Source organism: Cellulosilyticum sp., assembly GCF_982396655.1.
The window spans coordinates 1-48,055 of sequence record NZ_CEVXFV010000034.1 but is presented as its reverse complement, the minus strand read 5'-3'; the positions used below and the strand labels follow the sequence as shown (position 1 = coordinate 48,055).

44 protein-coding genes and 1 riboswitch are annotated in these 48,055 nt (G+C 33.9%); of the genes, 2 read left to right on the top strand and 42 right to left on the bottom strand.

What is annotated here, in order from left to right:
• The first annotated feature begins 73 nt into the window (after positions 1–73).
• Entirely contained in the window at positions 74–1,201 is a 1,128-nt protein-coding gene (locus AC1VAQ_RS13980) for an IS91 family transposase (protein ID WP_302599127.1), read from the top strand.
• Between the two features lie 38 nt (positions 1,202–1,239).
• Positions 1,240–1,476 carry a hypothetical protein gene (locus tag AC1VAQ_RS13975; RefSeq protein WP_302599125.1) on the top strand — a complete coding sequence of 79 codons (237 nt, stop codon included), beginning with the start codon at positions 1,240–1,242 and terminating at the stop codon, positions 1,474–1,476.
• A 154-nt stretch (positions 1,477–1,630) separates the two neighbouring features.
• Here AC1VAQ_RS13975 and rplA read toward each other — a convergent pair whose 3' ends face one another.
• The 42 genes from rplA to AC1VAQ_RS13765 form a co-directional block, all read right to left on the bottom strand.
• Positions 1,631–2,326 (bottom strand): 50S ribosomal protein L1, encoded by a 696-nt coding sequence (rplA, locus tag AC1VAQ_RS13970; protein WP_302599124.1) that lies wholly within the window; start codon positions 2,324–2,326, stop codon positions 1,631–1,633.
• Between the two features lie 82 nt (positions 2,327–2,408).
• On the bottom strand, positions 2,409–2,834 hold the full coding sequence (rplK, locus tag AC1VAQ_RS13965) for a 50S ribosomal protein L11 (RefSeq protein ID WP_302599122.1): 426 nt from the start codon (positions 2,832–2,834) through the stop codon (positions 2,409–2,411).
• Positions 2,835–2,965: 131 nt separating this feature from the next.
• A complete protein-coding gene (nusG, locus tag AC1VAQ_RS13960; RefSeq protein WP_302599129.1) occupies positions 2,966–3,484 on the bottom strand; it encodes a transcription termination/antitermination protein NusG in 519 nt (172 codons plus the stop codon).
• A 19-nt stretch (positions 3,485–3,503) separates the two neighbouring features.
• A complete protein-coding gene (secE, locus tag AC1VAQ_RS13955) occupies positions 3,504–3,692 on the bottom strand; it encodes a preprotein translocase subunit SecE (protein ID WP_302599121.1) in 189 nt (62 codons plus the stop codon).
• A gap of 36 nt (positions 3,693–3,728) precedes the next feature.
• Entirely contained in the window at positions 3,729–3,881 is a 153-nt protein-coding gene (gene rpmG, locus AC1VAQ_RS13950; RefSeq protein WP_302599119.1) for a 50S ribosomal protein L33, read from the bottom strand.
• A gap of 132 nt (positions 3,882–4,013) precedes the next feature.
• On the bottom strand, positions 4,014–4,445 hold the full coding sequence (locus tag AC1VAQ_RS13945; protein ID WP_302599118.1) for a hypothetical protein: 432 nt from the start codon (positions 4,443–4,445) through the stop codon (positions 4,014–4,016).
• 77 nt (positions 4,446–4,522) lie between these two features.
• Positions 4,523–5,599 (bottom strand): glycosyltransferase family 2 protein, encoded by a 1,077-nt coding sequence (locus tag AC1VAQ_RS13940; RefSeq protein ID WP_302599117.1) that lies wholly within the window; start codon positions 5,597–5,599, stop codon positions 4,523–4,525.
• Positions 5,600–5,962, bottom strand: coding sequence for a flagellar protein FliT (fliT, locus tag AC1VAQ_RS13935; RefSeq protein ID WP_302599116.1), 363 nt, complete (start codon positions 5,960–5,962; stop codon positions 5,600–5,602).
• Positions 5,963–6,090: 128 nt separating this feature from the next.
• Complete coding sequence (gene fliS / locus AC1VAQ_RS13930) at positions 6,091–6,459, bottom strand: flagellar export chaperone FliS (protein WP_479904045.1); 369 nt, start codon at positions 6,457–6,459, stop codon at positions 6,091–6,093.
• 26 nt (positions 6,460–6,485) lie between these two features.
• A complete protein-coding gene (fliD, locus tag AC1VAQ_RS13925; protein WP_479904044.1) occupies positions 6,486–7,928 on the bottom strand; it encodes a flagellar filament capping protein FliD in 1,443 nt (480 codons plus the stop codon).
• Positions 7,929–7,944: 16 nt separating this feature from the next.
• The gene (locus AC1VAQ_RS13920) at positions 7,945–8,283 is read right to left on the bottom strand and encodes a flagellar protein FlaG (RefSeq protein ID WP_302599113.1); all 339 of its coding nucleotides are present in this window, start codon (positions 8,281–8,283) and stop codon (positions 7,945–7,947) included.
• Between the two features lie 152 nt (positions 8,284–8,435).
• Positions 8,436–9,203 (bottom strand): flagellin N-terminal helical domain-containing protein, encoded by a 768-nt coding sequence (locus tag AC1VAQ_RS13915; RefSeq protein ID WP_302599112.1) that lies wholly within the window; start codon positions 9,201–9,203, stop codon positions 8,436–8,438.
• A 301-nt stretch (positions 9,204–9,504) separates the two neighbouring features.
• Complete coding sequence (locus AC1VAQ_RS13910) at positions 9,505–10,911, bottom strand: hypothetical protein (RefSeq protein WP_302599111.1); 1,407 nt, start codon at positions 10,909–10,911, stop codon at positions 9,505–9,507.
• Positions 10,912–11,024: 113 nt separating this feature from the next.
• On the bottom strand, positions 11,025–12,098 hold the full coding sequence (locus AC1VAQ_RS13905; protein ID WP_302599110.1) for a glycosyltransferase family 2 protein: 1,074 nt from the start codon (positions 12,096–12,098) through the stop codon (positions 11,025–11,027).
• A gap of 152 nt (positions 12,099–12,250) precedes the next feature.
• Positions 12,251–13,015, bottom strand: a complete 765-nt coding sequence (locus AC1VAQ_RS13900) for a flagellin N-terminal helical domain-containing protein (protein WP_302599109.1) — start codon at positions 13,013–13,015, stop codon at positions 12,251–12,253.
• Between the two features lie 168 nt (positions 13,016–13,183).
• Entirely contained in the window at positions 13,184–13,408 is a 225-nt protein-coding gene (gene csrA, locus AC1VAQ_RS13895) for a carbon storage regulator CsrA (protein ID WP_302599108.1), read from the bottom strand.
• Between the two features lies 1 nt (position 13,409).
• Positions 13,410–13,850, bottom strand: a complete 441-nt coding sequence (gene fliW, locus AC1VAQ_RS13890; protein ID WP_302599107.1) for a flagellar assembly protein FliW — start codon at positions 13,848–13,850, stop codon at positions 13,410–13,412.
• 164 nt (positions 13,851–14,014) lie between these two features.
• Positions 14,015–15,532 carry a flagellar hook-associated protein FlgL gene (gene flgL, locus AC1VAQ_RS13885; RefSeq protein ID WP_302599106.1) on the bottom strand — a complete coding sequence of 506 codons (1,518 nt, stop codon included), beginning with the start codon at positions 15,530–15,532 and terminating at the stop codon, positions 14,015–14,017.
• A 12-nt stretch (positions 15,533–15,544) separates the two neighbouring features.
• Complete coding sequence (gene flgK / locus AC1VAQ_RS13880) at positions 15,545–17,455, bottom strand: flagellar hook-associated protein FlgK (RefSeq protein ID WP_303244266.1); 1,911 nt, start codon at positions 17,453–17,455, stop codon at positions 15,545–15,547.
• 17 nt (positions 17,456–17,472) lie between these two features.
• Complete coding sequence (gene flgK / locus AC1VAQ_RS13875) at positions 17,473–19,104, bottom strand: flagellar hook-associated protein FlgK (RefSeq protein WP_302599104.1); 1,632 nt, start codon at positions 19,102–19,104, stop codon at positions 17,473–17,475.
• 51 nt (positions 19,105–19,155) lie between these two features.
• The gene (locus tag AC1VAQ_RS13870; protein WP_302599103.1) at positions 19,156–19,668 is read right to left on the bottom strand and encodes a flagellar protein FlgN; all 513 of its coding nucleotides are present in this window, start codon (positions 19,666–19,668) and stop codon (positions 19,156–19,158) included.
• A gap of 6 nt (positions 19,669–19,674) precedes the next feature.
• On the bottom strand, positions 19,675–19,950 hold the full coding sequence (gene flgM, locus AC1VAQ_RS13865; RefSeq protein ID WP_302599102.1) for a flagellar biosynthesis anti-sigma factor FlgM: 276 nt from the start codon (positions 19,948–19,950) through the stop codon (positions 19,675–19,677).
• A gap of 385 nt (positions 19,951–20,335) precedes the next feature.
• A complete protein-coding gene (locus tag AC1VAQ_RS13860; RefSeq protein WP_302599101.1) occupies positions 20,336–20,752 on the bottom strand; it encodes a flagellar protein in 417 nt (138 codons plus the stop codon).
• Positions 20,753–20,781: 29 nt separating this feature from the next.
• Positions 20,782–21,510 (bottom strand): ComF family protein, encoded by a 729-nt coding sequence (locus AC1VAQ_RS13855; RefSeq protein WP_302599100.1) that lies wholly within the window; start codon positions 21,508–21,510, stop codon positions 20,782–20,784.
• Between the two features lie 99 nt (positions 21,511–21,609).
• Positions 21,610–23,871: an SF1B family DNA helicase RecD2 gene (gene recD2, locus AC1VAQ_RS13850; RefSeq protein WP_479904043.1), complete on the bottom strand. Its 2,262-nt coding sequence runs from the start codon at positions 23,869–23,871 to the stop codon at positions 21,610–21,612.
• Between the two features lie 297 nt (positions 23,872–24,168).
• On the bottom strand, positions 24,169–25,380 hold the full coding sequence (locus tag AC1VAQ_RS13845; protein WP_479904042.1) for a hypothetical protein: 1,212 nt from the start codon (positions 25,378–25,380) through the stop codon (positions 24,169–24,171).
• A gap of 164 nt (positions 25,381–25,544) precedes the next feature.
• On the bottom strand, positions 25,545–26,729 hold the full coding sequence (gene metK / locus AC1VAQ_RS13840; RefSeq protein ID WP_302599197.1) for a methionine adenosyltransferase: 1,185 nt from the start codon (positions 26,727–26,729) through the stop codon (positions 25,545–25,547).
• 118 nt (positions 26,730–26,847) lie between these two features.
• A riboswitch (SAM riboswitch) is annotated at positions 26,848–26,953 on the bottom strand.
• Between the two features lie 81 nt (positions 26,954–27,034).
• Positions 27,035–27,445, bottom strand: coding sequence for a rod-binding protein (locus AC1VAQ_RS13835; protein ID WP_302599196.1), 411 nt, complete (start codon positions 27,443–27,445; stop codon positions 27,035–27,037).
• 15 nt (positions 27,446–27,460) lie between these two features.
• Positions 27,461–28,279 (bottom strand): flagellar hook-basal body protein, encoded by an 819-nt coding sequence (locus tag AC1VAQ_RS13830; protein ID WP_302599195.1) that lies wholly within the window; start codon positions 28,277–28,279, stop codon positions 27,461–27,463.
• Positions 28,280–28,298: 19 nt separating this feature from the next.
• Entirely contained in the window at positions 28,299–29,066 is a 768-nt protein-coding gene (gene flgF, locus AC1VAQ_RS13825) for a flagellar basal-body rod protein FlgF (RefSeq protein ID WP_479904041.1), read from the bottom strand.
• Between the two features lie 85 nt (positions 29,067–29,151).
• Positions 29,152–30,153 carry a rod shape-determining protein gene (mreB, locus tag AC1VAQ_RS13820; protein WP_302599193.1) on the bottom strand — a complete coding sequence of 334 codons (1,002 nt, stop codon included), beginning with the start codon at positions 30,151–30,153 and terminating at the stop codon, positions 29,152–29,154.
• Positions 30,154–30,367: 214 nt separating this feature from the next.
• Positions 30,368–30,622 carry a sporulation transcriptional regulator SpoIIID gene (gene spoIIID, locus AC1VAQ_RS13815; RefSeq protein WP_054739658.1) on the bottom strand — a complete coding sequence of 85 codons (255 nt, stop codon included), beginning with the start codon at positions 30,620–30,622 and terminating at the stop codon, positions 30,368–30,370.
• Positions 30,623–31,060: 438 nt separating this feature from the next.
• A complete protein-coding gene (locus tag AC1VAQ_RS13810; protein ID WP_302599192.1) occupies positions 31,061–31,957 on the bottom strand; it encodes a peptidoglycan DD-metalloendopeptidase family protein in 897 nt (298 codons plus the stop codon).
• A 68-nt stretch (positions 31,958–32,025) separates the two neighbouring features.
• The gene (locus tag AC1VAQ_RS13805) at positions 32,026–32,946 is read right to left on the bottom strand and encodes a SpoIID/LytB domain-containing protein (protein WP_302599191.1); all 921 of its coding nucleotides are present in this window, start codon (positions 32,944–32,946) and stop codon (positions 32,026–32,028) included.
• 139 nt (positions 32,947–33,085) lie between these two features.
• Positions 33,086–33,934 carry a YwmB family TATA-box binding protein gene (locus AC1VAQ_RS13800; RefSeq protein WP_302599190.1) on the bottom strand — a complete coding sequence of 283 codons (849 nt, stop codon included), beginning with the start codon at positions 33,932–33,934 and terminating at the stop codon, positions 33,086–33,088.
• Between the two features lie 96 nt (positions 33,935–34,030).
• Positions 34,031–38,248, bottom strand: coding sequence for a fibronectin type III domain-containing protein (locus AC1VAQ_RS13795; RefSeq protein WP_479904040.1), 4,218 nt, complete (start codon positions 38,246–38,248; stop codon positions 34,031–34,033).
• Positions 38,249–38,319: 71 nt separating this feature from the next.
• Positions 38,320–43,188: a hypothetical protein gene (locus AC1VAQ_RS13790; protein ID WP_479904039.1), complete on the bottom strand. Its 4,869-nt coding sequence runs from the start codon at positions 43,186–43,188 to the stop codon at positions 38,320–38,322.
• A 342-nt stretch (positions 43,189–43,530) separates the two neighbouring features.
• Positions 43,531–44,559 (bottom strand): A/G-specific adenine glycosylase, encoded by a 1,029-nt coding sequence (gene mutY, locus AC1VAQ_RS13785; protein ID WP_302599185.1) that lies wholly within the window; start codon positions 44,557–44,559, stop codon positions 43,531–43,533.
• Positions 44,560–44,745: 186 nt separating this feature from the next.
• Positions 44,746–45,966 carry a hypothetical protein gene (locus tag AC1VAQ_RS13780; protein WP_479904038.1) on the bottom strand — a complete coding sequence of 407 codons (1,221 nt, stop codon included), beginning with the start codon at positions 45,964–45,966 and terminating at the stop codon, positions 44,746–44,748.
• Positions 45,967–46,081: 115 nt separating this feature from the next.
• The gene (locus tag AC1VAQ_RS13775; RefSeq protein WP_302599181.1) at positions 46,082–46,345 is read right to left on the bottom strand and encodes a hypothetical protein; all 264 of its coding nucleotides are present in this window, start codon (positions 46,343–46,345) and stop codon (positions 46,082–46,084) included.
• A gap of 177 nt (positions 46,346–46,522) precedes the next feature.
• Positions 46,523–47,077, bottom strand: a complete 555-nt coding sequence (locus AC1VAQ_RS13770) for a hypothetical protein (RefSeq protein WP_302599180.1) — start codon at positions 47,075–47,077, stop codon at positions 46,523–46,525.
• Positions 47,078–47,133: 56 nt separating this feature from the next.
• A complete protein-coding gene (locus AC1VAQ_RS13765; RefSeq protein ID WP_302599178.1) occupies positions 47,134–47,703 on the bottom strand; it encodes a hypothetical protein in 570 nt (189 codons plus the stop codon).
• Positions 47,704–48,055: the final 352 nt, after the last annotated feature.

The following is a 48,055-nucleotide window of genomic DNA, read 5'->3' as shown; positions in this document are numbered from 1 at the left end:
AGAAGAAATACTTCGACTTGGAAAAACTTAGGCTTAAATTAACGGCTATGATATACCTATATTAGGTGATATTATGATTAAACATTCCACATTTACTATTAAACAAATTCTTAAAGATCATTGGCATAACTTTATAAAATCTAATTCTAAATTTAAAATTCGCCCTATTGTATTTAAAGAAGTTAATAAAGTCATCTATTGTGGTGATTTTTCTCAAGGCCACGCACTTTATCAGTGTTCTCATTGTGGCTCTGTTCTTCATGTCCCTTTTCGTTGTAAAAGTCGTTTTTGCAACACTTGTGGTATGCAGTATGTTAACTCTCGTGCTTTCAATCTTTCTAAAAAACTTATTAAATGTAAGCACCGTCATCTAGTTTTTACAATCCCTTCTGAGCTTCGCTCTTTCTTTCGTAAAGATCGTTCTTTACTTAACATCCTTTTTCAAGCTGTTTCTCTTACCCTTCTTTCTTGGTTTGGTTCACAAAATAAAAAGGAAAATTTTACCCCAGGTTTTGTTTCTACTTTACATACTTTCGGCCGCGATCTCAAATGGAATCCTCATATACATACTCTAATTACAGAAGGTGCTTCTGGCAACCTTACTGTTTGGAAACACTTTAAGCACTTTCCTTATCCAATGCTTCGTCGTCGTTTTCAAGCCACTTTACTTGACCTTATGGAAAAGTCTATTGGTCCTTCTTTTTATCAGTTAAAGACTTCTCTTTACTATTCTTATAAAGATGGATTTTATGTTTATGCAAAACCTAACCCTCTAGCTGACACTAATAAAGCTATCCAGTATGTTGTCCGTTATACTGGTAGACCTGCTATGGCTCAGTCTCGTATATTAAACTATGATGGTCAAACTGTCACTTTCTGGTATCAACGTCATGAGGACAATCAAAAAGTTATTGAAAGTATTTCTGCTTTTGATTTTATCAAACGCCTTATCATTCATATTCCAGAGGGACAATTTAAAACTGTCCGCTATTATGGTCTCTATGCCAAAAAGCATAAGTTTAGCCATCTTCTCTTTAAGATGTTGCCTCAAAGTAAACGTGTTTTTCACGAACATTATTCTCACTGGCGTGAACGTATCTTATTATCCTTCGGCTATGATCCTCTTAAATGTAGTTGTGGCAATCTCATGGAACTAGTTGATATTTTTTATCCGACTCATTTATCGTATAATTCTTCTTAGAAGATTTTAATCTTGAATGCATTAAGGAGAATTTTACTTTGAATATTTTAGAAGGTTTTACAGAAGAAGATGATTTAGTTGAATTTGTTTGTACCAAATGTGGTGAGCACCTATGGGTCCCACAATTTATTGTTCAAGAACTTGAGGAAGACAATATTTTTAATGGTCTTCCTAGCTCAGTACCACCTCAACCATTTTGCCAAAAATGTGATGGAACACTAACGCCTGTTTCATACACAGGTATTCAAGGTGTAACTTATGAATATAAAAAATAATTTTTGTTTATAAGTCTATTTAGTATGCCACTTTTTAACCTTTGGCTTATCAATTTCATTTTTTTATTATCTAGGAAAGTAGAACTTTCCTAGATAATAAAAAAGAGTGTTATAGAACTAATTTACACTAGTTCTATAACACTCTTTATATCTATTATTGATCAGCTTTCATTGGGTTTACTTTGATACCAGGACCCATTGTTGTTGAAACAGAGATGCTACGAAGGTATTGACCTTTAGCAGCAGCTGGTTTCGCTTTTATAACTGCACTCATTAATGTGTGGAAGTTGTCTTGTAATTTTTCAGCTCCGAAAGATACTTTACCGATTGGAACGTGAATAATGTTTGTTTTGTCAAGACGGTATTCAATTTTACCAGCTTTGATATCTTGGATTGCTTTTGTTACGTCCATTGTTACTGTACCAGCTTTAGGGTTTGGCATTAAACCTTTTGGCCCAAGTACACGACCAAGTCTACCAACAACACCCATCATGTCTGGAGTTGCAACTACAACGTCAAATTCAAACCAACCTTCATTTTGAATTTTTGGAATAAGGTCTTCGCCACCAACAAAGTCAGCACCTGCTGCTAAAGCTTCATCAGCTTTTGTTCCTTTAGCGAATACTAAAACTCTTTGAGTTTTACCTGTACCGTGTGGTAATACGATAGCACCACGAACTTGTTGATCAGCGTGACGGCTGTCTACACCTAATTTGATGTGTGCTTCAACTGTTTCATCAAATTTAGCAGTTGATGTTTTTTCTACTAATGCAAATACTTCTGCTGGATCGTAAACCATTGCACGGTCTACTAATTTAGCAGCTTCAATATATTTTTTTCCTCTTTTCATTACTTTACCTCCTTGTGGTCTTATCGGGGTCTATGCCCTCCCACGTAAATAGTTACGCGCCTAAAATTATTCTACTTAAAAATTATTCTGCAATTACGATTCCCATTGAACGAGCTGTACCAGCGATCATGCTTTCAGCTGCTTCAAGGCTACCTGCGTTTAAGTCAGGCATTTTTAATTCAGCAATTTTTGTAATTTCTTCTTTAGAAATTGTAGCTACTTTTTGTTTGATTGAGTTAGGTGAACCTGACTCGATTTTAGCTGCTTTTTTTAATAATACAGCTGCTGGTGGAGTTTTTGTGATGAAAGAAAAACTTCTGTCTTGGTATACAGTGATAACAACTGGGATAATTAAACCAGCGTCTTTTGCTGTTCTTTCATTGAACTCTTTTGTAAATTGAACGATATTAACACCGTGTTGACCAAGAGCTGGACCAACTGGTGGAGCTGGAGTTGCTTTACCAGCTGCAATTTGTAATTTGATCATACCTGTAACTTTTTTTGCCATTTTACAGTACCTCCTAAAAAAATGTGGTATTCGCGGGGAATTCCCTCCCACTCGCGCGTTTGTAATTTAATGATTACTCATACATTGAAGCCTACATCTTAGGTTAAGTGTAGTTTCCTTCGTGATTAATATTACTCAAATACTTCTACTTGATTGATATTAATCTCAACAGGGAACTCTCTACCAAATCCGCTAACTGATACAACAAGTGTCCCTTTAGCTTGGTGAATTTCTTTAACAATCCCTTCAGAGCCTTCAAAAGCACCTGTAAGTAAGGTAACAGCGTCACCGATATTTACATTTGGCGCAGCTCCGTAGAGTTCTATTCCCATGTTCTTTACTTCTTCTAATGAAAGTGAAACTGGTTTAGAGTCAGGACCTACAAAGCCCGTAACCCCTCTGGTATTTCTTACGACATACCATGTATCATCCGTCATTATCATTTTAATTAGTACATAACCAGGGAATGTTTTACGTTGAACAGTCTTTTTAACACCATTCTTTTCCTCGATTTCTTGTTGCAGAGGAACTTCAACAGCTTGGATGAGGTCTTCCATATCACGATTTTTAATCGCTTTCTCAATATTCGCTTTTACTTTGTTCTCATATCCAGAAAATGTATGAACCACATACCATCTTGCCTTTTCCATAATAACTTGTTCCTCCATCTTATAATAATCCTCTTAAATACATAAGTCCTTCAATTCCACCACCGATGGCGAAGTCCATTGCATAAATGATTATTGCAACGATAATAGATAATCCTAGAACGTTTAATGTTAATTTAGTAAGTTCTTGTCTGTTAGGCCATACAACTCTTTTGCTTTCTGCAATGAAGTCTTTAAAATATCCTATCATAATCCACTTCCTCCCTGGTGTGTTTAAGCACACAAATTATTTTTTAGTTTCTTTGTGTACAGTGTGTGTTTTACAGAATCTACAATATTTTTTTGTTTCCATACGATCTGGATGTGCTTTTTTATCCTTAGTCATATTGTAGTTTCTACGCTTGCATTCTTCACAAGCTAAAGTAATTTGTACTCTCATTTTTTGACACCTCCACTTGAGCTTTATCTCTTAAAAATTGCCATAAAAAAAAGACCTATTTAGGTACAAACTAAATATATCACAATCCTGAATAGGTCGTCAAGCTAATTACACCATATTTTTTTGTAAAATTTAGGTTTTTATTTGGTGTTTCTTGTACGCATTCGTTACTTCTCTGGCACCCTTTGGAATCTCCATGCATTTAACCTTTTTCTTTGCTAAGGTTTGCATAATAATAACATTATTTTGCTCTGCATCTACAATCTCTTTTTTCTTCGCCATGATACGCCCAACCCACTCTTTAAAGAGCTGTACATAAGCTGGATCTGTTATTTTGCCTCTGTACTTATCATATGCTTTATCAAACGTTTCTTCCTGCATTACTAATTGATTTGTAATCTCTTCTTTATAAGTCACCATATTTTCTAACATATCTAAGGCATCGTTAGCTTCATCTGTCGTTTCATTAGATTGCAGTAGTACCGTTGTTTGATTGGTTGTTATTGCACTAATTTGCTCTAACAACTCATATATATAACCTAACATTCCTATTAACTCATCCATCTTGATGCCTCCTCCCTACGTTATTTTATATTTCTCATATAGCTTCTACATATTATAGTTATATTATAGTTTCATTATTACATAAGTGCTGCTAACCTTTCAGCTGCTTTTTCATAGCCCCATTCTGTGGCCATCTCATAACATATCTTAGCTTTATCAAACTGCTTAGTCACTTCATACCATACACCTAGATTATACGCTGCACTATAACTGCCTGTTCCTACGACACTATCATACTTTGTAGTCTCACCTATTTCTAGGCATTTTAGATAATATTGTTCAATAAGTGGCAAATAGTTAATGTATTTCTGAACATCCGATAAGACCAAGTCTCTATAAAACTGAGCACATACAAAATTAAAGTCTGGGGAATCGTAATAGTGTTTTTCTTCCTTTTCTATAAGCTCTATTCCTTTTTCTAATTTTCCTACCGATATCATATTATACAGGTAATCTACAAGCGCTGCACATCTATAACTCTCATTCATTTTACTGTATCTGTAATATTTCTCATACCATTCTATTGCTTCTTCTTTTCTTTCACCTACATATAAAGTATGTGCAAGTTGATAAAGTAAGTAGGTATCTTCTGGTTCTTCTTTTATTGCTTCAAATAAAATAGCTAAGTTACGCTCTGATTTATTTTTATGTAAATATCCATCATGTTCAACTTCTATATTTGTTTTTACCCTTGGTAAATTACTATTTATTTGTTCATGAATCGTTCCCTTATACCCTACACCTTTACAAATTAGCCGTGACATATAATTCTTAGTACAATTCATCTCATTGTCTTTCTCAAATATATTAAACATTAATACTTGACCTACTACATTAGGATTTACTGTATTTAATATATCCGCTTTACTTCCTTTTATAATATACTCGTCTGCATCTAAAATCAAACGTATATCACCAGTTGCCTTACTAAGTGCAAAGTTTCTAGCTGCACTAAAATCATTGCACCAAGTAAATGGATATACATTCGCATTAAACTTTTTGGCTATCTCTACAGTCGCATCTGTGGACCCCGTATCTGCTATCACAATTTCATCCACTATACCTTGTACACTTTCTAAACATCTTCCTAATACAGCTTCTTCATTTTTAACAATCATTACTAATGAAATTTTACCTTGTGTCATATTCTCCATTTATCTTCTCTCCTTCTTATCAAAGAATACGCCTTCTTCCCATGAAATATCATAAGGGTTATTATAGTGTTCTTCTCTTTTTTTCATTGCCCTTACTTCACGTAGCTTCTTTTTTACTTCTTCAAACTGTTTTTCAAACTCCACTCTATTTTGTGCATCTATTGCCTTTAACTGTGTAACAAGTTCTTCTTCATGTTGTTCTTTAGTCTCTGGCTGTACTTCATGTAAAACTTGAATCTTATCTAATGCCACCTGTCTTTCATCTAATAATCTATTATATTCATCTATATCCTCTTTTTCTAAAGCTATTGTCTGAAGTTTTGTAATCTCTATTAATTGTTCTATTAACGCTCTCTTTGTCATTTAAGTTAACCCCTCTTTAATTTTTATTATTACTATGGTTATATCGTATTTTACTTTTGCTTTATTACCCAATAATAAAATTAGGTCTCATATCTACATGAGACCTAATTCTATTTCACCTACATCAATTAATGTCTTGATTTCATAGCAACTTGCCATGCATCACGATAAGTTCTAATGAGGCTGCATGCATCCTCTATCTTTTGTGTATCCTTTTTCATATTTCCTTGTACTAGTAACTCATATATGTATTCATAAATTTCGTCCATTTCAAGTGCTATTGGATACTTTTTATTTAATGTTGCTCTAAGTTCTTCAATAATGTTTTCTACCTTTACAATATTTTCATGTGCCTTAGCTACATTCTTCTTTTCAATGGCTTCTACTGCTATGTTACAGAATTTAATTGCACCATTGTATAACATTAATGTTAGTTCTGGGCCTGATGCAGTATTAATACTATTTTGTTGGTATGTTGCATATGGATTAGCTACCATATTTTCCTCCTAAATACTTATGTATTCTATAATGATGAGAATAGTGAACTCTGAGAATTCATTTTATTCATCGCTGTTTCCATTGCTGTAAACTTTTTATAGTACATTGACTCTAATTTATCATATTTTGCTTGCGCTGTAATAATGTCTTTCTTATATTGTGCAATATTATCAGTCTGTACTTTATCACTAAAGTACTGTCCATAACTTCTAAACTCTGTACTTGTTGAACGCTTATTTAATTCTTGCTCAATATTGTTTGCCATAGTTGTCAATAAACTAATAGCATCATCACCATTATCTGTAAGGGCTGCTCTTAATTTCTTTTCATCTACTGTTAACTTACCTCTTTCAGACCAGTTAGATGATGAAATACCTAATTGTACAAGCATACTGCATTCCTTATTTAAGCCATCACTTTTAGAATAGTCATTAGTCGTAGCTTGTCTTAGCATACTACCAAGGTCTTTAAGTGTACTATCATTTCTAAATATAGCACCTTTTATCTTTTCTTCCCATTTCTCAATTTCTTTTTCTGTCATGGCCTCTTTTTCTTCATCAGTTAAAGGCTCATATCCCTTTGCTGAATCAACAGATACCTTGCTATTAATCTCTTCTAGTAAAGTATTATATTCTTTTACAAAGTCAGTAATAGCTTCTACCATGCCATCAATATCTTTACTAATAGTTACAGTAACAGGCTGAGTTGTTGTAGCTGTAGCTGTGAAGCTAATACCATTTACTTCTATTTTATTAGACTCTGAACTAATGCTTACGCCATCATTATAAACAATCTCTGCATTTTCCCCTTGACAGCTATACACACCACTCGCACTTACTCCTTGTATCCCCATAGCCTCTAAAACTTTGCTATCTGTACTACTGATTTCTATTTTTTGACTGCTACCTGTCTCTTTGCTATTAATTAAAAAAGCACCTGCACTTGCATCAAATTTAACACTAATATCATCTGTACTTAATACAGTTTCTAAATCAGAGATTTTTGTATTACTGTCAAATCTAAAAGTTCTTCCATTAATTGTGATATCACCTGATGCCGGCATTCCTGCTATCTCAGATATCTTACTATCTGAAGTTAATTTGTTTCCTGCAGTATCTCTTATAGTATTTACTTTAACAGTAGCTTTTTCTGCAATTTGGGTTACCTGTATTTTATGTGTACCATCTTCCGTATAATTACTTGTATCTACCTTAATGGCACCTTCTTGTGACATCTCTACTTTAGATTTATTTAATGTACTTGCATATTTAATTTTAGAAAGTGCATTGTTTCTAAAATTTTGTATCTTTGTACTCATTTCCTTATATGCATCTTTACGCCATTCTGCTAATGTTTGATTCTTGTTAATCTTATCAATCTTAGTCTGGTACGGTGTCATAATTGCTTTTACAATACTTTCTGTATCTAGCCCTGATGAAAGCCCAGTAAATCTAATTGTATTTCCCATTTTTTTCACTCCTTATTTATCTTTTTTCATCTACAAATAACCCTGTTACCTCACACATTGTTGCAAACATATCTAATATTTTCTCTGATGGAATTTCTTTAATTACTTCCTTTGTTGTTGTATCTATAATCTTGATCATAATCTCTTTAGTCTCTTCATGTATAGAAAACTCACATTCTGTAGTTTCTGTTTGCCAATGATTTGCACTCTCTATAGCTTGTATAAGCTGTTTTTCTGCTTGAGTTGTCCCACTAGTTGTACTTGTCTTAGGAATATTGATACCCGGATTGCTTTGATACACAGTATACTCTGAAGTAGCACTACTATTAACAGGACGTATATCACTAATATTCATACTTCTACCTCCCCTTTAAATACTTATCTACTTATTTTATCGTCTTAGATAGTCTTCCTCTTTAGCTATAAAAGAAATTAAACATTTTTCTCTATAATTTAAATACATAAAAGGGAGTCCCATAGAGACTCCCTTTTATGTACTTAAATTTATTATCTTAAGATAGATAATACGTTTTGTTGAGATTGGTTAGCTTGAGCAAGCATAGCTTGAGAAGCTTGTGTAATGATGTTTTTAGATGAAAGTTTTGTCATCTCTAAAGCCATATCTGTGTCACGGATACGTGATTCAGAAGCTGTTAAGTTTTCAGCTGTTGTTCCTAAGTTGTTAGCTGTGTACTCAAGTCTGTTTTGGTGTGCCCCAAATGTAGATCTTGCTGTATTTACTTTTTCAATAGCAGCTTCTACATCAGCTGTTGCTGAACCATTAGTTAATTGTAATGCATCTAATTGAGTACCAACTTGAAGTTTATCTGCATCACTATCTGTTACAACGATATCAATTTCACCAGCAAATACTTCTTTACCATTGAATTTAGTATCAGCAATGATTTTATCCATTTGTTCCCCAAGTTGTGTCATTTCTAACTCAAGGTTTGTGATATCAGCTGTGTTGTATGTACCATTTGCTTTTTGTACTGTTAATTCTTTCATTCTTGTAAGCATATCAGATACTTCTGTTAAAGCACCCTCAGCTGTTTGGATGTAAGAAACACCATCTTGTACGTTTCTTTGAGCTTGATTTAAACCTTTGATTTGTCCTCTCATTTTTTCTGAGATTGAAAGACCAGCAGCATCATCAGCAGCTCTGTTGATACGAAGACCTGAAGAAAGTTTCTCCATTGATTTAGCAGCTGTTGTTGTGTTTAAGTTACTGTTTCTGTGCGCGTTCATCGCGTTTAAGTTGTGATTAATAATCATATTTGTGTTCTCCTTGATGTTTATTGGCATCCTTGCCTATTTGTTTTAAAGCTTGTTTAGCTTTATCACTATATATTTCGGAAGAACACAAAAAGACTTTATACCTTTTTTGACATTTTTTTCAATTATTATTTGTTTTTAACATTAACTAAATCTAATCCCAGAATTTTGAGGTCAATTCACATATAATTTCTTATCTTGATATGAACCAAGTATTTTTTGATAGTACGTACTATTTATATGCATTATTATTCCCTTCTAAGGTTTTATTAATTTTTTTATTTACCTTAGTAAAGTATGCTTAAGATCTATGATATATAGTATGTGCCAAATGGAATATTGGTTCCGAATCAGTTACATTGCTATTTTCATTAAGAGATACTTGAACACCACAAATATCAAAGTAATGATAAGATATTCCTACATCGTACATATTATTGCCTATTGCTGAAGGTAAGGATATGCTAATTTCAAATTTTCCTTCTGAGTCTGTAAAAGCATAACCTATTCTAGTCGCATTAGTTGGTGTGTTATTATTATCCCATGCCGGACTGTAATATAATCCATTAACTTGTTGACCTGCAACTGCATATGTTACACCAGTAGCAGGATCTTTAACAGTTGCTACTCCATAAATTTTTAATGTACTCTGCCCTTGTGTCCTAAAATATGTACCATAACCAGGATATGTAACATATCTATTTAGTCCTTCTGAACCTTCAAGACCAGTTATAGTAATAGCATTAGCTGTTAAAATAGGCGTAATCGTCAACTTATAATTTTGAATATCCATATCATCATATTCTTCCATCTTATTCACATTAGATATTCTTATATAATATGTACCTGTAACTACTGAAACTGTATTTCCTGAACCTACTCGCTTCATCTGATATCCACTAGAAGAAATATTCTGATATACTTCAACAGAGCACTCATTTACAGACTCTGTTGTTGCTGTAATATTTAACTTGTTATAAATCCTACTTTCAGGAACTGTAATAACATACCAATCATTATCAATTGGTGAACTTAAATTTCTAGACTCAACATAAGCACCTGCTGCTCCAAAAGTAAATGCTAATGCATTTTTTGCAGACTCATCAATCTCCCAACTATCACATGCTGTACTAATAGAATAATCTAATGTAAACGCCTCACTTATACTTCCACCCTCTGAAGAATGCACATATAAGTAATATGTTGCTGTATCTCCTGATGTAATATATCCCAAAGCTTCTGGCAATGTTCCTGATGTACCATTTAAATTTGTATAGTACTCTGAACCTGTTAGAATATTTCCTTCTGCATCTAAAAGGTATAAATCATAATCTAAACTTTCATTCGCAGGCCCTGTTAACTGTGCCTGTAAATAAATCCCTGCTGGCAAACTAATATTATAAATTTTAGCATCTCCTGTAGCAGTTAAATATTCACTTATTGTTCCAGCTAAAACCGTTGATTCTGACATTGTCATCGGAAATGATTCAACTTCTAACTCTTCAATTTTTATTTGTTCATTAAGTCTGCATTCATCATCATTACTTGCAGTTTCTAAATCAGAAACCTCTACTGACTCCTGATTTTCAATCTCAACCATTTCTATTTTCGGTACTTCAACTGCCTTTACTGTCATACTACCTGATGTTGAAAACAACATCAATATCACCATCATTGTAGCTAAAACCTTAGAAAAACCCTTACACATTAATATCACATCTCCCTTTAAAAAACTTATTTTAAGACTTACCTTCAAATAACACCATAAAAACAAATTGATTCAAAGAAATTTTTACAATATTTAAACTTATTCTCTATGTATTATTTTTCTTTTTTAACCTTCCTATATCTTTCAGTAGCTTTATCATATCCCCATTTTATTGCCATATCATAATATTTTGCCGCCTTATCAAATTGTTTTGATACTTCATACCACGCGCCTAAATTATAAGCAGCTAGGAATGTTCCTGTTCCAATAGCACCGTCACAATTATTTTCTCCAATTTTTAGACATTCTAAATAACATGCTTCAACTAATGGAAGGTATCTTATATTTTTTCTAACATCACTTAACACATATTCTCTATAAAACTCTGCACAGACAAAATAAAATTGACTATAATATTGCAACCTGCTTTCTTCTTTTTGAATCAATTGATGCCCTTCTTCAAACTTCCCTAGGTATTTATAGTTCTCTATAAAATAGATAATTCCTTGACTTCTATAAGAGGCTTTTTCATTCACAAGCTGATAAAATTTCTTGAAGTACTTTTCTGCTACTTTATATTCTTTATTTAATAGTAATGTATAAGCTAACTGATATAATAAATAGCTATTTCTAGGGCTTTTAACCACCTGTTCTTTTAAGAATGCTAAATTTCTTTTTACTTTTATCTCCTGACTTAAATAACCATCATGATAAACCTGTATAGGTACATCATAAGCTATAAGCTGACTATTAGGCTGTTCATGAATACACCCCACATAATACGTCCCTTTAGGTAATAATCTCGACACAAATACTTGTGAGTATTTCACATCTTCAATACTTCCCAAAATATTAACAACCTTAATTCTCCCTAACTTCTTCTCATCTTCCATAAAGCTAAATAATGCCTCTTGATTTACATTTCTAATATACTCATCTGCATCCAGTACCAAATTCCACTCACCACTAGATTGTCTAAGTGCATAATTTCTTGCAGCAGCAAAATCATTATTCCATTTATAATCAAATACTTTTGCGCCCATATTTAATGCAATTTCCTTCGTCTTATCTTTTGAACCTGTATCTACAACTATCATTTCATCCACAATCTCTTTTACACTTTCTAAACATCTTCCTATACAACGCTCTTCATCTTTTACTATCATAACTAATGATAACTTTTTCATCCATTTTCTCCTCTTCTAATGTAATTACTCATATATATTTAAAGCCTAATTTTTATATTTCACACGCTATACCAGGCTTATCTTTAAATCCTAAAACTAAAAAATGCCCTACATAAGACAACTTTCCGTCTTATGTAAGGCATTTCTATGTATTATCTTAATAAGCTAAGTACGCCTTGTTGTAATTGGTTAGCTTGAGCAAGCATAGCTTGAGAAGCTTGTGTAATAATGTTTTTAGATGAGAACTCAGCCATTTCTTTAGCCATATCTGTATCACGGATACGAGATTCAGAAGCTGTTAAGTTTTCAGATGTTGTTCCTAAGTTATTTGATGTATGCTCTAATCTGTTTTGAAGAGCACCAAGTGCACCTCTAGCTGAACTTACTGTTTCTATATGAGCACTAATTTCATCTGCTGTTGTTGCTCCGCTGATATCAATACCTGTAATATCTGTAGCTCCAATTGTTACTTTGCTTCCTTTATCATCAATAGCAATATCAACATCTTCATCCATGTGAATACCATTGAATGTAGTATTTGTTCTGATATGTTCAATTTCAGCTTGTAATGCTGTTAATTCATCTGTGATATTTTGTTTATCACTATCTGTGTATGTACCATTTTCGTATTGTGTGCAGATTTCTTTTGCACGTGTAAGCATATCAGATACTTCATTTAAAGCACCTTCCATTGTTTGGATGTAAGAAATACCATCTTGTGCATTTCTTTGTGCTTGATTTAAAGATTTGATTTGGCCTCTCATTTTTTCTGAGATTGCAAGACCTGCAGCATCGTCACCAGCTCTGTTGATACGAAGACCTGAAGAAAGTTTCTCCATGTGTTTTCCTGTAGCTGTTGTGTTTAAACTACTGTTTCTATGAGCATTCATAGCGTTCATATTGTGATTAATTACCATAATAATTTCCCTCCCTGAATTTAACCGGCATCCATGCCATTATTGGATATAAATTGATATGAAGTTATTTGGCCATTTAACTTTCAATTTTCACTATATATATCGAATGTTCAGAGAATTACTTTATAGTATTTTTCAAATTTTTTATTATTTTTTAAAATTAATTTTCTATTTAAATAAATTTTTAATGCTTGCTAAAGCACCCGTTGGTACATCTGCTGCTTTTTTGTTACTTTCTAATACTTGAAGATAAATTTCCTCACGATAAATACTAATTTCTTTAGGTGCAGAAATACCTAGCTTAACCTTATCTCCCATTACTTCTAATACTTTAATTTCTATATTATCATCTATAATAATAGCCTCATCTTTTTTACGTGTTAATGCTAACATTCTAACACCCTCCTTCTGCAAGCAAATCTACTATTTTATGTCTCGTTGTATATTTTGTATTTTCGAGTATCACTTGCATCCCTTGTCTTGTCTCATTTTGAATAATGATTGGCGCTAATAAGTTAACTGTAGCTGCCTCTAGATTTGAAACTAATGTTGTGATAACAAATACGCTAAACTGCTCTGCACTTCCACTGCCTAATGCTGCTACATATTGATCTTTGATTTCTATTGTATAATCTTTCTTTAACTCATATGGATTAATAATAATAAAACTTACATTACCATCTTCAATGCTTTGCAAGTAAGCAAATGGACTTTCTTCATCATTAATCATAATATATCTCTTTAATTCTCTAAAACCTGGAATCCCCTCACTAAAATTAATTACACCGTCTTCTGCAAATTCAATTTCCCCGAAATTTTTTGTCTCTATCTTCATATATATTCCTCCTACTCGTATTTATATGTATTATACAATATATTGCCTTATTCTATCCTTATATATCTTGATATTTTAAAAAAGATGTTACACGATTTTTTGTGTAACATCTTTTTAATTCCTTGTTTTTAACTTCTACGCCTACTCTTATGTAGAAAAACGTTCTATAAATAATCAGCTAATGTATTTGTGATAATTTTAGAAGTCGCTTGAAGTGCTGACTGATACGTTGCATACTGCGTATTAAAGTCAATATAGGCTTCTTCAATATCAATATCTTCTGTCTCGGAAAGTAAACTTTTAAAGGTTGTCTTTTGGTCAGTAAGTCTTGTTTGTACATAGTCTACACGTGCCATACGGCTTCCTAAGTCGGCAGTCTTACTTGAAATATCTGCTAAAAATTTGTCCATTTCACCAACCTTCTCATTAAATGCTGCATAAAGGTCTTCATCACTTACATTTCCATCTATTGCATCATTTACAATGCCATACATTTCCTCTAAACTTGCCATAATATTACTTAATGTACTATCCATGCCTAAAGTATTGATATTAATAGTATTATTAACACCAATCTCATATGCAATTTCCTGTCCATCAATTTTGCCATACACTACTGGATTAAATGCACCTTTAGGAAGTGTTGAACCAGCTTTCATAACAGAATCTTTTGCTAATGTTGTTCCACCTGCTAACCTTGAATCACCTTTTAACGTAATGTCACCACCAAGTGTTGTGCCTGCGCCTAATGTCATATTACCTTTAAGTGTCACATCACCTGCAATTGTTAAATCAGCTGTAATAGTATAACTTTCATTAGATACTTTTACACCAAGTGCTTCTTCAGCTACATCTTTATCAAGCTTAGTCCCCTTATTTACTGCAAAACCACCTTCGCCTACAGTATAAGTTTGTCCGTCTTCAATTCCTGTTACATCAATCCCTAGTGCAGCCGCTGTCTCTTTAGAAAGTTCTGTTCCTTCTGGAATAGTATAGTCAGCATCTACTTCATACTGAGCAGCCGTTACATCTATCCCTAGTAAATCTCTCGCTTCATCTGCTGATAAAGTCGTACCTGCTGGCAATGTCGTACCTGCTGGTACAACTGTTCCATTTCCTAAAACAGTACCTGCTGCTAAACTACTGTCTTTTTTTACAACACTATCTTCTGCTACTGTAGTCCCTGAAGGTATTGTCATATTATCCGTTACAGTTAAATCTGCATCTAATGTCATTTTACTTGTAAGTACTAGTGGTTCATTAGTTTTATAACCTGAGAAAACATATCTTCCGCTGTAAGTTGTATTAGCTTCTTGCAGAATTTGCTCATAAAGCTGTGCAATATCTGTTTTAATTGCATTCTTATCATCAGCTGATAATGAACCATTTGCCCCTTGTAAACACTTTGTACGAATATCTTTAAGAATATTTGTCATGTTATCAAGTGCTGCTTCTGTTACTTCCATCCAAGAAGCAGCTTCTTTAGCATTGTTTTCGTATTGTGTTGTTTCTAAAACTGTTGTTTTAAGCTTCAGAGAACGACCTGCTATAATTGGGTCATCTGATACAGTTTGGATTTTCTTCCCTGTTGTCATTTGACCATAAAGTTTGTTCATGTTATTCATATTTTTATAAAGCCCATTTAATGTGTTATTAATGAGCATCCCATTCGTTACACGCACTTACTTCACCCCCTAGAAGTTTCCTAATTTAAAGATAGTCGTTTCATAAATACCATCAATCGTATTCATGATTTTAGCTGCTGCTTGATAAGCTTGTTGATATTTAATAAGGTTTGTAAATTCCTCTGTTGTATCAACTTGAGAATTTGAAAGACGTTGATTTGTAATCGTACTTGTGACAGATTTCTGCGTACTTTGATACATCTTAGCTTCTTGGGCATTGATACCAAGTTCACTAAAGATAGCAATCATATAATCCTTTGGATCCCCTTCTTTAAACATCTTTTTATTACTTTTTTGATCCAGTAACTTAAGCATAAAGTTTGTATCTGAAGTGTCCTCTTCATTATAAGTTGTACGCATATTACTAATATCTGAATAGATTTCTTCTGAAATACTAAAATTAGCTGCTGTTAATTTACTATAATCGCCACCTTTAAGGTCGTCCCCACTCGTTGGCTCACCTTTTGTATTGCCTGTTTTATAGGTAAAGAGTTTATATTTAGTTGTATACTCTTCACTTACTTCTTTCAGCTCATCTGTACTTAAGTTAAGTTTATTTTTATCTTCATCATAACAAGCAATAATGTTACCATCTTTATCTTTTTCAATAAAGCTTACGTTACTGCCACCTACTGTGAGCGTATCTATTTCAATATAGCCGTTTTCATCCATACTGTATTGTTCATTCATTGTTTTAGCAAACTGTCTTACATATGTATCTAAACGCTGCACATAATATGGAATTCCATTATAGGTTACATCCGCACCAGAACCACAACCATCACGCATATCAATAATGCCTTTTAATTCTCCTGATAAATTATCATCTGTCATATTGAAAGACATCCCACTGCTCCATACAATGTCATATAAATCATCGATGTCCTCTGCATTTTGTTTACCAGTTCCAGCACTTTGAATCTCTGTTGTATAATCACCATTTACTTTGAGAAGCTCGGTCTTTCCATAAGTAACGCTACCATTCGCACCAATTTTAATGTCATCACTAAGCTTCTTTAACTTTTCATTAATTGCAGAGATTTCTTTATCAATTGCAGCAACTTGCTCTGCAGTTAATGTCGCATCACCTTTTTGATTGTAAAGGTCACTTAATTCTTTTACCATAGAATCTATATTCTTCTCTGTTTGCCCTCTAACTTCCAAAGATAATGTATTCATCTGGGTATGGTCAACCAATGTTTGACCAGCAATTCTTACTTTGAATTTCTTAACTGTCTGACCATTGATATTTTCTTCATATTCAGTTGCTTCTACATTAACAATTTGTGAGAGTCTATCGATGCATAAATCTCTCTCATCTCTAAAGCTATTGGCATCATCACCAAACATCTCAGATTCAAAAATTTGTTTATTTAGGTTCTGAATACGTGCTGCTAATGTATTTACTTCCTCTACCGTTGCTTTTAACTCGTAATTTAAATCTTGCTGATATTGTGCAAGAGAGCTTGAAATATTATTATAGTACTTTGTAAAGCTTACAATTTCTTCTTTTAAAGCTACTTTAGCTTCACCCGAACCAGGTTCCTTACTTAAATTACTAATTGCATTAAATAAGTCATTAAAAACTGCTGTGAATCCACTATCACTTGGCTCTCCAAATACGCCTTCAATAAGTGAGTTTTGTGTCACTTTGATATTGTACTCTCCTAGCTTAGCACTTTGTGTCCATAGTTTAGAATCAATGTATGAATCCCTTACTCTTGTGATTCCAGTTGTAGAAACCCCTGTTCCTGTCATCCCTACGCCTATGCCGCTAAGAGGAGTTGAAGCTGTTTGACTTAACTGTTGTCTTGAATAACCAGTAGTCGTCGCATTTGTAATGTTGTTTGAAGTCACTTGTAAACCTCTTTGAGCTGCAAACAAGCCACTCATTGCAATATTAAATTCGAAAAACGCCATCCGCTTTCCCCTTCTCTCTATAATTTATTGATAATTGTATCTAGCATGCCATCTAACATGGTAATCATACGTGCCGAAGCATTATAGGCATATTGGTATTTAAGCATATTTGCAAATTCCTCATCTTGTGAAACGCCACCCATAGCCTGTCTTTCATTTTCAATATTGAGTACACTTGTATTCTTTTCATTTGCTTTGATTCTATATAAAGAACTATCTGTCCCCATATCTGTAACAAACTCAGAATAAAAATTAGTCAGATTTACTGTTTTAGATAATGGTGCTGTCTTGCCGTCATTTTGATACCACTCAATATTTTCTTCCCATTTAGCTAGAAATTCTGTAATCTTAGTGTTATCTCCAGCATTTTCTGGGTCGCCACTTACAGTTCCTAACTTATTGTATCCACCTGACTCTAAGAGTTCTGGATTTACCTGAATATTACCAGGTATAAGTAAGGCATTATATCTTTCATTATAGGCTGCCCATTCTTCTTCTGAAGCATCGGCTGCTGGTTTAACTAAATCTGATGGTACATCAGCAAGTACAAATACAGGTACACCAGCTTGTCCTTCATGAAAACCTATACCAGTGCCATCAAACGCTTCATTTACCATATTCACTAGTTTGTTAGCAAAGTCATTTAAGAGCTTTTGATACTTTGGAATCATATAGCTATTACCAGACTTATCTACACTAAAATTATCATTCAGTGCAACATCATCCCACGATGTGTCCGCTGTAACATAATTGTCACCACGTACTAAAAGAAGGGCCTTTAACGAACCTGTATCGTTGCCATTAGCTGAATTTGATTCTTTGGTCATATCATAAACATCAGTTTTAGTATCTGACCAAATAGGTTTATTAAATGGACTACCTTCTTCCGTCTGTTTTAACTCTAATGTATTAGTAAATTTCTTATTGATAACGATATGTCCTTCAAATTTAACTAATAATCTGCTATCTGCTTCCTCATAGTAGTCAACCTTACCATATGTAGATAACTCATCTAATAATAAATTTCTTTGATCGCGATAATCATTGGCATTATCACCATTAATTTCTGCTTTTGCAATCATTTCATTGTAATCTTTAATTTGTAATATCAACTCATTAACCTTGCTTACTGAGCTTTCTACTTGTTTATTGACTTGTGTTTGATAAGCTGAAAGCCCATTAGATACGTCATTTATTTTACCAATAAGTACTTTAGCTGACTTGATAAAACTCAAACGCTCTTCTACACCATCTGGTGCTGTATTTAATTTTTGAGTCTGTGCCCAAAAATCATTAATCATATCACTTAATGTGTCTCCATAAGGTTCGTCAAAAAGTGCTTCGATTTCCTGACTTGCTGATGTCATATTCTGATAGTAACCAAGTATTGAACTTTCATTACGTAATCTTTTATCTGCAAGCTCATCTCTTATTTGTCTAATTTCTGTACAAGATACACCGAGACCTACTTGCATTGCATAACCAGCATTTGTCCCAATGGTTAAATAGCCTGTGTCGTGTTGTAAAAGTTGTTGTCTTGTATATCCTTTTGTATTAACGTTTGATATATTCTGTCCTGTAACCTGTAAGCCCTTTTGCGCTGCATTAAGGCCAGATACCATCTTTCCTAAACTCGAAATTGATGACATGGTTTCTCTCCTTTGCTCCCTTATATATTTATCTCACCCATATATAATCTATTACTGTTTATGGTCAAATACACTTTGTTGTCTTTCTACCATTTGATCTGCTCCTGGTTTGCCATAATTTCCTACATGAACATATCCCTTGGTACTTCCAATAGCATTAATCATGAAATCCACAAATTCTAAAGACTGATTTAAAAGCTCCTTATTTAAGTCGCTTTGTCTCTTAAGCGTTGTAAGTTCTGATTTAATCTTATCTCTTAAGGAAGTAAGCTTACTACTTACTTCCTCTTGTGCACTTAACTTAGCAGCTATAGTCGTAAGCGTTACTTCCTTAGAATTCATACCAGTTACCATGGCAATATCCTTCATTAACACTTCGCGCTTTTTATCTAATACACCTAGTCTACCTACAAACTGCTCTTCCGTCCCTGTGACTTCCTCTAAAAGCTGTAAGTTCTTTTCTACTATGGCTTGCTCTTTATACTTGGCGAGTGTATTTAATCCTTCATAACATTCAACCTGTGCGTCTAAAACGTCCATAAGTTCATATACTATTCCTGCCATATGCTTCTATCCTCTAAGATCAATTTTAGATAAAATCTTTTCTGCCACTTCTGATGCTTTTACATTATAAGTACCACTTGCCATTTGCTGTTTAATCGCCTGTACTTTATCCTCTCTTACATCTGGCACTTCTGCTAATGCTTTATATATTGTTTGAAAATCTTTTGCTGTATCTGATAAAGCTACTTCGTCTTTACTTGTTGCCTTATTTACCTTTTTAGTATTTGATACACCATTTGCTTTATATGTCTCATATATTTTATGAATTGCATCTATTCTCATATTCACCGCTCCTTTACTGCTTATTGTACTTCTGTATATTATATCGTCTATTCCTGGGCCTTCTTTAACCCAAATTTCAAATTACGTAAAAGTGTAGGTCACCATGATTAGTATGAGTTAAAATTCTGTTTTAGATGGCGACTTGGGAGGGACACTTTTTGTTACTATGCCATATATAAAAGGGGATATTACATTAAGTGTTTCTAATGTAATATCCCCTTTTATATATCATTTATATGTTGTTCTACATTATATTTTTCTACATTATATAGAGAAACCAACTAAAAACCTGAAATATACATGCTGGTAGATTGGTTTCTTCTAATGATTTCACTTTTATAAAATTTAGTTATTCATTATGTTATAGCTATGTGAAGTCATTTAATCATCTTATACGATCTGATTTTAAGAATCGCATCTTTTCGTTGTGATGTTCAGAATTTGCATCTTTGGCACGTGTTATTTCACTAGCCACAGCAGATAACTCTCCTACTAGTTCTGCTTTACACTTATTGCAATATTTACCTGTTACAATAGGTGCGCCACATTTTTCACATTGAATCATCATAGGTGAACCCGGTACAACTTCTAAGCGTCCTTGTTTCAAGAAGCTTTGAATGAGTTTTACAGGTACACTTGTTTCTTCACTTACTACATTCATTGCAGCTCCTGGATTTTCTCTTAAGTATTCCTTCACCTTTTGAAATTGTTCTTCCTCTATTTGTCTACACTTAGGACAAATAGAAGGTCCTGTGATGTACTGAAACATCTTTTTACAACGCATACAAACCTTTACTTCCATTTTTATGCCCCCTCTTAAATATTTTATTTCTATACGCCTATACATACAATAAGCAGAATAATATTTGTATTTTTTAAGCGTAAGTTTTTTTGTACTACTCTTATGCACTCTCTAACTGTAGCGCCCGTTGTATATATATCGTCAATAATCGCCACTTGCTTTAACTCGGGATAGTCCATTGTTGCTCCTTTAAGTACTATACTCCCTACAATATTTTTTAATCGTTCTTCTCTACTGCACTGAGATTGTGGTTTCGTATTTTTCATACGCTTTAGACAATCATACACAGGGATCCCTGACAAGTTACTGATTTCGTTTGCTAAATCAAGTGATTGATTAAATCCTCTCTTTTTCAGCCTAGTAGGTGCCAAAGGTACGGGAATAAGTGCATCTACACTTATTTTCTCTAATATCTCTATATCATGTACAAATAGGCTAGCAAAGCTTTTTCCATACTTCCTAATCCCCTTATACTTCCACCTTAACACTGCTTCTCGGCAAACTTCCTTGTAGGGAAACAAGGCAATAATTCGTTCTATATAAGGCAATTCCAGATTTTCACAAAACAAACATCTCTCCTGCCCCATATCATATGGACGCCCACATCTAAGGCATATATGTTCCTTCAAAACATAAGCCTCACACTTTTCACACAAAACTCCAGTTTCTTTTTCATCTAAAATAGTTCTACAAAGGGGACACTTTCTAGGGTAAATAAGTTCTTTTAGCTTATTAATAACCTCAAACTGTTTATACATTTCTTATCACTTCCTATATTCATTTCCCCTATTTTAACTATTATTTTAACGCTTATTATCTACAATCTTCCGCCCTTCACTTTTCACCTTTTCCTACCCTTATAACATTTGTGAAAGGTGTAACCCCAAGCTGGAATATCGCTCTATCTCTCTATTATTATCAACCATCTTTTGTAATGTTGTTTCAAGTCCTACACCTACTACTAATTTCTTAGCACGTGTAACTGCTGTATATAATAAGTTACGATTTAAAAGCATAGGTGGCCCACTATGCACCGGAATAATCACAACGGGATACTCACTTCCCTGTGATTTGTGGATAGTTACTGCATAAGCAAGCTCTAATTCATCTAGCTGGCTAAATTCATACTCTACAACCTTCTGGTCATCAAATGTTACGACCAGAATTTCCATTTCATCCTTAATACTTGTAATAATTCCGCAGTCACCGTTGAATACACCAGTTCCTTCTTCTATAGGCATCCCTGTTTTACCCAGCACTTTCCAAGGTGTATTATAGTTATTCTTAATCTGCATCACCTTGTCGCCTTCTCTAAAGATTACACCGCGATACTCTTTTTCTGGCTTCAACTCATGGAACGGATTGATAGCTTGTTGAATGGCTTTATTTAGTTCATTCACTCCTACAATTCCCTTTCGCATAGGCGCTAAAACCTGAATATCCTTTAAGCTATCAAAACCTTGATATTTAGGGAGTCTCGTTTTAATGAGTTCAATAATCGTTGCTTTAACTTCATCTTGTGCTCCGCGTTTCATAAAGAAGAAATCGGTGCCTTTTTCATTTGCCACTGGATACTCACCTTTATTAATACGATGGGCATTCATAACGATAGCACTTTTAGAGGCTTGTCTAAAGATTTGAATAAGCCTTACCACATGAATACGTCCACTTTTTATAATATCCTTGAGTACATTGCCCGCTCCTACTGAAGGCAACTGATCTGCATCTCCAATTAAAATAAGACGTTGCCCCTCTACTACCGCCTTCATAAGAGCATTCATAAGAGTAATATCTACCATAGACATTTCATCCACAATAATGACATCTGCTTCTAATGGGTTATCCTCATTTTTATTAAACATCTGTTTACTACTATCATCTCGCATGTAGTTGATTTCTAAAAGTCTATGCAGCGTTTGTGCTTCCATCCCCGTTGCTTCACTCATACGCTTTGCTGCACGTCCTGTTGGTGCGGCTAAAAGTACATCTTCTCCAGCCTTTTCAAGCATGTGTAAAATCGCATTAATTGTAGTCGTCTTCCCCGTGCCAGGCCCTCCAGTAATGACTGTTACGCCATATGAAAGTACACTACGCACCGCTTCTTTTTGTTCCTCTACAAGCTCAATGCCCAATTCCTTTTCAGTATGTTCTAGTTCCTTCTCTACATCTAGTGCGCTATCCTTCTGATAAAGACTAGCTAAATCAATTAACTTTCTTGCTACTGCCTGTTCACTATAATAAAGATAAGATAAAAATACACAAGGTATTTCATTATATGTTTTTATAATAACTTGCTTAGCAAATGTCAATTCAATTAGTGCATTTTCAATTAAAGGATGTTCAAATGTCCCTGTAACCAAATAAGCATTATACTCCTCTGGCAAAAGAAGTTTTATAGCTTCCTCCATTAAAATTCCTTTTGGTACATAAGTATGTCCATTATTAGAATAGCTAGATAAAATATAAAGCACACCACTTTTAATGCGATGTGGATCATCCTTAGCAATCCCTACTTGATACGCAATTTCATCAGCCTTTTTGAACCCAATACCAAAAATATCATCTACTAGGCGATAAGGTGTATTTTTAACTACTTCCATCGTCTGATCTTTATATTGTTTATAAATTTTAACCGCAAAAGTGGCTGTAATATTGTACTCTTGCAAGAACAACATTGCTTTACGTAACTCATATTGGGCGTGAAAAACTTCGCCAATCTCAATAGCCTTCTTCTCACTAATTCCGTTAATTTGAGCAAGTACTAAAGGTTCCTCTTCAATGATGCGGAACGTATCTAGTCCAAAATGCTTCACTATCTTCTTAGCCGTCTTTGCACCAATACCTTTAATTACCCCAGAAGCCAGATATTTTTCCATACCTTGTACAGTCTTTGGCATACTTCGCTCAATTAGATCTACTTTTATTTGTTTACCATAGATAGGATGCGTACTCCAACTGCCTATAATCTTAACTTCCTCACCAGCATAAATACCCGCCATCTCACCTACGCAAGAAATCTCTTCACCTTCATATTCAATTGTACAAACTGTATAGCCATTTTCTTGATTTTGAAAAATAATATCTTCTACTGTTGCTTCTAAGACAATTTGTTCACTCAACTTTATTCACCACTCTACTTTCATTTTTCCATAAGTATAACACAGATATAAGGAGGGGTGCAAAAGAGGTGGGGATTGTATGGAGAGGTCCGCCGAGTGGTCCCATTACTGCCATCTACACTCTTCACACATGCTCACTCTTTTTACAATATTTGTGTTAGGCAAAAGACTTCGTTTAAGCCTACTAAGACTATCATCAAATTTTCAAATAAAAATCAAACCGGTTACAATCTAGTTTACATGTAGATTATAACCGGTTCATATAATTTTTAGACTTTGTTATATATGGTACTTAAATTATTTGTAAAGTTGTTCAATCATTACGTAACCCTCTTCGTCTAGGCTGTAATTGAAGCCTAACTTTTGAAGTGTTGCTGGCGTTACATATGATGTACCATTTATAACTTTTGTTGTTACTTTTGTTGCTTCACCATCTATAACTACTGATGTTGCTTTTGTTTTTGAATCATATTTTACCTCAATATCTAATTGATTCATTGTGTCTTTAAGTGGAACATATACAGTATTACCTTTTACCACTAAATCTGTTTCATCAAGATAAGCTACATTTGGTACAAGTAAGCTTTGGAATTCTTCCATTGTATATACTTTTGTATCTGCGGGAAGCGTAATATCTTTTTTAGCTACTTTTTTACTTTCTGCTGTTGTTATAACCTTAACATTTACCTTTTCTCCATCTACATTAATTGCTAAGTTAGCTTCTACGCTTCCTTTATAGCTATCATCTGCAAATGCATAATTTACTTTTGCACTACTTCCTTTAAGCATTGTTTTTAATTCTGGAAGTAAAGCAGTCATTTGAGTTGATAATTCTTTTTGTAATTCTGCATAATCAGCATCTGTAACTTCTCCTGTAGTTAACATAGCTTCTTTCATGAGATCACTTTTGAAAAGTTCAGTCACAAAGTCGCTTGCTAATTGTACAAACTCTTCATCTGAAATTTCCATTGTATAAGTTCTATCAGTTTGTGTAATATCTAAATCTATATTGAATTTTTTCATTAAATCAATATATTTATTCATACCTTCTTTACTTACGTCAGCTGCTGCATATTCTAGTCCAATATATTCAGATGACACATTTTGTAATGAAGTAGAAGGCTCTACCCCTGTAAGCTTAAGAATATTTTCTATGTAAGATTTACTAAAGTAAGTTTGATTCCCTTTGCAAATAATTTTGATAGGTGCAATGGCACTTTCACCTTTTGTTAAATCAATAGTTTCCCCTGCTGCTTCTAACTTCTTAAATGTAATAGTTCCTTCCATAGCCTTATCAGCCATGTTCATATAAGAAGTTACATCGCCATAAAATTTAATTGTGTCTTCTCCTGCTTGAGCTTCCACTACAATATCTGCTTTTGAATCAACACCTTCCCAAGTATAAATTTTTTGCATCTCATCAAGTAAACTCATTCCTGTCTTATTACATCCAATCATCATAATAGCTGTAAAAACCATCATGAACAGTGCTAACACTTTTTTCTTCATCTTATATTCCTCCCTATAATATTAGTACCATCCCATATTATCCTATTTCTCAAATAATTTCAACATTCAAAATATACATAATTTAATTTATGAATATTCCTATTCCTCAATGTATGCCAAATAATAAAAAAGGCGGTGACATTTTCAGTCACCACCTTTTTCTTTTAGATTTCAGCTTTTAAAGCTTCTGCTTTATCTGTTCTTTCCCATGGTAAATCTACATCGATGCGACCGAAGTGACCATATGCTGCAGTTTGTTTGTAGATAGGTCTTCTAAGGTCTAACATTTTAATAATACCAGCTGGTCTAAGGTCGAAGTGTTTTTCAACAAGCTCAACAAGTTTTTCATCACTTACAACACCTGTGCCATGTGTATTTACAAGGATTGATACTGGTTTTGCTACACCGATTGCATATGCAAGTTCGATTTCACATTTTTTAGCAAGTCCTGCTGCTACGATATTTTTAGCCACATATCTAGCTGCATAAGCTGCTGAACGGTCTACTTTTGTTGGATCTTTTCCAGAGAATGCACCGCCGCCGTGGCTTGCGTATCCGCCATAAGTATCTACAATGATTTTACGTCCTGTAAGACCTGCATCACCAACTGGTCCACCAATTACGAAACGGCCTGTTGGATTGATGAAGTATTTAGTTTCAGCATCTAAAAGTTCAGCTGGAACGATTGGTTTAATAACGTGTTCCATAATATCTTGGTGAATTTGTTCTTGAGATACTTCTTCTGAATGTTGTGTAGAAACAACGATTGCATCAATTCTAACAACTTTATCCCCATCGTATTCTACTGTTACTTGTGTTTTACCATCTGGTCTTAAGTAGCTAAGTGTACCATTTTTACGTACTTCAGATAATCTTTTTGATAATCTGTGAGCAAGTGAAATTGGCATTGGCATAAGTTCTGGTGTTTCGTCACAAGCGAAACCAAACATCATCCCTTGATCTCCAGCACCGATTGCTTCAATTGCTTCTTCTGTCATTTCACCTTTTTTAGCTTCAAGGGCTTTATCTACACCCATAGCAATATCTGGTGATTGTTCATCAAGTGCAACGATTACACCACAAGAATGTCCATCGAAACCATATTCTGGTGCATTGTATCCAATTTCATTGATTGTATTTCTAACGATTTTGTTAATATCCACGTAGCAGTTAGTTGTAATCTCTCCCATAACTAATACAAGTCCTGTTGTAAGAGCTGTTTCACAAGCTACACGTGCATTTGGGTCTTGCTCAAAAATTGCATCTAAAACTGCATCTGACACTTGGTCTGCAATTTTATCTGGATGTCCTTCTGTTACTGATTCTGATGTAAATAATCTTCTTGCCATTTCTCATAGCCTCCTTAATATTCGTAGGATTCCTGAAACTAAAGCATAACGACTCACGTCATTTTCTTAATAAAAAAGACCTCATTCTAAGAATGAGGCCTTTGTATCTGTTCATTGATCCTCATCTTACGTATGTATAACACACGTGGGAATTGGCACCTTAGTCTATAAACTAGGTTGCCGGGTTTCACAGGGCCCTGTCCCTCCACCTCTCTGGATAAGAATTATTAAATTCATTATTAATTTTTCAATTGAACTCATTATAGCAACGTGCTATAGCTTTGTCAACACAATTATATATTTTTTTATATTTCTTGGTCTACACTACTTGTATGCATCGCTTGTTCATTAGCTAAATTATTTTGTGCTTGATATGTACTTAACATCTGCTTGTACATGCTATCAGCAAGGCCAATGCCACCTGCTTCTACCATATTTTCACACATTGCCTCGATCATACTATCTTCAAACATCTCTTCATAATCGCCTTTTTCAGTAATACCTTCACCCGTTAACATACTATCTTTCATTTTTTTAAAAACATAAGAAAGCATATAACTTTCGATTTCTTTACAGCTTTCTTTTAATTCATCTGTATTTTGTTCTGCCATAGCTTTTTGAAGTGTTTCACTGAAATCGGTATTTGCTACTTTATTATTTTGTGCTGTTAAATCTTTTTGAAGATCAACTACACTTTGAATACTTGTAATATCCATGTCTTAACCTCCTAACTAACGCTTAAGTTCATTAGCTTGTTGAAGCATTGTATCTACTGTTTGAATAGCCTTTGAATTAAGTTCATAAGCTCTTTGTGCCACAATTAACTTAACCATTTCATCAGCAACTTGTACGTTAGACCCCTCTAAATAGCCTGTACGTATTGTACTTCTTCGAATTCCTTCATCTTCACCTTCTACTAGAGGTACTCCTGAATTAGGTGTTTCTACATAATAGTTATTTCCTATAGCTTCAAGGCCTTGTACATTCGCAAACTGCACCATCTTGATTTGAGCAATATCCATTCTTGTATTTGTATCTTCATCCATGTAGTAAACTGAACCATCTTGTCCAATTGTCACCTTATCAATTGGTACATCTGTTCCAATAATAATAGATTCATCTTCTGTACTAAGTACTGTATTTCCATCAGAAGTTACAAGTGCATAGGCACCTTCATCAGCAAGCATAGAAATTCTAAAACTACCATCTTTTGTATACGCTACAGTATCATCACCTTTATCAATTGCAAAGAACCCATCCCCTTGAATTGCTAAATCTGTAGGATTATCTGTTTGTGTAAGTGTTCCAGATGTATAATTACGAGAGTTTGCAAGCGCACGTACACCATGACCTACTTGAGATGTAGATGGTTGCTGTACATTATTTCTCTCTGCTGTTGTTCCTAAGTTTGCATATAATAAACTTTTAAAGTTTGTTGTCTCCCTTTTATAGCCTACTGTATTTACGTTAGCCAAGTTATTTGCGATTGTATCTACGTTTAATTGTTGTGCTGTCATACCAGATGCAGCTGTCCATAATCCTCTTACCATTGTTTACTTATCCCCCTTATTATACATTAGCTAAATCATTAACTGCTTTTCCTAATAACGTATCATGTGTTTGTAATACCTTTTGATTTGCTTCATATGTTCTAGAAACTGTAATCATATCGACCATAGCTGTTACTGAGTTTACATTAGATGTCTCTAAAAATCCTTGAATAAGTGAACCTGTAAATTCTGTTCTTGGTGCGGTACTACTATATAAGTTGTCATTCATTTTAGTTAGTGCTCTAGTATCTGCAAAGTTTGCCAGATCTAATGTATCAATATATTCTGAGTCTAAGTAAACCTCACCATTCTCTTTAATAACAACATTTCCACCTTGGCTTAAGAAATCTTCACCAAAACTAATAGCGCCAGCTTGTCCCATTACACTATAGCCTTCTGATGTCACTAAATCACCATTTTGATTAATACTAAAGTTTCCATCACGTGTATATGCCTCACCATTTGGTGTATTCACTACAAAAAAGCCATCACCTTGAATTGCTAAATCTGTAATTTCTCCAGTATTTCTTACAGAGCCTTGAGTAAACTGAGTATAAACCTCAGCTACTTTCGCTCCTAAAGACATAGAACCTATTCTTCCATTATTAGGCTGATTATGTTGCATATCATTAATTCTCTTCATAAGTGTCTCTTGAAAAGAAGTGATGACCGTTGTGTCTTTCTTATATCCTGTAGTATTCACATTAGCTAAGTCATTAGAAATTACATCCATTTTCTTAGACTGCACATTCATCCCCGTAGCAGCCGTATACAAACCCTTTATCATAAGCTTTTCTTCTCCTCTTCCCTCTATTTTTTCCATAGTTAACTTTTTATTTCTAACTATCATTTGTTAACTTTTTACGGTTTTTCTACGCTTGTCTATGCCCTTTAGCATATCTATAGTCAACCCACATTCCAGTTCCTATGGCTACACAGCTCATAGCATCATCTGCAATAACTGTATTAATGCCAGTAGCTTCTGTAATCAACTTATCCAGTCCATAAATAAGGCTTCCGCCTCCAGTAAGAACAATTCCTCTATCAGAAATATCTGAAGCAAGTTCTGGTGGCGTTTCTTCTAAAACAGCACGAATACCATCAATAATACCTGTTACACTATCTGCTAATGCTTCTCTTATTTCTTCTGAGTTAACTGTTACATTTTTAGGAAGTCCAGATACTAAGTCTCTACCTCTTATTTCTATTTCGGCAAGTTCTTCTCTTTTATATACACTTCCCACACTAATTTTTATTTCTTCTGCTGTTCTTTCTCCAATAAGAAGGCTATATTTCTTTCTCATGAATTTTACAATCATATCATCAAATTCGTCCCCCGCGATTTTGAGTGATCTTTTAACAACAGCACCACCTAATGAAATAACAGCTATATCCGCAGTTCCACCACCGATATCTACAATCATACTTCCACAAGGTCTTGAAATATCTATACCAGCACCAATAGCCGCTGCAATTGGCTCTTCAATTGTATCTACAAATCTAGCCCCTGCTTGTCTTGTAGCATCTTCTACTGCCTTTTTTTCAACTTCTGTTACACCACTTGGAATACATACGCCAATTCTTGGTTTAACAAGTCTATGACCAATTGCTTTTTGAATAAAATATCTAAGCATCGCCTCTGTTGCATCATAATCCGAAATAACACCTTGTCTTAAAGGTCTAATCGTTCTAATATTAGCTGGTGTTCTTCCTATCATCGCTCTAGCTTCTTCACCTACAGCAATTACTTCATTTGTTTTTTCTTTAACTGCTACTACTGACGGCTCACGTAGTACAATTCCTTTTCCTTTTACATATACAAGTACATATGCTGTACCTAAATCTATTCCTATATCAGCGCCCATTCCAAACATAAAGTTTCTCCTTCATCTATCATAATTTCATATATATGCATTACTGTGTATATATGTTTGTTGTAATCTCTTATATGTGTAATCTCTCAAATAATTATAACATCATTCATTATACTTTGCATAAAAGTTATATTTATTTTTTAGTGTTTCCTAGCCTAAAATAATTATGAGGCTATTACATTTAGAATTAATGTAATAGCCCCATTTCTCAAAACTATTTCATAATAGTTGAATACTTTTCTTTAGTTGCCAGTCCTCCTCTTAAGTGTCTTTCTGCTTTATTAAGCTCTAAAACTTTTCTAGCTTCATTAGCAAGCTTTGGATTTATCTTCTCAAGTCGCTCAGTTACATCTTTGTGAACTGTACTTTTACTAATACCAAACTTCTTAGCAGTTTCTCTTACCGTAGCGTTATAAGTAATGATAAATTTGGCAGCCTCTACTGCTCTCTCTTCTATATACGCTTTCAAGAAAAGGTCCCCCTTAACACGACTCTTGATTTATATGTATGCATAGCACTTCCCAGTTATTACAAATTAACGTTTATTTTTGCAAGAAATTGTGCGGGCGTTTGGACTTGGGGGAAATAGGGCGTGGATAAGTTGAATATATATTTTTCCTGCTCCCTCCCTACGGTCGAAGTCGCGATAAAATATATATTCAATTTACCCACACCCATACTTCGAGGATGAAAACGCCCAACGTGGGAGCAATTTCTTCAAAAGTACATTCAGGTTTAAAAACCAAAAATAGGAGTTGTCGAGAAATAGCTCGCTGGTGTACCTAGAACCTACTAGCTACACCAGCGAGCTTTTAGACAAGGAAATGAATACAAAAGAAAAGAGTACTCATTTTGCTTATAATACAAAAAAAGATATCGTGAAATTTTCGCGATATCTTCATTTTGTTTAATTTTGAGCTACTTCAAAGTAGTTTGTTGGGTCAATTACTTCATCATCATGTGTTAATTGTAAATAGATATTTTCACCTTCAGCAACAAATGGACCTACTGGAGAACCTACTGTACCTAAAATATCTCCAGCATTAACAAGTTGACCTTTGAGTGACTCATCTGGCGTTCCGCCTTGGAAACCATAAGCTACTTTATAGCCATTACCTAAATCTACAATCATAACTTTACCTACATATGGCATATCCCAGCCTTCTAGTGTACTTGAATCTGTCACGATATCAGTAACTATACCTTTCGCAACAGCTTTAACTTCTTCACCTTCATTAGCTGCAAGACAAACACCATAAGTACGCATTGTTTGATTAAGTGTATCACTAAACCAATATTTTGTACTATCATCAGTATAAGGAACAACTGTACTTCCTTCTACTGGTTCTGCAAATGTATCACCATCCGCAAAAAATGGTTCTGTAGATTCATCTGCTGTAGTACTTGCAAATGTTTGTGTATTGAGCTCTTCATCAGCTATTTCTGATGTTGTACCTTCTGAATTATCACTAGTTACATTTTCAGCTGATTCATTAACTCCTTGAGTTTCTTCTTGTGCCTCATTATTTTCGTCTACTGCTACACTCTCATCATTTGTGACTGCTTCCTCTTCAGATGTCATAGCATCATCCGTTGGAAGCGCATCATCAACGATAATAGGTGCACCCTCATAGTCATCTGATACATTGCCGCCTGCTTGCTCATTTTTAATATTTGAGTCTGGTGGCACATTACCTTCTTTAGGTAAGAATAGTACAGCTACAAGAGCGCCAATGATGACAATTCCCATTGAAATGTAAAATACATTTTGCTTTAAAAACTGTGTAACTTTGTTCATTTTCATTATTTACACCTCCGACGTTCTAATTATCGCCAGAGTCTTTTCTTATTATTCAATTATATTTAAATTTTTTAATCATTTTTGTCACTATTACTATATTTTTCTATTTCTATCCCCGTATAATAATGATTTAGTATTTCTTTATAACCTTTTCCTTGTTTAGCTAGCTCATTGGCACCGTCCTGACTAAAGCCTACACCATTGCCACTACCTACTACATCAAAAATAAACTGATCTCCAGATAAATATATTTTAAAATTGCAAGATTCAAGCCCTAATAGATTTCTAAAACTTTCACCGTCTAGAATCACATTACCAACTTGAATATTCTTTATATAACCAGCCTCATCCTTCTCAATGATTTGAATCTGATTTTCTAATGTTTTCTCATCTGCAATTAACTGAGGATATTGTTTCTTAAGTGCTACAATAATCTCTTCTTTACTCATTTTAACCTGAGTGTTCGTGGCTGCATTTTGATTTGCTACGCTTACCAGATAAGGTACTTCTACACCATACACATCTTTTGCATCTCTCGTGCAGGTTCCACTTGATTTATGATAAATAGGTTGTATAGGTTGTCCATTATATAAAATAAGTTCATCTTTAGTTTCTTCTACTGCTTCCTTATATGTTTCATATATACTCTCATATTCATCTTGCCATAATGCTTTCATTTCTTTCTCTGTATAACCTGTTAGTTCACTTTTCGTTTGCATGCCTAATGCCCGTCTTGCCATATATGTTCTAATGACTACTGCTTGCGCTTTAATTGCTTCATACTCGTATGTATAAGAAATCTCCTTAGCTAAAATTGGAATAATAAGCGATTCATCTAATAATGTCTCTTCATTTTCATCTTGATTTATCTGCTTTGATTGAATTTGAGCTAACATGTCCTGTCTATTATAGCCGCTGCCATATATGATAATAATAGGAATCAAAAACAAACTTGTCCCTATAAAGCATATTACCCTAATAAGTTTTTGCACACCAATCCCCTCCCATATCCCATTAATATAGTATATGTAGCAACTAAATATATATGAGTGCTAAATAGACGACGGATGTTAAGAGGTCCACCTTAATCAAATACTTTTATTTTAATTGTTATGAATCATTTTATATTGTTTAATAGGGTTGATTGTAAAAAGGAAAGGCTATGATGACTTGTGTTTGATCTAATATTTCATTGTAAGTGAATGTGACTTGCGTGTTGGTTTTGGTACCTTGAGTTGTCGTAGTATATTCTTTGACTAATGGCGTGTAGCCATAATATGCCTGAGTTGTTGGATTGTAATCGTCTTGATAGTATGTAACAAAACGACCGTTTAAAGACTTGAAAATTTGTGTTTTATAATTTTGTTTTTGGGCAGTATCTAGCTGACCATCTATATAACCGACAAAGCTGATTGTTTCATTTGGGTTTGTATCCCATTCCTTAAAAAGATCTATGCTTTTATTTCGCATATTATCTATAGTTGCTACATCTTGAAGACCTTGAATCTTCATATTATAAACAGTCGTGTCAGGATTTCTTTCTTCACTTTTAATGGTTAATGTATAAGTACTCATATCTTGCGTGTTGCTTGTGGTGGCGCTTATATAATCATCTTGTGCAAGTACTTCCACCTCTCCATTAACGGGGTGTATAATTGCACATAGTTTGGAACATTCCTTCGTGTGACTTAAAACGTCATTACATGCCTTTTCCTTTGCCATGACTTCTTCTATAGGTAGTTGTCTATTTTCCGTAACACCTTTTACATTAACTTCTATCTGTTCATAATTAATGCCCTTTACACTTACTGCTTTATACAATTTTGCAACCTGTGTCTCCCCTCTGTCGTAGGTATCTAAAGTAAATATGTATGCAATAGATAAAATAGCTACTAAAATTATACCCAAGTAACATTTATCAGAAATGATATTTTTAATATACATAAGGCTTCTATCCTTTATATGTTTTATATGTTTCATAAGAAAAACCTCCATACTTTACCATTTATTTTATGTCTAAAGTATGGAGGTTTTTCTTATTTTTTATTCAATCTGCTTTTAATTCTATTTTTTATTTTATTCTACTACCTGTGCTACCCAATCACATAATGTACCATAAGTGACTTTTGCTTGTGGGTTAATATCTGTGATAAGGCCTATTGCATAAGCTTTTCTTACAGCCTCACGATAGTTGGCACTTACATTAGAGAAGCTCATGCTCGATGGTTTAATTTTATAACCATTTTTGATTTCATAAAGTTTTACAATACCTGCTATTGCTTGCTCTTCTGTAATTGTACCACTATTGCTACTAACATAAATGCCGGCTGTCTTTGCCTTATTTAATAAATCACTGCTTGCTTTTTGTGTCAGGTTTATGCTTGTTTGATTTTGAGCAATACCCATTAGTAAAATAACATATTGATCACGATATACATAATCTTTACTATAGTAAACTGAACCTAGACCTTCTATATTATAGGTATTACTTAATCTACTCATCAAATAGGTAATATTATTAGTAGATGTAATAGCCTTTTCATATACTGCATAAAGTCCTAATTGGGCTGTACGATAAGTTAGATAACTATTTGTTAATGTCTCAACTGTATAATTTTCTTTTGTCCAAGAAGCTTGGTCATATAAATATGTATATGTATACAAATCTTTATAGTTATATGAACCAAGTGCATCTAACTTTAATTTAACTCTTGCATAACCATCTAACTTCTTAACTTCTGTTGTACGATTTTCACCTCTAAAGGTAATCTGTAAACGCTCACCTTTTACTAGCATTTCAGGATAACTTCTTTGATATGCATAAATATCAGAAGACTTAGCTGTTGTAAGGTCAAATTGTACTTTGTCGCTGGCGCTATGCATATTACTGTAATAACTAAGTGATTTAGCTGGAATCTCATACACACCAATATTCGTTTGGATTCTAAGTTCCATACCTTGGTTAGCCAGTGTATCTAACACTGATTTTGCCATTTTGATGCGTCTTACTTTGGCATCATATTTATTTTTGTAAAGCTCTACATTAATTGTATAGTAATAATCTTTTTTAGCTTGAATCTGTGTAATGATTTTCGCACTATCTACGATTTCCCATGTCCAAATATCATCTTTATAAGTTTCTTCAACTGGTTCTGGGTAAATAACTACATTATCATTTTCCCCACCATCATACTCGTCATCTGAAGTCTTAGTCAGTATTCTTACGGATTTAGTAAACTCAGATTCTCGTACAATTTCTCTTTTTGTTTCTGGGTCTGTAAATGTTAATACTGTTTTAGCTCTTACATAATATGGTCTATTTGCTTCAAGCTCTAAAAATTTCACCATTGTCTTATCTAGTATTTCAACTTTATCTGGGTTATCGCCTTTCCCACCTGTTGTAACAGTTAAGGCATCTAAGAACTCTGGATTATCTGCAAACTCTAATACATATGAGTACACTTTATTCGCAGCTTCTGTTTCTTCATTGTCCTCTACATCCTTAAGCCACTCTACTGTAATGTACTCATTTGTAACAGGCTTAAAATCTTGACCAATTTCTAAAATGCTTTGGTAAGCAGCTGGTCCTAGTCCTCTTGGTGGATCAGGATTTTCAATCGTATTCGTTGTTTGTGTAACTGGGTTACTCCAGCTAGAAATCTCGCTACCCTTTTTTTGTTTCGCACGAATCCATACATTATATGTAGTATCTGGCATTAAATCTGTAATTGTTACAATCGCCTTACCACCATTTGCAACATAATCTTTGTCTCCTGGCTCATTAGAGATTTTAAATTCCCAAGTTTTTGCCTTACTAGGATCTTCTAATCTGCTATAAACAATTTCATAGTCAAAATCTTCATTATATGTCCACCAAACTGAAACAGATGCATCTGTCACACCATTTGGGTTTAATGTTGGTACTGTTGGAATTGCTTCTGGTGACTCATATTCAGAAAGTGTTGTACCTATTACATAACTTGGGAAAGTTTGTGTTAGCTTCTGGCCTGTTTCAAGTACGCGGTACGCTCTAACTAAAATGACATAACGTGTATTAGGTTCTAAACCTTCTACCTTAAAGTCTTTCCATGGTAAGTTATCTCCATGATTTACGCTGCCTGGTGTAATTGTTCGCCAACCATCTACCGTATCACTTTCATTATCTACAATCCACTTTTCAAAAGTAATGCTGCTTGGTGTACTTACATCCGCATTTTTATCTTTAATTTGCTTAAGTACATCATCATACAGTAAAGTTTTTACTTCATATTTAATGTCTTCTCCTAGAGAAACTTCTCTGTCTCTATAATCATTGCTATAACTGTTACCTACTATTGTCTTAACAGCTTCTACATCTTTTTTTGTCATTAAAATATGTTCTTTAAGTTCCTTATCTTCTTCACCTTGGAACTTAATAGCAGGTGCCCCACCTGTGAATACTCTACTATTCCATAATCTTGCAAAGAATCTTTCATCTTCATCTGTATAATTATTAGGATTATTTGCAGTGATTTCATACCATTTTTCTAACCATTCAATTTTAATGCTATCTACAGCAATACCATTTTCTTGAATTCTAAGTGGTGGCTTAGCTAAAACTGGTGGCGTGAAAATATCTCCATTTTTATCTACTGTAATAGCAACAATGGTTGGTTGTGAAATACTATATGTTCCACTGTAGTCTCTTTTAGCTACAATTTTAATATAGTATGTCTGGTTTGATACAAGTGATTTTATATCACCTTGACTTGTTATATACTCTGATAATAATGTTTTAAAACCAATAACCGTTTTATTATCTTGTTTATAAATTAAATCGTCTTGCATATTAGAATCAATTGATAAATCTTTAATAATTGGTTCTACTTCTTCATCATTTAGCATATCTTCATCTTCTGCTACCCAAATATCATATTTCATCTCATATTCGATTTTACCATCTGATTTTTTAGGTGCATCCCAAACAAGTTGGATTTGAAGCGGGTTCTTACTCTTCATATAAAATGTATTAGGTTTCATTTTATCAACACTTACATCGTCACCTGTTACAAGATAGTCTTTTTTTTCAAATCCTTCTTTATCCTTTACAGAATCTGAATATGGAGTTGGTACTTGTGGTTTAAGAGGTTGTTCTCTTAACTCATAAGGCACATATTCTTCTTCTGTTGTAAATAATGATTCATCTCCATTTGGTCCTGTAAAAATGAACTCTACATAATATTTGCTTTTCTTAGTAGGTTCATCATGCTCAAATTTTCCTGGATCCCTTGGATTAAGAGAGGCATTGTTTAATGTACCAATTAAAGTATAGGCTGTTTCACCTTCTGTCTTACGATATACCTTTGTTACCTTTAATGTATTGTTATCTGCCCATGCACCTAATTGCCATTTAAGTTCAATACGATTTCTACCAATATTAGTAATTTGAAGTCCTACACTTCTAGATGCTTGTGCAATCTTAGGATTCTCTGTATTTTTACCTACATTCTCCCATCTGTCTTTTAAGAAACTGTTTGAAATACTGTTAACTAATACATAACCTGAATACTTTTGACCTGCTACTGTATTTGGGATAATATATTTAACCTTCTTAACGCCACCCTCAGTTATAAGCTCTAAGTCATCTTCAGATAATACTACAACCTGTGTCCCAACGCCTGTTTGTTCACTGCCATCTGTACCATCTACGCCGGCTTTCGTATTTGTATCCTTGTCAATATAAACAAGTTTATATGTTGCTCCAGGAATATACTCCCACACAACTTCAATCTGATCATTTTTTTCTCTCATAATCGTATTAAGGTCTGTTAAGAAATATTTCGCTGGGTCTGTACTTGCATTAGAGAGAGGGGCTTCATATTCCCTTCCCTCATCATCAAGATGCAAGTGTCCTGGTCTTACTGTCACCTTATATAAATTACCATTTTTAAATTCATTAACATTATTTAAATGGTCTTCAATGTTTTCTACATAAGTCTCTTTATCTTTCGTTGCTTGAAATCTATCTGAAACAATTTGCTTTCCAAATATATCATCTAAAATAAAGCTATAGTATTCTGCTTCTGGTTGATTCGTTTCGCCTGGCTTGCTACTTGTGCCACTATTGGTAGCACGCTTAAATGTGATTTGTGCCGATGGCACAATATCTCCTGTTCCTGTATTAAGCACATGGCTTACTACAATCGGTGCAATACCGTCTTGTGGCAATCTATCTTGTGAGTTTCCGAGTATATTTGTACTCCCTAATAGCATTGCAAATGCTAATAGACCTGCCACTCTCTTTTTAATTTTCATCTGCTTCCCTCCCCCTTAATTTTTAAGGTTCTTAAGTTTTGGGTATCTTAAATTTCTAAGGTTCTTAAGTTTTAAACTTGTGCTTTATAAAGCATGGCAATGATTTCTTCTATGCTCATTTGTTTACTTGGTACCACCTTTGAATTTGGGTTACTTACGATTTTAAGTTCTACAGCTGCATAAACATATGGGCGATATGGTGTTTGGAAAGCCCCTATATTTTGTACACTCTGTCTGTTTTTAATAGCAATACTGCTTACTGAACGTTTATGTACTTTTTCATACCCTTGCATAATAAGATAAATAGCTTCATCTTGTCTAATGGCATTTGTCATACCAATACTATTTACACCTTTTACACCATTGTTCTTTAAGTAGACAACATAATCTGTTCCTCTTGAGGCACCTATTACTCTAGCTAATGCACCATATACTTGCTCTTTAGACGCAGCAGTTTTAATCGTATAGCTATCAAGTGTAAAGAAGTCTGTTAGATTATACTTTGCAATAAAACTTTGATAAGGTGCTAGGCTTGGTATTGTAGTTACCAAAGAAGCCTGTCCTGTCAAAATATATGTACCTAGTTTGCTTGCTTCTATTCCAAAGCCATTTCCTACTGCATAACTATCTACTGGTGTCCAATTTGTAATTAAATAGTAAGCATTTACTGCATAACTATCTAATCTTGCTACGAGTAATATTGATTTTTGAATCTCGTTAATTGATATTTCTTTCTTCGTTGTACGATTTAATATTCTTTCAACCTTTTCCATATGGTCTTCTTGAATATCTTCCATAGCTTCTTCAATAATTTCTGCTAAAACGTCATCTGCAATTTTACCATTATAGATTTTTCTTTCTAACTGAGAAATAACTGTTTTTCTCTCACTTTCAATGAGTTCATTTAAAGCACTCATAATATTTTCTTCAATATCTCTATCTTTATCTCGTATATACACAAGTTCCATATCAATTGTCATCTGTGGTGAAACAGCTGATTCGCCGTTAATTCTGATACTTGTATTGGATAATTTAAAGCGAATGCCTACATAATAATCTTCAATTTTGTCCTCAGCTACTGCATCAATGGCATCTTGAATCTGCTCATTGTCCTCTGTTAATGTATAAGGTCTAATATTAGCAGTATACTCACCTAAAGTAATTTTAAGTGTTGTATTTGCTGCATTTTCATTTGTAAATAAACTAGCTGGCATATAATAATATGCATCTTTTGCATTATCACCAACTACTAATTCATACTCACTTTGAAGCCCAAGCTCTGTTTTTATATAACTTTCGCGATATTTATAACTATAATCTTCTTCTACTTCCCAATAAGGCTTTCTGCGAAGCTTTTCTGCCTCTGCATCAAATTTCTTAAGATACTCTTCATACTTATTGTCTTTTTCAGCTTCGTCTTCATCATATTCTGTTCTTGTTGTTACCTTATCACAATATAATGAAGTTGGATAAGTATTGCCATCTACAAGTGGTTTGGTCTTATCAATAACTCTTACCTTAATATAATAACGTTTATTAGGTTTGAGTCCTGTAATCTTATAAACAAAGTGTGTATATCCCTCTGGTGTTAAAGTATCACTACCTGTATTTGGTGTAAGCTTTGTAACACTATATTTAGTTGTTGAATATTCACTATCCATCTCACCTTGTACTGCAATATCAAAAGCATAATCTGTAGGTACTGATGAATCTGATGGCACTGGCGCATCAAAACTAATCACCGTTTCATCTGTTACATCATAACTATAGTTCTTTGGAAGTTCTACCTTTAAGTTAATAGGTGGTAAAACTGGCGCCGTTGTAACTGGTACCATAATCCATGTAGATTTTACTGGTTTGCCATCAATCATACATACTGTTCTTACATAGTAGTAGTAAACCGTATTTGGATTTAATGTATTATCTGTTAATTGGAACTTACTTGCTACTTGTTCTGGTGTTAAATTCGTCCATGTAGGATTCTTACTTGTATAAGTACTCATAAGTGGATTGCTTGTAGTCGGTGAGTCTGATCTGAAACCTACACGTTTATCATCTGCTGCAACTAAATCTTCTATTGTTTTACTCTTTTCATCATCTGCAAGCCCGAGCTCTGTTCTAATGAATTCATAATAAGTTTTTGAAACATCTTCATCTTCTTCAAAGTCTGCTGGTGCCCAACCTAATGTAACTGTTGTATTGTTAGGTTGCTCTACTACCCAAATTTTTTCTGGTGTAGGTGGTACCTTATCATCTTCACTTGGTGGAAGAGGTGTTGTCGTTGTTGTAAATGTAAATTCCTTAGAAAATAATGAGTAGCGGCTTGGGAAATCTTTTGTTCCTGCTTCTGATGGATCATTTCTCCATGGATTTAACTTCATACGTACCTGTACGTAATACACTTCATTAGGATCAAGTCCTAAAATTTCAAAGTCCTCGCTACCTTGTCCTGTTAAATCATCTGCTGATAAGGTAATTGGAATAACACCACCACTTCGGAGTTTATCAATATATCCTTCACTACCATCTAAATTAATTTTATTACTATCCTTATTTAATTTAATTGGCGTAATTGTCCCTTTTTCCACGCCAGCTATTGTACTTGCAAGTTGTGCTGATTTTTGATAAAGATAAATTTCATATTCACCGCTATAACGGCCTGTTGTTTTTTCAGCATCTTTATACAAATATAAATGCGCTGGTTCTAACATTCTTTTTACATAACTTCTGATATCTACATTTTTAATTGTAACTTTTTCTGAAATAACTGTTTTATCTTCGTTGCTAGTATCTTCACCTGTAATCGTTCCAGGTACTGGAACAATCTCTGTTGTATTATCTAATGAAACAGCTACCATATTAGATTCTTCACTATAAACAACTGGTATTGCATCATCATTTGAAACAAGTACTGTTCTAAATGATAAATAGTAAGTGCCTGGTACAACGCGATTACCTAATGAATCCTTTGCTGTACCTTCTACATTAGCTAAATAGCCACCTGATGCAGTACTTAAGTGATTTTCCTTAATCTCAAGCTTTTCCCACTGATTATTAGGTGCCCCAAAGTTCATGAGTGAAACTTCTTCCATTGTAAATGTTTCATTTACTTCACTATATCGAAGTTCTGGTGTTTTATTTTTTTCCTCACTACCTGCTGTACCTGCTACTGTTTTTACAATAACCTGTCCTTTATCATCTAAAGATACTTCAAATATCTTAGAGTATGTCCCATAGATATCTTCTGTACTATTGCCTGTATTAGTAATTGGATCATAGTCTTTAGGGTCTTTACGAAGTAATAATTCATAGTAAAGCTTACCTTCTTTAAGAAGCTTTGCTACATTTTTAGGTGCTGTCCAAGCAATATCGAATCCGATTGCTTGAGGCTGTGCTCCTTCTATCTGTGTATTTTCATTTGGTACCACATATACATTATCAATTGTCTTAATTTGTGTTGTTTCTGGTACTGTTGGGAATTCATCTGGATCATAAAATACCATCTGTGAGACAAATGTATTTGCATCAATATTTACCACCACTTGGAAGTAACTTGGTGATTGAGCTGGCACAATGGCTGTAATACTTGTTGTCTCAGTTTTATTTGGGTCATATTCATAAACGACAGATGGTGTGCCACGCTCCGTATCTTTATCATTTAATATGTAAATAGAATACGTTGCACGTGATTTAATATTATACGGCTGAATATTAATTTGCACTTGATTGCTGCTTGTCTTATGTAATGTGTACCCTAAATATGTATAACCTTTATTAGTTGGCCAATATTTTTCTGCCTGATTACCATATTGAAGTGAGCCATCTACAATAGTACTTGTCTCTAAAACATCCCATTTAATAGTGCTTACATCGGCACCCTCAACCTTTGTTTGTGATAAATACATTGACACTGTATTATTGTCTACCTTTACAACATTACTTATCGTATCTTTAAGATTGATTTTAACATCTGCACCATTTTCTGGTTTAAAGTCTAAACGAATAGCATTGCTCATATCTCCTATGGTATATCTTGTCCCAATTTGTAAAGTAATCTTGCTATTATCTTGTCCTGTTATTTTATCAACATACTCAAACTTATTACTTGAAACTTTTTTAACTTGCGCAAACTGTACTTTTACACCTGGTACAGAACCTGGTTTAATCTTTGTAATATCCTCAATGATTTCTAAGCTTTTTAACTGCCCGCCTTCTACATAAAGGTGAGTTGGTGTGATTGTATAACTCTTTGGTCCATTAAACATTTCTGCTGATGCAATAGGTGCTATACTACCATCATAATATAAATTGAATGGTGTAATGTTTCCTTTTGCAATACCATTCGTATAGACATAAACATCCTCACCAATTACTTTTACTCTAATCTTTAAATTATCTTGTGTATTGCCATCAAGTGTCATTCTAACGCTTGTAAGCTCTATATTAAATTCTTGATCATTACGGTCTCTACCTGTACCTAAGACTAACCTCTTCTCAGCCTTCTCTACATCTAAATTAGATGTGCCACTATATCCCCATGTAAAGTTCGCATTATTAAATATACGCTCTACATAACTGATTTTATCATTGTCTGCCTTTCCGTCAGTTGAGACCGTAACACCTAAATCAACATTGGTTTTATCAATATTATTAAAATCTAAACTAACCTTCTTAGTTACAGTTTGATTTCTTTCTACAGCTTCTATATAATATTCCAATTTATAATTGGTTGCTGTTCCTGCTTCAAACTTCACTAATGCACTTTCATTAGAGGCGTCATCACGCTCTCCTACACTAAGTCCTGTGGAATCTTCCTTCAAGATTTCCCTAGTTAGTGCAAAGCCTAACGGGCTACTTTCTGCCGCCTTCAAAATACTTACATTTTGCAAGGTGGTTAAAAACATTACGCACACTAAAATATGTGCTACCACTCTTCTCATATACTTTCCTCCTTGTTGTCTTTTAATTTTTGGCTAGGTGCCATTTTTACTCAAGAATATTTTATATTTTAAGTGTTTTATCCCTTATAATTTATCGTCATTTCATGGAATATTCATGAGACTATAATGAATATAAAGGTGTAAAAAATGGGGGCTCATATGATACTTTGCTATCTTCTCACATACCTTTTTTACAATGTCTACTAAAACGCGTTGAAATTTTAATAATTAAGATATATAAAAAGCTGAGGGACCTAACCTATTACTAGTTCTTATACTCAAGGCAATTTCTCGCGTATGTGCTAGTTGTGGTTAAATACCTCAGCTTTTATTTTTATATCTCTATAGTTTTTGTGTTATTTTTTTGAAGGCAGTAGCTACTGGGATGTTTTCCATCTCTTCTAGAGTGAAATATTCTAGTGGCGCGTTATTTGTTTTGGCTTCTTGAAGTAACGCTTCAGCTTTTTGAGACCAGCCTATGATCACTGGGGTCATATGCCATTTTTTATGAGTAAAGATGTGGATAACCTCTGAAAGCTCTCTTTGTTCATAGGTATTTAATTCACAAGTCTTCCACACCTTGTGGTCAATCATAGGGGTTCCCCATAAATTTGCAAGAAGACCTTCTTGTGGACGTTTTTCCATGCTATATCTTTGACCTTTTTTGAGGAGGACTACCTGATACTGCTCTTTGCCTACTTTTACTTTCTTTTCTTTGACTGGATAATTTTCTTCTTCGCCATAACGATGTGCTTCACAAATGGTACGTACTGGACAAATATCACATTTTGGACTTTTAGGTGTACATACAAGTGCACCTAGTTCCATAAGTGCCTGATTGAATCTATTCGGATCATCTGGCATAAGTTCCATGACTTTCTCTTCGAAAATCTTTCGATTTTTGGCTACGCCAATATCATCTGAAATACGAAACTGTCTTGATAAAATACGCATGACATTGCCATCTACAGCAGGTAGAGGAATATGAAATGCAATACTACATACAGCCCCCAATGTGTATGGACCAATACTAGGAATATCTTTTACTAATTTAGGATCACGCGGAAATACACCGTCCCATTTTTCATCAATAAGCTTTGCACCCTTTTGCAAATTCTCAGCTCTTCGATAATAACCAAGCCCTTGCCAATAATGATGTACTTCTTCTAAGCTAGCTATAGCTAGGTCATGAATTGTAGGAAATCTCTCCATAAACTTTATGTAATATGGAATGACTGTATCTACTTGCGTCTGTTGAAGCATAACCTCAGACACCCAAATGCCATAAGGGTCTGAAGTCCTTCTCCACGGCATATCTCTTTTATTTTCGTCAAACCATTCTAGTAAAAATGCTGCATATTTATCTTTCACTTTATCCTCCATTAAAAACAAAGTTTGTAAACCTTTTTATAAAAATCATTCTTCCATTTTACATTATTTTTAGGTGGAAGACTATTATTTATACTATAAATCCATATCCGCCAATATTTCCTAGGAAAACTCTTTTTTTACTAAACATCTCTTTATGTTTAATCTCTATTTCAAAATATCTTCAGCTTATCTTATGATTTGTACTTGTTCCCCTGCTATTTCTATACATTCAATCTGTTCTATATCAATAGCCTCACCACATCTATATTCCATCTCGAATACTCTATCTGTTGGATATGATGTTGTTTCCAAATTTATATAAGTGCCATCTTTCATATATAACCTACTAGGTATATTAATGGCTTCTGCAATAATTTGCTCTCCTATTACATTTCCTTTAATTGTAGCCCCCAACGATGATATATACACTTCTGTAATTTTAAAAGGCATATTTTCAACATTAACTTCTACATTTACCTTCTGAGAAATACTTGCTACGTTTTCTTTTATTTTTACGAAAAGTGCACGTTTATTATGATCCACCTGATGTTTTATATTATAGTTCATAATAGACTTAATATGTTTCAAGTCATCTGTACTGGTTAAATCATAATACCTTTCCATAATCTCTAATTCTTCCGGCACCTTTTCCCCTCTATCTTGCTTCTCATACTTTGTCTCATATAATGAACAAGCATACCTACTTGAAATTGTTTCCCCTGTTTGTTCATTATATAAATCATTAATCCAAGCTTCATTATCTGTAGTTTGCCTATTCCCACCAAACGCAGTACGCATATATAAAATAGGTTTCTCACTTTCAAATACCTCTTCACTTATGCTACTCTTCTTGGTAAAGCCTACACCCAATATACTAAATTCATTAACATCTTCTATAGGTATATATCCTTCTGAGTCTCCCTCCTCATAACTCTTTTTTAGTGGAAACTTCTCATATAAATCATAAATACTTTCATCAAGTACTTGTTGTTTTTCTTCTACACTCACTAAACCATTTAGCCATATGTATACTTTTTTGCTTCCCATCTCTTCCTCTATTGGTGGGCTTACTAAAAATGTATAATTCAAAGACTTGTGGTCCTCACTTAGTGCCATGCTAGTATGATATCCTGATATGCCTTGCTTAGAAAAAATCTCTATCATTCCCACTCTAGTTTTCTCATCCATTGGTGTACCATCTTCTTTTTTCAAGTTAACTTTAATAATTGCTCTTTGCCTATCTGCTTGAATCTCTTCCACCGTAGCAATTATGCCGTCTACATTGACACTTTTTACTTCTTTGTCCCATATTTGTAACTGCAATAACTTCCTAATACCCAAAGAAGCACTTCCTAATATTAAAAGAATTACCACTACAATAAATAAACCCCTTTTCCTATTCTTCATACATCCTCCTCAAAACTCCATTTTCATTGTACCTAATGCGCTTGCCTCGTATTTATGCCTCAAGCTTTAGCTTTTCCCCTGCTATTTCTATAGCCTCAAACTCATCTTCATCGATTTAAATTTCTGAATCCACTTTCTTTGACAGGCTCTTTACATTATCTTTTACATTAACCTTTAGTGTCCATCTTCCTGAGTTTATAACTTTTCGCTTTGTATAACTTATAACTGGCTTAATAGCACTTAACTTTTCTGTATTGGTTAACTCAAAATAGTTTTCGCTAATCTCTATACCTCCTCCTTCTTCTATCGTTTTATTTCTAGTATTTATTTCAGGAGTTGTAGAACCTTGAATATACATTATTGTTTCACCAGTCAACATGTTATATAAACCCTCCACACTAGCTTCATTATTAATACCCTGATCTCCACCTATTAAACTTGTACGAATATGTAACAGCTGTTTCTTCGTTTCATTTTGAACTACTTGCCTGTCATAATTATCACTAAAACCTACACCTATAATTCTAAAATTATCAATATCTTCAATTGGTACATATCACTGTAGCTTATCTGCTACTTCTACTTCCTTTTCAGTTTCTGCTTCAATAGCTTCTATTTCATCAGCAGCTTCACCCTTATTCATCATGAAAATCTCCTGCTCATAATCATATGCCAGTGGATATGCTTCATATAAATCAGAAATGCTTTCATCCAATGTCTTTTTTTCTTTTTCAGTCTGCATCAGAATATCTAACGTCAGCTCTAATCTTCTAAGTTTCCCCTTATATGCTGGAAAAACTGTAAATTCGTACGTTAATTTCTTTTTATCCGGACTCAAATCTATATTGCTATCCCATCCTAAATCACTCATCTTTGAAGAAATTCTATGTATCAAGATTCTATCCCCATCCTCAAAAGCAGTTTCATCCTCTTTTCTTAAACTTACTTCCACAATGCATTGGTTTTTATCTCCTCGAACATCTTCCACAGTAGCTATAATACCATTATTGATTGATGACTTTACTTCTAACACCCTAGTTTTTACAATTGTAACAATGCATAATAAAATTATCAAAAGCGCCATTATGTTAATCTTACCTATTTTCTTCATCTATTTCTCTCCCACCTATCTTTCAGGCTTTAATGCCTCTTAAAAAATAGCTTTTGCTAATCACAAGATGCATTATACACAGATGGGTCCATCACGTTCTCATATTTATCCCTATCTAAATACATTTTAAATACCTCCGCTACTCTCTCATCATCATATTCATTTTGCAAATTATGAACCTCTTTATCAATATTCCTTAAATCCTCATAAAGCATGTTTAAAAACCGTCTTTCCTGACTTGAAATACTTCCTGATGCTCCTATGGGTACGATTCTTGTACCTACTCCTAATCCTTCATTTATACCCCAAATAATTGACTTCATGACACTTATATCTATCTCTTTCTCTACAGTATCATTAAACATTTCAACAGATCTATATAGTTTTTCCAGATTTATCCCCAATTCTTTAAGTGATTCTGTGAATTTCTCACTGTCATTTATCAATATAGTCTCTAAACATATTAGGCTTTCTTCTATATAATAATCCATTTCATAATACATTTTTTTACTTACACACTCAATAATCTTACTTTGCTTAGCAAGCTGCCTAGCTGTTACTATATTTACTCCCACAGAAATAATTAATATAGCACTGAGCATTCCTATAACCTTTTTATGTTTCATTCAAATCTCCCTTATTTTTCATTTAATTATTCAAAATATTATATCATCTATATATATATTTATCTACTTTCTGCTCCTATCATTTTTATACTCTCAAAAAGGCTCTTGACGAAATTATTCTATTCTCCTTCTTCTAACCTCGTATCCACCAAACTCTTCTGAAAAAGCCCTTGATGAAAATGGCTACCGGCCCTTCCCCTAACTCTATGTGTGGATAAGTGAGCATTATAATTTTAGCTCGACTTCGACCACAAGGAGGGAGATGGAAAATTATAATGCTCACTTATCCACACACACTTAAAATCGAGTAGGAGGATAACCATTAATTGATTATCCGACCTCTCACACCACC

What these genes read in the sequence shown, in the direction of transcription:
- AC1VAQ_RS13980 (WP_302599127.1), top strand. Translation starts at nt 74, where the DNA reads ATGATTAAACATTCCACATTTACTATTAAACAAATTCTTAAAGATCAT.
- rplA (WP_302599124.1), bottom strand. Translation starts at nt 2,326, where the DNA reads ATGAAAAGAGGAAAAAAATATATTGAAGCTGCTAAATTAGTAGACCGT.
- rplK (WP_302599122.1), bottom strand. Translation starts at nt 2,834, where the DNA reads ATGGCAAAAAAAGTTACAGGTATGATCAAATTACAAATTGCAGCTGGT.
- nusG (WP_302599129.1), bottom strand. Translation starts at nt 3,484, where the DNA reads ATGGAAAAGGCAAGATGGTATGTGGTTCATACATTTTCTGGATATGAG.
- secE (WP_302599121.1), bottom strand. Translation starts at nt 3,692, where the DNA reads ATGATAGGATATTTTAAAGACTTCATTGCAGAAAGCAAAAGAGTTGTA.
- rpmG (WP_302599119.1), bottom strand. Translation starts at nt 3,881, where the DNA reads ATGAGAGTACAAATTACTTTAGCTTGTGAAGAATGCAAGCGTAGAAAC.
- AC1VAQ_RS13945 (WP_302599118.1), bottom strand. Translation starts at nt 4,445, where the DNA reads ATGGATGAGTTAATAGGAATGTTAGGTTATATATATGAGTTGTTAGAG.
- AC1VAQ_RS13940 (WP_302599117.1), bottom strand. Translation starts at nt 5,599, where the DNA reads ATGGAGAATATGACACAAGGTAAAATTTCATTAGTAATGATTGTTAAA.
- fliT (WP_302599116.1), bottom strand. Translation starts at nt 5,962, where the DNA reads ATGACAAAGAGAGCGTTAATAGAACAATTAATAGAGATTACAAAACTT.
- fliS (WP_479904045.1), bottom strand. Translation starts at nt 6,459, where the DNA reads ATGGTAGCTAATCCATATGCAACATACCAACAAAATAGTATTAATACT.
- fliD (WP_479904044.1), bottom strand. Translation starts at nt 7,928, where the DNA reads ATGGGAAATACAATTAGATTTACTGGGCTTTCATCAGGGCTAGATACA.
- AC1VAQ_RS13920 (WP_302599113.1), bottom strand. Translation starts at nt 8,283, where the DNA reads ATGAATATTAGTGATATACGTCCTGTTAATAGTAGTGCTACTTCAGAG.
- AC1VAQ_RS13915 (WP_302599112.1), bottom strand. Translation starts at nt 9,203, where the DNA reads ATGATTATTAATCACAACTTAAACGCGATGAACGCGCACAGAAACAGT.
- AC1VAQ_RS13910 (WP_302599111.1), bottom strand. Translation starts at nt 10,911, where the DNA reads ATGTGTAAGGGTTTTTCTAAGGTTTTAGCTACAATGATGGTGATATTG.
- AC1VAQ_RS13905 (WP_302599110.1), bottom strand. Translation starts at nt 12,098, where the DNA reads ATGAAAAAGTTATCATTAGTTATGATAGTAAAAGATGAAGAGCGTTGT.
- AC1VAQ_RS13900 (WP_302599109.1), bottom strand. Translation starts at nt 13,015, where the DNA reads ATGGTAATTAATCACAATATGAACGCTATGAATGCTCATAGAAACAGT.
- csrA (WP_302599108.1), bottom strand. Translation starts at nt 13,408, where the DNA reads ATGTTAGCATTAACACGTAAAAAAGATGAGGCTATTATTATAGATGAT.
- fliW (WP_302599107.1), bottom strand. Translation starts at nt 13,850, where the DNA reads ATGAAGATAGAGACAAAAAATTTCGGGGAAATTGAATTTGCAGAAGAC.
- flgK (WP_303244266.1), bottom strand. Translation starts at nt 17,455, where the DNA reads ATGGCGTTTTTCGAATTTAATATTGCAATGAGTGGCTTGTTTGCAGCT.
- flgK (WP_302599104.1), bottom strand. Translation starts at nt 19,104, where the DNA reads ATGTCATCAATTTCGAGTTTAGGAAAGATGGTATCTGGCCTTAATGCA.
- AC1VAQ_RS13870 (WP_302599103.1), bottom strand. Translation starts at nt 19,668, where the DNA reads ATGGCAGGAATAGTATATGAACTTATGGACGTTTTAGACGCACAGGTT.
- flgM (WP_302599102.1), bottom strand. Translation starts at nt 19,950, where the DNA reads ATGAGAATAGATGCAATTCATAAAATATATGAGACATATAAAGCAAAT.
- AC1VAQ_RS13860 (WP_302599101.1), bottom strand. Translation starts at nt 20,752, where the DNA reads ATGGAAGTAAAGGTTTGTATGCGTTGTAAAAAGATGTTTCAGTACATC.
- AC1VAQ_RS13855 (WP_302599100.1), bottom strand. Translation starts at nt 21,510, where the DNA reads ATGTATAAACAGTTTGAGGTTATTAATAAGCTAAAAGAACTTATTTAC.
- AC1VAQ_RS13845 (WP_479904042.1), bottom strand. Translation starts at nt 25,380, where the DNA reads ATGAAGAAAAAAGTGTTAGCACTGTTCATGATGGTTTTTACAGCTATT.
- metK (WP_302599197.1), bottom strand. Translation starts at nt 26,729, where the DNA reads ATGGCAAGAAGATTATTTACATCAGAATCAGTAACAGAAGGACATCCA.
- AC1VAQ_RS13835 (WP_302599196.1), bottom strand. Translation starts at nt 27,445, where the DNA reads ATGGATATTACAAGTATTCAAAGTGTAGTTGATCTTCAAAAAGATTTA.
- AC1VAQ_RS13830 (WP_302599195.1), bottom strand. Translation starts at nt 28,279, where the DNA reads ATGGTAAGAGGATTATGGACAGCTGCATCTGGTATGACAGCACAACAA.
- flgF (WP_479904041.1), bottom strand. Translation starts at nt 29,066, where the DNA reads ATGATAAAGGGTTTGTATACGGCTGCTACGGGGATGAATGTGCAGTCT.
- mreB (WP_302599193.1), bottom strand. Translation starts at nt 30,153, where the DNA reads ATGTTTGGAATGGGCGCTGATATAGGAATAGATTTAGGTACAGCATAT.
- AC1VAQ_RS13810 (WP_302599192.1), bottom strand. Translation starts at nt 31,957, where the DNA reads ATGAAAATGAACAAAGTTACACAGTTTTTAAAGCAAAATGTATTTTAC.
- AC1VAQ_RS13800 (WP_302599190.1), bottom strand. Translation starts at nt 33,934, where the DNA reads ATGAAACATATAAAACATATAAAGGATAGAAGCCTTATGTATATTAAA.
- AC1VAQ_RS13795 (WP_479904040.1), bottom strand. Translation starts at nt 38,248, where the DNA reads ATGAAAATTAAAAAGAGAGTGGCAGGTCTATTAGCATTTGCAATGCTA.
- AC1VAQ_RS13790 (WP_479904039.1), bottom strand. Translation starts at nt 43,188, where the DNA reads ATGAGAAGAGTGGTAGCACATATTTTAGTGTGCGTAATGTTTTTAACC.
- AC1VAQ_RS13780 (WP_479904038.1), bottom strand. Translation starts at nt 45,966, where the DNA reads ATGAAGAATAGGAAAAGGGGTTTATTTATTGTAGTGGTAATTCTTTTA.
- AC1VAQ_RS13775 (WP_302599181.1), bottom strand. Translation starts at nt 46,345, where the DNA reads ATGTTGACTGGTGAAACAATAATGTATATTCAAGGTTCTACAACTCCT.
- AC1VAQ_RS13770 (WP_302599180.1), bottom strand. Translation starts at nt 47,077, where the DNA reads ATGAAGAAAATAGGTAAGATTAACATAATGGCGCTTTTGATAATTTTA.
- AC1VAQ_RS13765 (WP_302599178.1), bottom strand. Translation starts at nt 47,703, where the DNA reads ATGAAACATAAAAAGGTTATAGGAATGCTCAGTGCTATATTAATTATT.